We start from the raw sequence: 48,466 nt of genomic DNA on the forward strand, positions 1-48,466 counted from the left end.
ACCGCCCTTTCACGGCGGTAACGGGGGTTCGAATCCCCCTGGGGACGCCACTATTCGGCGTCACTTATTAGCACTTTTGCTTAGCATCAGATTAGACTAATAAGCGAACAATAAAAAAGCCCAGTCATCATACGGTGACTGGGCTTTTTTATGTCTGTCGTTTCTTGAAATCCTCTATTCTGTTGTCGTTAGCTTATTATTAATAGCTGCTAGCTTAGTGTTGATAGCGCTATTGCCAACCTATCTAATACTCGTTAATATCGATCTGATAAGCATATTGATAAAGTGCAGCCACATACTATAAATGATGGGGCTTGGCGTGATTAAAGGGAAGTGATTGCGATGTTTGGTATCGAGAATTATCTGGGGTTTATCTTGGCGGCTATTTTATTAAACCTAACGCCAGGTACGGATAGCATGTACATCATCACCCGTAGTATTTCACAGGGGCAAACAGCAGGGTTTTATTCTGTTCTTGGCATTACTTCGGGTATTTTGGTACATACGTTATTGGCAGCGCTAGGATTGTCCGTATTACTTGCCAACTCCCCTACCGCTTTTATGATTGTCAAATATGTTGGGGCCAGCTATTTGTGTTATTTAGGCTTTAAGATGCTGACGAGTAAAAACTCTAACTCGATAGCAAACAATTTATCCAAAGATCAGAACGTGACTAGTCAAAAGGCTGTGGATGGTTGGCAAATATACAAGCAAGGTGTGTTGACCAATACTTTTAACCCAAAAGTCGCTTTATTTTTCTTGGCGTTCTTTCCTCAGTTTATCGACGCTAGTTATGCTTATGGCATGCTGTCATTTTTGATGTTGGGGCTGACTTTTGCCACTACAGGCTTTATATGGTGCTTGAGTTTGGCACTGCTAGCGTCAAAATTCAGCAAAAAACTAAGAGAGAATCCAAAAATTGAATTCATGATGAATAAAATAAGTGGTGTCGTATTTATGGGGCTAGGAATTAAGCTGCTGACTGAAAAGGCTTGAAGAGTAGAGTAACAAGCAGAAAAAACGTCTTCCATAAAAAAGCCCAACCCCCTACTTTGACGGAGATTGGGCTTTTTTCATGCCAAGTCTAGTACATCACTAGCCAGCTTCTTTGCTTTCAGCAGCCAGTTGACGTAGTACATAGTGCAATACGCCGCCATGACGCACATATTCGCGCTCTTTTGGCGTTTGTAGACCGACATTTACCTCAAAGGTTTCTGCCGTTCCGTCAGCACGTGTAGCCGTAACCGTGGCTGTTTTACTCTCGCCATTGTCCAGACCTGTGATGCTCAGCACTTCAGAACCATCTAGTTTGTATGTCTCCGCATTTTGACCGTCTTTAAACGTCAATGGCAACACGCCCATACCGACTAGGTTTGAACGGTGAATACGCTCAAACGAGCTGGTCAATACGGCTTTTACACCTAGCAAGATAGTACCTTTGGCTGCCCAATCACGGCTCGAACCAGAACCATACTCTGCTCCACCAAGCACGACGAGCGGACGCTTGTCTTCTTTATACTTCATCGCTGCATTATAGATAGGCATTTCTTCGCCATCTTGTAGCGTAGCGCTGTCATCTTTGAAGTAATAAGTATAGCCCCCTTCTTTACCGCCCATCATCGTGTTTTTAATACGGATGTTGGCAAAGGTACCACGGGTCATGACTGCATCGTTACCACGGCGTGAGCCATAGCTATTGAAGTCTGCTTCCATCACACCGCGCTCTTGCAAGTACTTACCTGCTGGTGAGTCTGGATCGATATTACCTGCTGGTGAGATATGATCGGTAGTGATTGAGTCACCAAACAGACCTAAGATACGCGCGCCTTCGATATCAGGAATGCCTTCTGGCTCCATGGTCATACCATCAAAGAACGGTGGGTTTTTGATATACGTTGACCTTTCATCCCATGGATATAGTTGGCTATCCGCTGAACTAATTGCGTTCCATGCGGCACTACCGTCGAACACTTCGCCGTAGTTTTTGCGAAACATATCAGCATCAATATTGTTGGCAATTAACTCGTTGATCTCTTCTGAAGTCGGCCAGATATCTTTTAGGAATACATCATTGCCATCTTGATCCTGTCCGAGTGGATGAGTCGTCAAGTCAATATCAACAGTACCTGCCAGCGCATAGGCAACCACTAGCGGTGGTGATGCTAAGTAACTGGCTTTGACATGTGAGTGAATACGACCTTCAAAGTTACGGTTACCAGACAGTACCGCTGCCGCGACTAAGTCATTTTCTTCAATGCCTTTTTCGATCTCTTCTGACAATGGCCCTGAATTACCGATACACGTGGTACACCCATAACCGACTAGGTAGAAGCCCGTTTTTTCTAGCTCATCCATTAGATGGGTTTTCTCAAGATAGTCGGTTACGACTTTAGAACCGGGTGCGAGCGATGTCTTAACCCAAGGTTTGGCTTTAAGTCCTTTGGCAGCCGCTTTTTTGGCCACTAGTCCTGCACCAATCATTACTGCTGGGTTTGAGGTGTTGGTACAAGAAGTAATAGCAGCAATAACTACCGATCCGTCTCGTAACTTATGCTGCTTATCATCGATGCTGACATTTGAGAAGACATTGTTTGCTGGCGCATAACTTGCATTGTCATCACTCGTATCAACTTCGATATTCGGTTCAGCTGCCAAGTGTTCCGCTTGCTCTTGCTCACCGCCTTCTTGATCAAAGCGTACTTTGCCTTCTACTTCTGACTTGCGATCTTTGGTCATTTTTTCTAGCGTTTCGCCAAACTTCTCATGCATATCAGACAAATTGATACGCTGCTGTGGCAAGTTTGGACCAGCAAGTGCTGGCTGTACTGACGATAGATCTAGCTCTAACTTACTCGAATAAGTCGCCGCAGGTGTATCGGCATCGTGCCATAAGCCTTGCGCCTTAGCATATTTTTCAACCAGCTCAATCTGCTCTTCGTCACGGCCTGATAGACGCAGGTAATCAATCGCCATTTGGTCAATTGGGAAAATACCACAAGTCGCACCATACTCTGGTGACATGTTGGCAATGGTAGCGCGGTCCGCTAGCGGCATACTGTGTAAGCCTTCGCCATAAAACTCGACGAACTTACCTACCACACCATGTGCACGCAACATCTCAACGACACGTAATACCAAATCGGTTGCCGTGACGCCTTCGGTTAGCTTACCTTTTAACTCAAAACCGACCACTTGTGGAATCAGCATCGATGACGGTTGACCCAGCATCGCGGCTTCAGCTTCGATACCGCCCACACCCCAACCAAGCACGCCAATACCATTAATCATCGTGGTATGGCTATCTGTACCAAATACTGTATCTGGATAAGCTGTCAGCTCGCCATCGACGTCTGCTGCCATCACCACACGGGCTAGATACTCAAGGTTAACCTGATGCACGATACCTGTCGCTGGCGGTACCACGACAAAGTTTTCAAAGGCTTGCTTGCCCCAATGCAAAAATTCATAGCGCTCATTATTACGCTTAAATTCAATCTTCTCATTCAAATCTAGCGCATCTTTGCGACCATAAGCATCGACCTGTACAGAGTGATCGACGACCAGCTCACTAGGGATAAACGGATTGATCTGCTCAGCCTTTCCACCAAGCTCGACAACTGCATCACGCATCGCCGCCAAATCAACCACCGAAGGTACACCAGTGAAATCCTGCAATACCACACGCGCTGGCATAAAGGCGATTTCTTTTGACGCCTCAGCCCCTGCATCCCAATTAGCAACCGCTTCGATATGGTTTTTGCCAACCGACTGGCCACCGTCTTCGTTACGCAATAGGTTTTCTAATACCACTTTCATACAAAATGGTAGTGTCTTGATATGCTCATAAGTTTCGGTCAGCTTTGGTAGGCTGTAGTAGGCATGTTCCTTGCCAGCAACCGAAAGGGTGTCTTTTACATCAAAAATATCACTCATGATAGCTTCCTTATCGTTGTTATAAATCCTGGACATAAATTATTATAAGTTTATGTATGACTGGTGGCTCAATAAATGATTGATCTGTCTTGGATCAGCAGAACAGTTTCGCAAAACTGTCTGATAAAAGTCAGTGTTAACAAAAGAGATAATCATATCTGTAGTGATTAACAGAAACTCCCTTTTACCATAACAAACATACAAGGCTTTGTTAACGTCTGGACGTTGTCGAATCGTGGCACAATCGTAAACGTAACAACGGTTTAGCGAGCTATTTTTAAGCAATCCCTTTCTATTTATTTTTTGTCTTTTTTACGTCGTCCATTGCGGAATACGTAGCTGTCTTCATAAAAGCCAGTATTGGCATTTTCTGCCCAAAAGTGTGGCACCCCTAAAATTGGTAAAGGCGCAAGCTGGCGCGGTTTGACGTCATCATTTGATAATAATGTGTCCATGTATTCGGCAACCTTGTCATCCAAATAGCGCATACGTTCAGCTAATGATAAGGTAAAGAATTCTTGTGCAACGTGAATGACAATGCTGTGAGCGCATAGAGGTTTGCGTGGGTGTACCAACTGCTCAAGCAGTGCATGCCCAAAAATATAGACTGCGGCTTGAGCGCTGTTATCAGGCTGAGTTGGGTTGTCCCATTTAGCACGCGGCTTCACCAAACTTGCCTGCCAGTCAAAATCAACCAATGCCTCACCGATACTAGCATCAGAAGTCACTAGCACTGCGCCATTCTCATCAAAGACAGTAATAGTGTCGCGCACACGCCCTCGACGCTCACTGATGCCTTGCTTTTCGATTTCTAGCATATGATAGTAATTGAGCACAGCCTTAGTCTTCGGAAAGGTCAGCCAAATACTACTATTAAACAAGTCATGCAAGTTATCACGCGTCGGGATATTGCCAGTTGTGCCGATGAAATGCTCATAAGCTTCCCCTCCAGGCAATGCATTTTGAGAGACGAACTGTAGCGTCTGAGATTTGTGGTCATGAGCAGGTTTAGTATGTGGTAACGGCTGCTCTAAATGATTTGCCTGCTGCGTCATCGCCGTTTTTAAGACTTTGGCAATCGTGTCAGGCGTATTGATGCCAGAAGCATTTATATCGTGCTCATATAGACTTTTCGCATTATCCAAACCTTCTGAATCATTCGAACCATCCAAGCTATTTCTCTGTGATTTCGAGCGACTAAGGCGCTCAATCGTGTTGCTGATATAACTCAATTGAGTAATATGCGATAACCAAGGCACTTGCCAATCAATGGCAGCAAAGCTGTTATCAAGCTGACCTTCTACTACAGGCAGCTGCTTAGTATGAGTATCAGAGTTAAGTGTGGCGGGTAAATCACTGGCAGGCATAGAAGCTCTCTCTTACAGGCTATCTCTATTAGACGTATGGATGGTCTATGGTATCATGGTGCGCTTTTTTACTGCTAGATACGCCGCTCGAAAGGACTTTTTGAGCGCTATGGATGAATGAGTTTTATGGCAAATTTTAATACCCACTTAAATGTCGCCTTTATGGTCAGCGGCACACTGAGTTTGACGGTTTATAAAGCTGGATTGATTGATGATTCAGGGTTTTTGGTGTGCGTGGCGCTTGGTACTATCGGTGGGTTGCTGCCAGACTTGGATTCTGATAATTCAACACCGATTAAGCTCGGTTTTAATATCACCTCGTTTATATTTGCCTTTGGACTGGTCATGCATTGGCGTAGTGATTTGAGCTTACTAGCATTGATAGTATTGTGGCTGGCGGGCTACGGTTTTATGCGTTATGTGGTTTTTCATATTTTTACTACTATGACGGTGCATCGCGGTGTCATCCACTCTGTGCCGTATATGGCGATACTGGGATTGGGTCTGACGTGCCTAAGTTATTATGGCTTGCACCTACCACTGACGACCAGCTGGTTTTATGGGCTGTTTCTATTTGGTGGCGCGATAGTGCATTTGTCATTGGACGAGCTGTATAGCGTCAATTTGTCCAATATGAAAATGAAGCGCTCATCGGGTACGGCGATGAAGTTTTATCAGCCAAAAGACAAATGGTGGTACCTACTCTTATATACTGTCCTTGCGCTACTGGTATATGCCGCCCCACCTTTTGAGATGTTTTGGTCACGACTAAGCGATCCTTCTGCATGGGCGCAGCTCAAAGTCGGCATATTGCCAGAATTAATAAAAAGTATGCTGCAATAAAGTTATCAAAAGACCATTGAGCCTAAACGAATAAGCCCAAACAAAAATTAGAGTAAAATATGCAATCTTACCCAGATCCTTGCCCTTGCCAAATCAATCCAACAGCAGAGACGGCAGACGCTCCACTATCCTATCAAGACTGCTGCCAGCCTTATCATGATGCTTTTTATAATGGTGCTTTTTATAATGATGAGGTTGATAAAACAGATGGTATAAAAGCGGAGACAGCCGAGCGGCTTATGCGTACGCGCTATAGCGCCTTTGTGCTCATAAAACCAGACTATATCGTCAATACCACAGTGCCTGCGCAGCAAGCATTACTTGGTGTTGCAGCGATTGAAAGTTGGGCTAAAGAGACGGACTGGGCAGGATTAGAAATCGTAGAGCACACGCCAAAACTCGGTAAACGTCATGCACAGGTTGAGTTTAAGGCTTATTTTAAAAGTCCTGAGGAAACATCAGGTGGTTTAGCAGAAAAAATACAGGCGCATCATGAACTGTCCACCTTCGTGAAGGTAGAAGACAAGGCTAATAACGATGCGCGCTGGTATTTCTTAGACCCGACGATTCCGATGACTGTCAGCCAAAAGCAACCGTGTATTTGTGGTTCTGGAGAGAAATTTAAGCGATGTTGTGGGAAGTATTTAGGTTAGTTTCTAGAGTATTTTGTCTAATTCATAGAGTTTATATAAATCTTCAAGTTGTGGTAAGTGCTTGTCATTGGATAATAGTTCTATACCATTTATCTTAGCTGTAGCAAAATGAAATATATCAAACTGACGTTTATCAATATTCTTGTTTATATTTTTTTTGCTAGCTTCGAATTTATCTAATCGATATAAATCTGCAGCCAAATCTGCTACATTTTGGCTAATGTCTAAAGTAGTTAGTCCATTCATGACATCAATATATTTTTTGATATCACTTTCTTGAGTTTTCCAAAGAAAATAGCGTAAGAACTCATAACGGATAAGTGGAGTTATGACTACCTCTACATTTTCTGATTTTATTTCATTGCGCAAATCTTTCAAATTCTGTAAAAGCTCAGTATCATCTCCATCACTTTTGCCTTCGAGCAGACCAATCAGATAGTTTGTGTCTAACAGTTTCTCTTTCTCTTTCATGATTGCCCTACCTCTAACTGCTTAATTTTTTCATCTAATAAGCTTAGTAATGCTTGTTTCGCCTCTGTTTGCTGTGGAGCATTGTCACGAGCCAGCTTAAGCTTGTTGATATCAATATCAAAAGCATCTTTTAGCAGGTCTACAAATGCAGCATTATTTGGATGTTCTATCAGCTCTGTTTTGACCACGCCGTCTTCTTTATCACGGTACAACTCATAGGCTTCGCCATGTTGTAACTGACTCAAAACAATAGCGGAATGGGTGGTAATATAAAACGTCGTATTCGGAAATAAACGCTTTAAAGTAGGAATAATAGTCGCTTGCCACTTGGTATGTAGATGGCTTTCGATTTCATCGATAAATACCACTCCTTTGACATGGGCGATATTAGTTTCGTTGGTGAAGTAGCTATAACCTGCGATGATAGATTGCATGATTTTAAGAATTGAAGCAAAACCGCTAGAAAGCTCGGATAGTTCGGTTTTTTTATCAGCAACTTTTATAAATACGCGGTTGTTTCCTGAGATTTCGAGAAATTTACTGTCGATTCGTTCGTCTACTTTGTTAAGTAAATTTAGCAGTGTAGTGATTTCAACTTCGCGATTATCTTCGGCGGTTTGGTAAGGGTTAGCAGATTGAGCACGCTGAATTATCCATTGGTTTAATAGTTCACCCATTCCTAAACTGTGCATTTTTTCATTATTCAAAGTCGAAAAACTTTCATCAATATATTTTTTTAAACGAGTATCCCGAGTACCAATGTTCTTATTTACATCTACTTCTTCATAATCAATGGTTCCACGGTTCAAAGCACCAATCATAACTACAGCTGAATTATGACTTTCAAAGCCCTTTAAGCTTTTATCGGAGATATCATTAAATGTACGTTCATCAGAAATTATATTGTTAAATGCAAATAGTTCGTCACTCATAATACTTGCATAAAGGAGTCCGTTGGTAGTGAAGCATAAAGTAAACAAAGCCTCCAAACACTTAGTCTTACCAATACCATTTTCACCAATCAGGCAATACACTCTTTGATCAGGTTGAAAACTGAGATGTACATCACCGACACCTACCAGCTGTTTTATTTGAATGTCATTGCCTAACATGGCTACACCTAATTTTTAGTTGACTATCGATTTTATAATGGGACATTGGATTTAAAAGTACAAGTAGGAATAGCTCCTAAACACTCGCCCCAACTGCTCGTGCAATTGCAATGCCTTCATCCACTGTTAAAAACTTGCGCTGACTTGGGCTGTCTTTATAAATGACATCGCCGTCTTGAAAGATTAAGCACTCATTGACCGCTAACTGCTGCCATTTCTCATTTTCAGTCAATGGCACGGTGACCAAGATAGTGACTTTATCCGTGTCTGTGGTCACATCACCAAAGTTAATCGCCATATCATCATCAGCCAGTTTGGCTTCACCAAATGGCGCTTTACGCGTGAGATAAAACAGTAAGCTGCCCGCATAAGCCAGTTGCCACCTGCCATTCGATATCAAGCAATTAAATAACCCATTGGCCGATAGATAACGACATTGCGTGGTCAAAAAGTTAAACAGCGCCTTGTCATCGGGACGCGACTTAAAGCTGCTTTTTAGACGATTGACCAAATAGCAGAATGCCATTTCTGAGTCAGTATTGCCTACTGGCTGACAGTGTGAGGCATTACCGTTGTCTTGCAAACGCTGACAGCGTTTGATAAATTCGCTATTCATCTGCCCATTGTGCGCAAATACCCACTGCTCGCCCCAGACTTCACGGACAAAGGGATGCGTGTTGGCCAAGCAGTTCTGCCCTTGTGTCGCCTTACGAATATGCGCAATGACATTCATAGCTTTGATTGGATAATTATTGACCAAATCGGCGACTGGCGACAAGTGACTTGGACGATTGTCATGAAACAGACGCAAACCCGTTGAGTCATTTGCCGTCTCATCGTTCGTTTTGTCATTATTACTGCATTCGCTGCGCTCAAAAAAGGCAATACCAAAGCCATCCTCATGACTGTCCGTCATCCCGCCGCGCTTGCGAAATCCTGCAAAGCTAAAGCCAATATCCGTTGGGGTATTACAGTTCATTCCTAAGAGTTGACACATTTAATCGTTACCGCCATTGTTATTATTAAGCGAATCATCGTTTATGCTCGGTTCATCATTTATTGTCGGGTTGCCTTGGAGAGCGTTACTTTGAGCGGCAGATAGCGCATCAAAGTCAGCATCACTCATTTCATCCAGTAAGGCGGCACCATTAGTTGGGATGGTATCCAAAATGCGCTGAGCTTCTGCCAGATCGGTACTTTCTACCCAAAGAACGATACCCGAGTTCATACCTGGGATAGCGCTAAGCGGCTGCAAGGACACGGTGATGCCGTTATTACGTAGTAGGTTTGCGTGTAGCTCACCTTGCATATTGGTATCGTAGCGCGCCAGTTTGTGCCAGTTATCAACTTGATCGGTCATGGGGTCGCCTCTAAGATTTCGGTACTAAAATTAGTACTAGCATTGATACTAGAATAAATGAATAAGCAATGCTTACGATAATTGATCCAGCGTATATTCTTTGATTGCAAACTCACTACTATTTAATGTTTCCTGCGCTTGCTCTGCTTGGGTGATACTACTAAACACGCCGACTATTTGATTATCTGGTTTGCTTAATAGTACAAATACGGTATTTTGCGACTTTTCAACATGCGCCCAATGATAAGCGGCCAAACGTTTCATCAAGTCAGGATTTTTGACCATGATGTTATCACCCGTACGGCCTTCGGTACGGTTGTAGTGAATCACATTTAGGCGCAATAGCCAGAAAATCACCGCGGCTTTTGCTAGCATAACAGGTAGTGCACGTTTTTCATCACTGTTTAGCGGGCGGATCGACTCATAACCTTGTAAGAACGCCGCCATTTTACTGCGGTCAAAGTTAACGGATTCGCCTTGTTCTGCAACGCCCCACGTGGTACAAAAATCATTGATAGTGATGGCAATATCCATCACGTAATGCTCGACACTGACTTCGGTAAAGTCTAATAGACCTGTCAGACGCGCTTCACCTTTTTGTAGATTCCATAAGGTATTGTCAGCGAACATGTCTAAATGACATAACCCTTTTGGCAAGGTTGGCAGTGGTAATTCTGAATAAGAGCGCCAGATATCGCTCATTAGCTTGGCTTCGTCACCTGGCATAAACTGCATTTCACGGTCGCGCACATCTGCCCATGGGTACAAAGGCACGCCGTACTGCTCACTTGGCTGCAGTGCTTGTAGCGTCTCGTGCAGCATCGCTAACGCCGCGCCAATATCATGACACATTGCTTGTGTGGTTTGATCTGGATGTGAACCTGCTAGACACGGTACTAAAGTAATGGCTTTGTTTTCATAATGGATGACATAGCGCTTATCGTCGCCATTCGTTTGCGAACCAGTTGATTCAATAACAGCTAGCGGCGCGGCGACTGGTAGCTTGCCATTTAATTGATTGAGGATAACGGCCATTTTTTCGATATCAGCAGGCGGACGTTCTTCAAATAAAGTGAATACATAAGAGTATGTGCCATCTACATCGTCAGTCGTTTGAATAAACCAGTTTGAGTTTTTAATACCTTGAGTGATCGGAATCGCGCGGCCAAACGACACGCCAAAGCTTTGGCAAAAGGCGGCAAACTGGTCATCGGTTAGCTGGGTATAGACGGACATGACATCTCACTTTTGGCAATTGGATAAGAAGTTAAATAGGATAAATTTATGCGGTAATGACAGCAATTGTACCGCGCATGATAAAACTATGGTGAAAAGCGTAATAATCTTGCGAAAACCTGCCTGAAATAGCAGTGATTTTGCTAGACTAGCGCCTATGAATTGATTATAAGGTGAAAGACCCTATGTTAGCAAAGCGTATCATTCCTTGCTTGGACGTTGACAATGGCCGCGTGGTCAAAGGCGTGCAATTTGTCGACATCAAAGACGCAGGCGATCCTGTCGAAGTAGCCAAACGCTACAACGAACAGGGCGCTGATGAGATTACTTTTTTGGATATTACTGCGACCAATGATGAGCGCGATACCACTTATCATACTGTTGAACGCATGGCAGAAACGGTATTTGTTCCGCTGACCGTTGGCGGCGGCGTGCGTAAAATCGCTGATATTCGCAATTTACTCAATGCTGGCGCGGATAAAGTGGCGATTAACTCAGCAGCCGTATTTACGCCGGAGTTCGTTGGTGAAGCCGCGCAAAAATTTGGTAATCAGTGTATCGTCGTTGCTATCGATGCCAAACGCGTCGCTGATATCAACGTCGATGGTATTGTCGTACCACGTTGGGAGATTTTCACCCATGGTGGCCGTAAGCCAACGGGTATCGATGCCGTTGCTTGGGCGAGCAAAATGGCAGAGCTAGGCGCTGGTGAACTACTGGTCACCTCGATGGACGGTGATGGCACCAAAAAAGGCTACGACTTGGCGCTCATGCAGCAAATTACGAGCCGCGTTAATGTACCAGTTATCGCCTCAGGCGGCGTCGGTAACCTGCAACATTTAGCAGAAGGCGTACTAGAAGGCGGCGTAGATGCCGTACTTGCCGCCAGTATTTTTCACTTCGGTGAGTACACGGTATTGGAGGCCAAAGAGTACATGGCAGCGCAAGGAATACAGATGCGTCTTTAGCACGCTCGTAATATACAAATAAAACCCAAAAAAATGCTATCATAGCGCTAACCATTTATTTTCGTTCAATTAACTAGGGCAACGCCAAAATAATAGGCGACCGAGTCAATTGAACGCATCAGACTATTTAGCTACTTATTGACGCCTATATTTCAATTGAACGCTTATTAAGCAAAGGATTTTTTATGTCGAATTTACAACAGCAGCGCAACGACGTGACTCATATCGATGGTAACCTACACCAAAACGCTGATGCTCGCATTGGTATCGTTGTTGGTCGTTTTAACGGTTTTGTCGTTGAGTCGTTAGTTGATGGTGCAATCGATGCCTTACTCCGTCATGGTGTATTGGGTAGCAACATTACTGTTATTCGTGTGCCTGGCGCATTTGAGCTACCACTTGTGGCCCAACGTGCTGCTGAATCAGATCGTTTTGACGCGATTGTGGCACTGGGTGCAATCATCCGTGGCAGCACGCCCCACTTTGATATTGTAGCTAGCGAGTCGGCCAAAGGTTTGAGCGCTGTGGCAATGGATTATAATATCCCTGTTGCTAACGGTATCATCACTACTGACAGCATCGAGCAAGCTATCGAGCGCTCTGGCACTAAAGCGGGCAACAAAGGCTCTGAAGCTGCGATGGTTGTACTAGAAATGATCGCTGTTTTGTCACAACTTGATATTGATGATATCGATGAAGCGTAAGCTTTAAAGCTCAAATTTATTAGTTTAACTGGTGCTGCTATTTAGTAATAACAGCACCTCATAGTACTAGCCAGCTATCGAAACAATTGGCTACTTTTTGAATTTTCGCCGTATTTCCATACCCTTTAAAGCTTTGAATCAGCAAAGTTAAAAAGCTACTTTGTTAATTTATATTTTGACTGGGTATCATCTCAAAAATTTAGGTACAGACCCCCTATGACTGACCAACTCAAGCGCGCTATTAGCGCTGCGAAAACCGCACAAGCCAATGATGGACAAGCTGAAGCTACCCGTATAGCGAGCAGTAGTGCGGGTGATCAAACATTCGATATGAGTGAGTCTTCTTACAAGACCAGTCACACTGCTATCCGTAAGGCACGTCGCTTTGCGATGCAAGGCCTATACGAATGGCTCGTCACTGATCGCCGCTTTGATGTAGATGGTAAGCTTGGCTGGAAAGCCAATGCTCCGCATGATATTGCTGCTCGCACGCGTGCAACCAATGCCATGCATACCGTCCATATCGGTTATTATCATGAAATGATGCGCGACATCCCAGAGCAGATTGAAGCACTCGATGCGCTTATCAGTCAGCATCTCGATCGTGAGGTTGATAAGCTAGATACTGTTGAGCACGCTATCTTGTTGATTGGCGCGTATGAGCTGCAGAACCGTGTAGAGATTCCTTATAAAGTCGTGCTTGATGAAGCGATGAAGCTAAATAATCACTTTGGGGCAACTGATGCTCATAAATTGATTAATGCGGTACTGGATAAAATGGCTGGTGAGCTGCGCGCTTTAGAGGTGCAAGCAGATACTAATGCCAATCTACGTACATCACAAAAAGCGGCGGCTAAACAGTCTGAAGCAAATCCAGTCGATAGCAACGAAACTGCTGCTGAAACAGAAAGCGCTATCGTCGATGAGCCGACTGCATCAAATAAGCCGCGTATCAGTGCTAACAAAGCTAACGTTAAACGCAGTAGTGCCAGTAAAGCCAGTGCAAATATCAGTGACTTTAAGGCGAGCAAGAAAAACGCTAACGATACCAAAGACTAAGAATAACCATGAACGAGTTTGAGCTGATTGAGCGTATATTCTCACAGATGCAGGCCACGCATACGCCATTAACTGGTATCGAAAAAGGTATCGGTGACGACGCGGCTGTGATGGCATTGCCAGCAGGATCACGCTTGGTTAGCTGTATTGATACGTTGGTTCAAGGTCGTCACTTTCATGCTGACTGGCAAAGAGTCGATGAGTTAGCATTTGCCATTGGTTATAAGGCCGTGGCCGTCAATGTCTCAGACATTGCTGCTATGGGTGCATCGCCACATAGCATTATGCTAGCGCTGGCATTACCTGAACGTCTAGCAAACCACGAATGGCTCACTGAATTTGCCAAAGGCTTATTTCATGCTTGCCATTTGTTTGGTGTGACGCTGATAGGTGGTGATACCACGCGCAGTGAGCGCTTAGTGCTCAGTATCAGCGCGCAAGGGTTGCTCGCCGCAGATACACCAGCCATTTATCGCTCAGGTGCACAAGTGGGTGATAAGGTTTATGTCTCAGGCACACTTGGTGATGCCGCTTTCGCTTTACAGCATCCTGACAGCGCACAAGGTATAGAGTTGGCGCATCGTCTACATATGCCAACGCCGCGTATTGCACTAGGTGCAGCATTGGCAAATATGCGGGCAACATCGATGATAGACATCTCCGATGGACTTTATCAAGATCTTGGTCATGTCTGTCAGCAAAGCTCTGTAGGCATGCGCATCCATTTAGACAAGCTACCGAGTAGCGAGTCATTATCTACTGTCGATTTGTCTGATCGCTTGTTAGGTCAGCTAGCGGGCGGCGATGATTATGAACTGGCATTTACTTTGCCTGCTCATATCAAACCGCCTATAGGTAACACACCTGTCACTTGTATCGGCGAGGTAATTGCACTAGCAGATCCGATAGCGACAGATACCAAGTCTCCTAATCACTCACGTCTTGAACTGTTTTATCAAAATCAGCCAGTGACGCCAACTCAGCCCGCACCGTTTTTAACGTGGCCCAACCTTACTGGCTACCAACACTTTACAGGCTAATCCATGACTGATCACGACTTATCTAAGCCTGACATCCGTAAAGCAAATGACTGCCCACCCTTACCGGTCGGTGCTAGCGTGCTTGACCGTGTGGTTTATTGGCTCGGTATCGGTTTAGGTAGTGGTCTGCCGCGCCGTGCACCTGGTACCTGGGGTACCGTTGGTGGGCTGATTGTGGGCGTGTCCCTCATGAGTCTAGGTTTTATTCCTTTTTTAATGCTGACTATTTTATCTTGTTTGGTTGGTGTCTGGATCTGTGGGCGTACTTCTGAGTTAATGCAGGTACACGATGATCCACATATTGTGTGGGATGAATGGGCAGGCATGTGGATTACCTTATTACCGTTATCTTACATTTTGTCTTATTTATTTCCTAAGCCTGAAAACACATTGTCGATAATGATGATGCCTATGTTTTGGGGCTGGCTACCGACCGCTTTTATCCTATTTCGCGTATTTGATATCTTAAAGCCGCCACCGATTGGCTGGGCAGACAAAAAAGTTGCTGGCGGTCTTGGGGTAATGTTAGATGATATTATTGCAGGCATCATGGCAGCGGTCATTTGGTTGATTATTTACATCATTGTGATGATGTTCATGTCTTTTTGATATTAACGCACAGAAATATTTACTACAGTTTTACCTGTCTTATATATTTGATTTTACTTACTTAAGTTATTAGTATTCAAGTTACAAAGCTTGAACGTCATAATTTTTTTTGTGCAATTTTTTACGTTATAATCCAATATCATATTTTGTTACATTTTCAGGATCATTATGATTTCTCCTCTTTCTGTGATTATTTTAGCTGCCGGTAAAGGCACACGTATGCAGTCGGCAAAGCCAAAGGTATTGCAGACATTGGCTGGGAAGTCTTTGTTAGGTCATGTGCTAGATACTTGCCATCAGCTCACTGTTGATGAAACCATCATTGTCCATGGCTTTGGCGGTGATCAAGTAAAGTCAGAGATTACTAATCAATATACACAGGCATCGATTACTTGGGTTGCTCAAACTGAGCAATTGGGAACTGGCCATGCGGTCAAGGTGACACTGTCTGATTTACCCAAGTCAGGACAAAGTCTTATTCTTTACGGTGATGTGCCATTGGTCAGCTGTCAGACATTGACAGCATTAAAAACTGCCAATACCGATGGTATGTCGATGCTGACGTTGACTGTCGACAATCCATTTGGCTTGGGTCGTATTAAACGTGACCAAGCGGGTAATATTGAAGCCATCGTTGAACAAAAAGATGCCAATACTGACGAGCAAAATATTAGAGAGATTAACAGCGGCATTTACTGCGTAGACAATGCGCTACTGCACAAATATTTGCCTGGACTTTCTAACGATAATGCACAGCAAGAATATTATCTGACGGATATTGTCAAAATGGCCGTCGCCGATGGTATTACTATCGCGGCAATTGAGCCTGAGCATACGTTTGAGATTGAAGGGGTAAATAACCGTCAACAGCTTGCTAGCCTAGAACGCACTTGGCAACGTAAGCTAGTTGCTGACTTGCAAGAAGCTGGCGTGCAATTTGCCGATCCTAGCCGTGTCGATATTCGTGGCACGTTAACTGCTGGTCAAGATGTGTTTATTGACGTTAATGTGGTGTTTGAAGGTGGCTGTACCTTAGGTGACAACGTCTATATCGAAGCGGGCTGTGTTATTAAAAATGCCAAGATTGGTAATGCCTGCTATATCAAACCGTATTGCGTGATCGATCGCGCTGATATTGGTGCTGGTGTTGATATCGGGCCTTTTGCGCATTTGCGTCCTGATACCGTACTATCTGATAACAGCAAAGTTGGTAACTTTGTCGAAATTAAAAAGTCGACTATTGGTAAAGGCAGTAAAGTAAATCACTTAAGCTATGTCGGTGATGCAACCGTTGGCACAGGCGTGAATATCGGTGCTGGTGTCATTACCTGTAATTATGACGGTGCTAATAAATCGCAAACTATCATTGGAGATAACGCCTTTATCGGCTCCAATGCTAGCTTAGTCGCGCCAGTGAAGATTGGCGATACTGCTACTGTGGCCGCTGGTTCTGTGATTACCAAAGATGTTGATCGTAGTGCATTGGCATTTGGTCGTGCGCGTCAGGTACAAAAAAATGACTTCCAAAGACCAACTAAAAAATAATTGCTCATTGGTATTTTAGTCGGCTACAGTCATTCTTGAACCAACTTAAGCAGTGCGGCAATCTTTGTGGTACTGCTTCACTATATTTGTCGTTTGATGACTCATCATTAATGTCCGACCAAATCATTTGATCTTACAACATTATATATTGAACTACTAAAATTTGAATCTAAGGAATAGCCATGTGTGGAATTGTAGGCGCCGTTGCTGAGCGAAATATCGCTAATATCTTACTTGAAGGCTTAAAGCGTTTAGAATATCGCGGCTATGACTCAGCTGGTCTGACGGTTATTCGTGATGGTGAACTACACCGTGAGCGCCAAGTGGGTAAAGTGCAGGCACTCGTTAATGCCGTTGCTGTCAACCCAGAGTTTTTTGATGGTCATATCGGTATTGCTCATACGCGCTGGGCAACCCATGGTGAGCCAGCACAGCGTAATGCGCATCCACACGTGTCAGGCAAGATTGCGGTCGTTCATAACGGTATCGTCGAAAACTACGCTGAACTAAAAGAAGAGCTAATAGCCAAAGGCTACGTGTTTACTTCACAGACAGATACTGAAGTTGTGGCGCATCTGATCCATGATATCTACAAAAAAACGCCTGACTTGTTAGAAGCAGTACGCACCATTATCCCGCTACTGCACGGTGCTTTTGCATTGGGTATCGTCCATGTAGATTGCCCTGATGAGCTCATTACTGTACGTCTAGGCTCACCTTTGGTTATTGGTGTCGGCATCGGTGAAAACTTTATCGCGTCAGATCAGTTGGCGTTGCTACCGGTGACCAACCGCTTCATGTATCTAGAAGAAGGCGATATCGCCAAATTAACTCGCAATAGCATTCAAGTTTATGCAGATGGTGTTGAAGTCCAACGTCAGATACATGAAATTGATGCAACTCAGCACAATGCCGATAAAGGCGAGTTCAAACATTATATGCTCAAAGAAATTTATGAGCAGCCAGATGCCGTCGCTCGTACGATTGAGATGGCTTTGGATAATGGTGAAACGACTAAACTACGCGATGATTTTTTACAGCGTCATGAGACACTGTTATCAGGTATTCGTCATGTACAAGTGATTGCTTGTGGTACCAGTTATCATGCCGGTATGGTCGCAAAATACTGGTTTGAGAGCCTTATCCGTATACCTTGCTCCGTCGAGGTTGCCAGCGAATTCCGCTATCGCAATCCTGTCGTCGTCGATAATACTTTGGTCATCTGTATTTCTCAATCTGGTGAAACGGCTGACACCTTATCAGCATTACGTGATATCCAGAAGCAAACGCCAGCAGGCTTGGTAAGCTTGGCATTATGTAATGTACCGACGTCATCATTGGTGCGAGAAACAGATATTTTCTTGCCGACATTGGCAGGGCCTGAGATTGGCGTCGCATCAACCAAAGCATTTACCACTCAGCTTGTAGCATTGATATTATTAATATTGAAAGTGGGTGTCACTCAGCAGCGCATGACTGACAAACACTTAAACACGTTACTTGGTGAGCTACATCAATTACCAGGGCAGCTCTACGCCAGCTTAAACCTCGACGGTCCTATTAAGACCATGAGTGAAAGCTTTGAAGATAAGAAGAGCTGTCTATTCTTAGGTCGTGGGTTACAGTTCCCAATTGCTCTTGAAGGAGCATTAAAGCTAAAAGAGATCTCTTACATTCATGCAGAAGGTTACGCGGCAGGTGAGCTGAAACACGGCCCATTAGCATTGGTCGATAAAGATATGCCAATTGTGGTATTAGCACCCAAAGACAGTATGTTTGATAAATTAAAAGCCAACATGCAAGAAGTGCATGCGCGTCATGGCGAGCTGTTTGTGTTTGCTAGCGAAGCCAGTCAAATGGTCGCTGAAGATAGACTACACTTAGTATATGTACCTGATGTTTGCGAGACGCTTGCCCCTATCGTCTACAGCGTGCCTGTGCAGCTGTTGTCATACCATGTAGCAGTAATGCGTGGCACAGACGTTGATCAACCACGCAACCTCGCAAAATCAGTAACAGTCGAATAATATTTATTAAAAATGACACCTACTACTTTCGATAAGTAACTGTCTCTCATTCTCATATTGAGCCATCAAGGGCCAATTATCTGCTGTGAATGTCAACGCAGATAATTGGTGCTTTATATCGTCATCACATCAATATAAGCTTTCAAAGCAACCCTTTATATAAAAAATAACACCCTACTACGGTCAACAGTACCGCAAAGCATTTTTTCAGTAAATGTGGTGATAATGCGTGAGCGACTTTTGCGCCTAGCTTGGCGGTAAAGAAGCTCATGATGCTAATGCCCAAAAAAGCATAGATATGCACAAATCCAATTGTATTGGGCACGTCGACTTGAGCTTGCATCCCGAAGAACATAAATCCTAGCGCACCTGCAATCGCGATAGGCAATCCACATGCGGCTGAGGTTCCAACGGCCTTTTGCATAACCACACCGTAACGCGTAAGATAAGGTACGGTTAAGCTACCACCGCCAATCCCAAAAATAGCAGAAGCGATACCAATACCCGCCCCTGCTGCTAATTGCTTAGGTTTTGAGGGCAAAGCTATATGGACATTACCAGCATCGTTATTTGCTTTATTTTTGCCGCCCATAAACATTTTATAAGCGACCCAAAGCAAAAACACACCAACAATTAACTGGAGGTACAACCCAGATATCTGTCCTGCGATCCCTGCACCTAAAAAGCACCCTATTGCTAAACCTGGCGTCAGATTTTTAAAGACAGGCCACATGACTGCGCCCTTTTTGTTATGCGCCATGAGCGAACTTATGGACGTAACGATGATAGTCGCTAGTGAAGTACCCAAAGCTAGATGCATAATAGTGTCAGGACTGTAACCCATTTGCGTAAAGACAATAAATAGCAGTGGTACGATAATAGTGCCACCGCCTACTCCGAATAGCCCCGCAGCAAATCCTGCTAGCGCCCCTATTATTAAAAAAGTTATTAATTCCACAGGATAGTTACTTCTTATTTAGATTTAATGAGATGATTATTATAGTTAAACGACTGCTTAATGTTGAACGAGCAATAGCCCATAGGCTTAGGTGTTGGATAATAGGTATTGGATTAAATAAGTTCCACTTGCCCCACTCTAGAATAGGTACGGTTAAAGTAAACCAACCCTTCATCAGTTCCGCCTTGTGGCTCAGCCTGATTGATGGCGACAACGCGGCACATAAAGACGCTATGTGTGCCGACTTCTTGAATTTGTTCAATCTCACAATCAAAACTGACCAACGCATCCTCCAGTACAGGAGCGCCTGTTTGTAATTGTGTCCAAGAACCATATTCAAACCGTTCTTCTGAACACAGTTTAGAGGCAAAAGCATTGGACAGCTGCTCATGTTGCGCGCCTAACACATTGACACTTAAAATCTTATTTTCCAGAAAGTAGCCATGTGACCGAGACGTTTGATTCATACAGACAAGTAAGGTCGGCGGTGTGTCTGTGACGCTACATACTGCCGATGCTGTAAACCCATGTACGCCCGTTGCACCTGATGTGGTCACCACATTGACCGCAGTCGTTAGCAAAGACATGGCATCTCTAAAGTCGGTCGCGTCAATCCTATCTTTAATCATTGCTTCAATCCTGAGAAACGTTAAAAAATAACGTTAAAAAATTGTGCTTCAATTTTAGTTTTGCAAGGGAAACTCTTTAAATAGAATTTCCTAAACGGCTAAACTCTAAGCAGTCAGTGCTTGACGAACGATTTGAGCACCAGCGCTTAATGCTGCGAGCTTACCACGTGCTACTTGGCGAGACAAAGGTGCCATACCGCAGTTGGTCGCAGGATACAGCTTATCAGCATCAACAAATTGTAGCGCTTTACGTAGCGTATCTGCCACTTCTTCTGGTGTCTCGATAGTGTTTGTTGCCACATCAATGGCACCGACCATCACTTTTTTACCACGAATCAATTCAATCAGATCCATAGGTACACGTGAGTTTTGACACTCCAGTGAGATGATATCGATTTTCGACTGTTGCAATTTAGGGAATGCTTTTTCGTATTCGCGCCACTCTGAGCCCAGTGTCTTTTTCCAATCGGTATTGGCTTTGATGCCATAGCCGTAGCAAATATGGACAGCTGTCTCACATTTTAGGCCTTCAATGGCACGCTCTAAAGTTGCGATACCCCAGTCGTTTACATCATCAAAGAATACATTGAATGCGGGCTCATCAAACTGGATAATATCAACACCAGCCGCTTCTAATTCTTTTGCTTCTTGGTTCAGGATTTTAGCAAATTCCCAAGCCAATTTTTCACGGCTTTTATAATGACCGTCATATAACGTATCAATCATCGTCATCGGCCCTGGCAACGCCCATTTGATTGGTTGATCGGTTTGCTGACGTAAAAACTTGGCATCATCAACGAACACGGACTTCGGACGGCTCACCGCACCAACGACTGATGGCACGCTCGCATCGTAGCGATTACGAATTTTGACCGTCTCACGCTTCTCAAAGTCAACACCATCAAGGTGCTCGATGAACGTAGTCACAAAATGCTGACGGGTCTGCTCGCCATCACTGACAATATCAATCCCTGCATGCTGCTGCTCTTGCAATGATACGCGTAGCGCATCTTGCTTGGCTTCAAGCAATTGCTCGCCCTCTAACGCCCAAGGTGACCAAATTTTCTCTGGTTCTGCTAGCCAAGACGGTTTTGGTAAGCTGCCAGCGGTAGACGTCGGTAATAGTAGTTTCATACGAGTTATCTTCTGATTAATTTATTTTTTATTATGTTGATGAGGGATGCTCAGTTAAGCGGCTTGCTTCCTAGCCGTTTCTTTATCAGCAGCTTCTTTTTGAGCAGCTTCTTTTTGAGCAGCTTCTTTTTGAGCAGTCTCGCCTGTTACATCATAGTTTGCAGCCCATTCTTCAAGGATTGTTTGATACGGCTTAATAAAGTGTGTCTCGGTAAATCTGCCTTGGGTCACTGCCATCTGACTGCGTTCAGCACGGTCATAGACCACTTGAGTCAATGAATAGTCTTGGTAATTCAGGCTAGGTTGATACACTTGACCAGCGCTTGAGTTGGCATTGTAAATCTCAGGACGGTAGATCTTCTGAAAGGTCTCCATGGTGCTAATCGCACTAATCAGCTCAAGATCGGTGTAATCACTGAGCAAGTCCCCTTCAAAATAAAATGCTAGCGGTGCAGCGCTTCCTTCAGGCTTAAAATAACGTACCGTTAAGCCCATTTTATGAAAATAGTCGTCGGTCAACGAGTATTCATCTTGCTTGTACTCAATGCCCAATACAGGATGCTGATTGACAGTACGGTAGTAAGTCTTGCTGGTTGACACGCTCAGGCAAATCACAGGTTTTTTGTGAAAATGAGCATTGTAAGCTTCTGAATTCAATAAGTATTGAAACAGCTTGCCATGCAACTCACCAAAATTATCTGGCGTTATGGATGCTAGGTTTTTGTCACGATGCTCTGGTAGTACAATACTAAAGTCATAATCACGCACGTAAGATGAGAAACTGTTGCCAACCATACCGTCGATACGCTTGTTTTCTTTGTGATCCACAATCGTGGTTTTTAGCGTTTCGATAATAGGAAACGTCTGACCATTGCCTTTAACATCCAGATCGACAGAAATGATATCAACTTCAACAGAATAACGATCTGCTGTCAGATTGTCCCAATGCGCCAATGCATTGAAGCGGTTATTGATCATAGTTAACGTTTTGCGTAAATTCTCTTGGCGGTGCTCGCCGCGTGCCAAATTTGCAAAGTTAGTTGTCAAACGCGTGCTATCTGCAGGCTGATAGTTTTCGTCAAAACGAATGTGCTTAATTGAACAATTGAATTCTTTACTCATGGTGATCCGCTGCCTTATTTATCTGAGATAAAACCAAATCTATGTATGAGGTGAATCATACCGGAGTCTAAACATGAATAAAAACGATACTATTTTAATATAAGATGAATAAAATTCATTTATCAGATTTCATTCCTAAGAAGATATAATTTTTGAAAAGGCAAAGTAAAAAGTAATGAGGTACTAGCTGCTTATTTGGTAAAAAGTAAAAAATAGTGGGTTAAGTCATACTAGAGAAGATAGCCAGAAAAATTTGTTAGGAGAATCGAGAATATCTTGTTAAACAAGACAAAAAAATAGTGACACTTCATTCAATAAAGTGTCACTATAATTATTGCCTTGTCTCTTTTTAAAGACGTTTAGTCTCTCTCTAGCACAACTCTATAACGAGCATTACCACTCTCTAGTCGCTCAAACGCTTCATTAATCTCAGACATTTTGTATGTTTCAGTGACTGGCTGAATATTGTGTCGCGCAGCAAAATCTAGCATTTTACGTAGCGTCGATGGTGAGCCAACTGGCGAGCCTGATAGACTGTTCTGAGCCATAATCATTGGTGCAGCCGATATCTCTAGTGGTGCTTCTAGCAGTCCAACAAAATGCAGCTTACCTTTTGGTCTTAGCGTCTTGATCACGACATCCCAGTTCATATCGACGTTTACTGTTGAGATGATTAGATCAAAAGAACCTGCGGCTTTTTCAATTTCGCTATCGTCTCTTGAGTTTAGTGAATGGTGAGCGCCCATCTCTTTTGCTTCTTCCATTTTTGATTCACTGGTAAATGCCGTCACTTCACAGCCCCACGCATTGGCAAACTGCAATGCCAAATGACCCAAGCCACCAATACCAATTACAGCCACTCTAGAAGTTGGTTTGATGTCGTACTGCATAAGTGGGTTAAACACTGTGACACCGCCACATAACAGTGGTCCTACCGCGTTAAAATCAAGCCCTTCAGGTATCTTAATAACGCTAGTATCTTTTGCACGTACTTTATCTGCAAAGCCGCCGTGGTTACCAATGATCGTACCTTCTTGCTCAGGGCATAGGTTGTGGTCTCCATCGATGCATAGATCACAAACGTTACAGTACCCTTTATGCCAACCAAGTCCGACTTTATCGCCCAATTCTAGATGCTTGACGTGCTTGCCTTTATTGAGAACTTTACCTGCAACCTCATGCCCACCGACAAACGGATATTGAGTCATGCCCCATTCGTTTTGCCACATCGATAAATCACTATGGCAGATACCGCAGCTATGTACTTCGATTTCTACTTCGTGATCGCCTAGAGCACCTGGATCATATTCATAAGGCTCAAATTTGCCACCTTTCTCTTTTGCTGCATATGCATTAATCATAGTTATTCCTTATTTTCTAGTTTTTTTAGAGATTGGTTTATCGTTCTAGAAGCTATTAATATGTTAGTAAAATTAAAATAGTGCTATAAGAGATAAACAATTTCTTCAATTAATTTGATTGGATAGACTATAGCAAAGACTGACCTAACTAATCCATTCAACTTACCAGTTTTAGACTAACGTCATACAAAGAGCCATACTTAATAGGCAACCACTCATCAAAAATACTGCTTGTTATCAGCAACATTGTTTTGCTAATTGTTTGATTACTTATATAGTGCACGTCTTCTTCGATAACCTGTCATTTTTGGCGTCTTCATTACTTGCAGTAAGAGACAGATTATCATGAGTGACATTCCTAGCCAGCCGATAGGAGAGAATGTTTCACCGATTATAATGATAGCCAATATAGTGGCCACGATAGGTTCTAGTAACGTGATAAGCGTCGCTTTGCTCGCCTCAATTACTCTCAACGCTTGACCAAAAAGTAAATAACCAAAGAACATCGGCGCAATTGCCAGATATAGGGCAACGCTTATATGTTTTGCATCTAAAAACAGGTTTTCCCCTGTTAATAATAATGATGGCAACAATAAAATCGCCGACAGACCAAACATACTGGCCATCGCTGATTTCGAGTTTACCCCGTTCTCTATCATCTGACGTGCTGTCCATGAGTATGTGGCATAGGTCAATCCTGCAACTAACCCTAATAAAATGCCTAATATTCGATTATTTGCTTGTGCGTTTATATCTAAATATTGAGTTTTCCCTAAAGTTAGCAAAATAACGCCAACCACACCAAATATAAAACTTACCACCCATCGACTAGTGACTTTTTTATTGCTAATCAGACGCTCCATGATAACAGTGAAAAATGGTGCGCTAGCAATTGAGATCACTGTACCAATGGCGACACCTGCCAATCTCATAGAAGAATAAAACGCTAAAGGATAGATAGCAACACATAGGCTACCGATGAATAAGAGACTGGGTTTAGAAAGTAGTTTCTGTCTATCGCTTAATAAATTATTCTTAGCATTCAATACTAGCAATACACCGCCTACCCCCATGGAAAATGCACCAACGGCTAATGGACTAATATCAGGTATAAAAGCAGAGGCTGTACCTGTCGTTCCCCAAAGGACACTGGCAGCTATCACACATAAAATAGCACTTAGACTAGATTTATTCTGCAGCATAGTAGCTACCTCTAACGTTATAATGAATAACATTATTATAGAGAGTTATAGACTACTGTTTTTGCAGGTTGGACGGTTTGTATGTCTGGTTAGACGTGTTTTAATTTGGAAGGGGCAATACCGAAATATTTAGAAAAGCGGCGGCTAAAAGCACTAACATCCGTATAACCAACCAGTTCGGCTATGATAGCGATAGGTGAATCAGTATGTAGTAACAAAGCTTGAGCCTTTTGCATTCTAATCTTTGTAATGTACTCAGTGACGGTTTGGCTTGTTTGCAATTTGAAGTTCTTTTTGAACTGTGTGGCACTGAGACAAGAGATATCCGCCAACACTTCGATAGAAAGGTTTTTAGCAAAATTGTGGTGGATATATGCGACGACTTCTCTAATTCGAGCGTCATATTGCACAAATAGATTTTGTTGTTCTAGGATTTTATAAAAGGTATCAAACATTAATCTCTCTACTTCAGGATTGATTTGATACCTTAACTGACTTTCTGAAAACTCCAAAAATGCCAACAATGGCGAACTTATAGAAAAGACAATTTGTGATGAATGAAGCACATTTTCTGGCAACAGATCTGTATCTACAACGATAAACTTTGCATTCTCCTCAGCGCTGAAATAGTGCTTTTCATTTGCCTTGACGACAACACATTCGCTTGGGATAACTTTTCCAGTATAGCTCCCAACTTCGATATTTATTGCCCCTCGCAAAGGCAAAACAATCTGATGAAAGTCATGAGAATGCCCTCTAGTCTGGCGAGTGTATGACCTAATTGAGAGCGTGTTAATCATACATCGTTTTCCAGATTGCTACTATTTTGTCGTGTCTTGGCTCACTATGTCTTAACTAACTATTTGGTTAGCTATGAGAAGTGACTATTAGAGGTCACTAGGTTTGCCATCTGGAGCTAACCATTTAGCAAACCATCCAGATAAATCATCCATCAAGGTATAGACGACAGGAATAACAACCAAGCTCAATAGCGTAGAGGTTACCAGACCACCCAGTACCGCTGCTGCCATCGGTCGCCTAAAGGTAGGATCCGCATCGCCCCAACCAAATACTAGAGGCAACATACCTGCACCCATCGCAATGGTCGTCATGATAATAGGTCGTGCACGCTTGCGACATGCATCTACGATAGCTTCAAAACGTGCCAGACCTCGGCGCTGGGCAATCAACGCGTAATCGACCAACAGGATTGAGTTTTTGGTCGCAATACCCATGAGCATAATAAAGCCAATCATCGAAGGCATCGATAAGCTGCTATTGGTAATAACCAAGCCAACAAACGCCCCACCGATCGACAGAGGTAGCGCCATCAGAATGGTAAAAGGCTGCAACAAACGACCAAATAGTAGAATCAGCACGCCTAAAATACAAACCACACCGACGGACATCGCAATGATAAAGCCACTAAAGAGGTCTGCCATATTTTCGGCTTGACCTTGATCGATGATGGTAATCGAAGGTGGCAGTTGCTGCATGGTCGGTACTGCTTTGACCACTTGTACCAAATCGCCAAGCTCGCCACTCGCAGGTTGTACCGTGATACTAATAGCACGCTCTCGATCCAGTCTGCTAATCTGCGCAGGCCCAGTGCCAAAGTCTAGCGTAGCTACCTCACCGACGCGTACACCTTGACCTACAGGCATAGTACTCGGCACGTACAAACCTTCTAGTTGGCTAACATTTTGTTTAGCCACATCAGGTAGACGTACGACGATTGGTACTTGACGCGTATCAAGATTAAGCTTAGACAATTGCTGCTCGTAATCGCCTACGGTCGCCACACGTAAAGTCGTAGCGATATCTTGCGTGGTGACCCCTTTATCCGCCATTGCCAATCTATCTGGCGTTACCGTTAGCTCTTGACGTGGCAAACTGCGATCACTGGTCACAGCGCCTGCGCTTGGCAGACCTCGAATCTCAGACATGATTTTTTGTGCAGTTTGTTCAAGCAGTTGCGGGTTGGTACTGGTTAATGAAAAGTTATAGCCACTTTCACCACCACTCGATAGCCCGACTGTAAACCGTGCTCCTGGCACCTCTGTCATTAGTTTGCTAATTTTTCGCTCTATCTCTTGCTTGGTACCTCGTTCTGCACGCGGGGCAAGTACAATATCCAAGCCCGCGATGTTTTCAGCCTTGCCGCCACCACCATCCGACGCACCCATCGACGCCTGCGCCTCTCCCACTGAGGTAAAGATATTGGTCACCTCAGGCATGGCCAAGATACGTGAACTCGCTAACGCCGCCACGCGCTCAGTATCTGCCAACGACACGTCAGGTGTCAGCTCAATAGCCACTCGAGTTTGATCGATATCGTTGTCAGGGATAAATGACGTCGGTAGCAGCTTAACTAGAGCTAGCGATGCCACAAATAAAATAAGCGTTGCACCCATGGTTATCCAGCGATGATGTAGGGTCCAAGACACAGTCTTAAGATAATACTTCATCATCGCGCTTTGTTTTTCGACGTGCTTTTTCTCAGGTCGCAAGATGTAAGCTGCCATCATAGGGGTAATCAGGCGCGCTACCATCAGCGAGGCAAAAATTGACAAGGCAGCCGTCCAACCAAACTGACGGAAAAACTGTCCAACGATACCGCCCATAAAGGCCGTTGGTAAAAACACTGCAATCAAAGTAAAAGTTGTGGCGACAACGGCCAGACCGATTTCATCAGCGGCTTCCATCGCCGCTTCATAAGGCGTCTTACCCATGCGTAGATGGCGTATGATGTTTTCGACTTCAACAATTGCATCATCGACCAGCACCCCGATGACTAATGATAATGCCAGTAGTGAGATGATATTAAGACTAAAGCCAAACAGATACATACCCAAAAAGGTTGGAATCACTGATAACGGCAAAGCGACCGCGGCAACGATAGTCGCGCGAATATTGCGCAAAAATAGGAAGACGACCACTACAGCCAACAGCCCACCTTCAATGAGCATTCTTAACGAGGCTTCATAATCTTCTGCAATGGGTGTGGCTCGGTCATAGACTTTCTCAATACTGATATTGCCGACATCAGCAGTCAGCTTGGCAAGCTCCTCATCAACCAGCTCCATCACATCGACTTCACTGGCACCGCGCGAGCGAGTGATGTTAAATGCCACTACGGTTTGACCGTCTAGCTTAGCAATTGAGCTTGGATCTGCTGCTCCATCAGTGATTTTTGCCATACGTCCTAAAGCTTGTGTGCCCCCCGTAGGGACAGCCACTTGCAAATCGTTTAGCTCATTTGCTCGCTCAACGGCACCGAGAACACGGATGGTCTGAGTCGTATTGCCAACTTCCGCCTCCCCGCCAGAGCTATCCTGCTGGATGCCAGCGATTTGCTGCGATAATTGTGAAATAGAAAACTTTAGACCACTTAATGCAATTGGGTCAGCAGCAACCGTGATTTCACGCTGCAACCCGCCAACACGGCTCACGGTACTAACTCCTGGTATATCAGATAGCCGTTTGGTAACGGTATCATCAACAAACCACGATAGATCCTCCACGCTCATATTTTCAGCAGCAACAGAGTACGTAACTACTGGAAATCCAGCAGTAGATACTTTGGTAATGATAGGATCGTTGGCTGCAGCTGGTAGATCACCACGTACTTCGCCGACTGCTGACCGCACATCGTCTACCGCTTCTTGAATGTCTTTTTCTAAGGTAAATTCAGTGGCAATGGTCGCCGCACCCGTCTGTAACGTGGTGCGAATATGACTCACGCCTTCGATACTGGTCAGTTTGTTTTCAATCTTTTTGGCGATATCGTTTTCGAGCTGTGAAGGCGCAGCACCTGGTAGCGTCACCGTGACCACCACCGCTGGCAAATCTATGTCCGGAAACTGTTGGACTTTCATTTTCATGAAACCGTAAATGCCGCCCAACGTCAGCAGCACAAACAGCAAGATAGCAACGAGCGGGTTCTTTATTGAATAAGCGGAGACGTTTAAGCTCATGGCTGTGCCTGCACTGGCTTACTGGTTTGAGACACACCATTAACAACACGCACTAAGTCACCATCATTTAAGAAGCTACCGCCCTGTTTTACGATACGACTGTCACTTGGCAAAGGCTCTAACACTGCTACGCTCTCGCCTAATCGCTCACCCAATGTCACTCGCTGCTGCTTGATACGTCCCATCGATCGATCGTCTCGAGTAGTCGACTCGGTAACGAGCATTACATAGTCATAACCATCATTGCTGACCACGGCGCTATTAGGAATCGTTTGCGTACTGGTACTTCCCAATAGGAACTTACCTGTTTGGTACATGCCTGCCCGTATCTTTGAGTTGGCAGCTAGGCTGGCATAAATCGTAATTTGACGGTTGTTGTCTGCGGTTGGTGCGATGCGGTTTACTTGCCCCATCACTGTATCACCACCCGGCAGACTGACTTGTACAGGCGTACCGACATTTATATCACCGATAAGCTTAGGATCTATATCTGCTCGCCATTCCAAAACCCTGCCTTTAATAATCGTAAATAACGGATCCCCGCCTGCCACTTGACCGACTTCTACCATTTTTTCACTGATAATACCGCTGACAGGAGCGACGACTTTCGCGTTCTCTAATGTCAAACGCTGATTGCTCAAACGGGCTTTGGATGCTTGCAAAGAAGCTCTGGCACGGACTTCCGAGGTACGGTAGCGGTCGGCTTCTTGTTTGCTGATGGCATCGATATCGATCAATGGAAGCACACGTGCAGCATCAGCGCTGGCATTGGCAAGGGTGGCTTCCGCTTCTGCGACATCTGCTTGCGCCTGTAGTACTTGCTGCTCCATAGCATCAGTATCGAACACGGCTAAAACTTGACCCGCTCTGACGCGGTCGCCTTCTTCGACCAAAATACGCTCGATAGCCACACCATTGACTTTTGCACTGACATTCGCAGTATCTTTAGCATTGATGGTTCCATCGGCACTGAGCGTGCTGCCGATATCATCTTGGCTTGGACTGACTGTTTCTACTGAGAGTACTGATTGCTCAATACTGGCATCGCTACCAGTTGCCTGATCGTTTGCGACAGAATTAGCAGTTGCTGACTCATCTGTAGCTGCATTACTATCATTGCCCCAATATTTGCCAAGCAGCACCCCTATCACTAGCACGGCTGCCAACACGGGCCACAACCATATTGGTGGTTTTGCAGATGGTCTTTGAGATACAGTGTCAGTTTGACGATATGGCGGCAACTCAGCTTCAGCTGACGGCTTAGAATGGGTTTCTTCAAAATCGCTCATGATAACTCTCTGTAGGTACAGTCAATATTGAAATACTCGATATAGAATGACTAAAAATATCAATCAGTCACAGCAATAATAAAAAGTGGCACGCAATCGAAGCAATTTTTGGATAGTCTGATATAGGGCTATGAGCGTTACTTACAGAGAGTATTACGATGTTCTCTAAAGCACTGTTTATTATTATAATAGTTCATCAAATTATCGAGAATAGCATATATTTAGTCATCATCTTATTTTTATATATAGTGTCTAGCGTTCATAAATTTAATTGAAACTTAGACCGAATATCTGTGCAACGTTCAAGGCATATCGACCGATTTAAAGAAATAAGAGCGCGTATAGTCAGTCGTTGAATCTTTGATGTATTCAACGACTGACTATGGATGGAGTATCGTTTATAAAGAATGTTAACGTTATGGCCATGCTGTTTGATTATATCCAGAGCTATATTCAATGACATATCAAACCCATTTGCCGATACTAAGCACTAAAAACTAAGCATTGGTATAACGACTTGCCTCAGGCATCCAGCGATGAATCAATTGACTGACATCTGCTTTTCGCGCAGGGTCTGCTATCAAATGCTTCGCTAACCGCTGAGCAATGGCAAATAATTGCTCATCACGGATCAGATCAGCCAGATAGTAGCCAACGTTACCCGTTTGACGTTTGCCTAACAGCTCTCCTGGCCCACGTAATTCTAAGTCTTTTTGAGCAATGACAAATCCATCGGTACTATCGCGTAGGACATTTAGTCGCTCAGTACCTGTCTCTGATAGCGGCTTTTGATATAACAGTACACAGAAGCTTTTGGTCGAGCCACGTCCGACTCGCCCGCGCAGCTGATGCAATTGGGATAGCCCCAAACGCTCTGCATTTTCGATAACCATTAACGATGCATTGGGTACATCGACCCCTACCTCGATGACGGTCGTCGCAATCAATAAGTCCAAATTACCTGCTTTGAACTCCTGCATAATGGCTTGCTTATCAGCAGACTTCATTTTGCCATGTACCAGTCCAATACGAATATCTAGACGTTCATTTAAGTCTTCATAAGTGGCTTCAGCTGCCTGCGCATCCAATACGCTAGACGCTTCTACCAGTGAGCATACCCAGTACGCTTGCCTGCCCGCTTCGCAGTTAATCGCAATACGTTCTATTACCTCGTCGCGTCGATTGCGATCGATGGTTACCGTCGTAATTGGGGTACGCCCCGGTGGCAACTCATCAATAATTGAGGTATCCATATCGCCATAAACGCTCATCGCTAAGGTTCTTGGAATCGGTGTTGCGGTCATGATTAGCTGGTGTGGGGTACTGTTAGCCACGCCTTTATTGGTCAATGCCATACGCTGCTCAACACCGAATCGATGCTGCTCATCAATGATAACCAAGCCTAATTTAGCGAACTGAACTTGCTCCTGAAACAGTGCATGAGTACCGACCACCACTTGCACGGTATTTTCTGCAACCGCTTCCAAAGCTTCACGGCGCTGTTTGGCCGTTTGCTTACCGGCAAGCCAACCGACACCAATACCTAATGGCTCAAACCATTGCTTAAAATTCAGTAGATGCTGCTCTGCCAAAATCTCAGTCGGTGCCATTACCGCGACCTGCCAGCCGCTATCGAGCGCATAACCCGCTGCTCCTGCTGCAACCAATGTCTTGCCAGCACCCACATCTCCCTGTACCAGTCGTAGCATCGGAATTGAGGTTGCCATATCCGCAGTGATGTCTTTCATCACTCTTTTTTGCGCACCCGTTAAATCAAAAGGCAATGCAGAAAACAGCTTGTCAGCAAGAGGACTATTGGTAGTACATTTGGGCGCTTTATGCTGATGTAGCTGCTGGCGACGATATAGCAAACTGAGCTGATGCGCAGTCAACTCTTCAATAATCAAGCGCTGGCAAGCAGCATGCGTACGGGCACTGAGTTGAGTGAATAGTTTGTATTGCTGAGACGCGCTGGTATAAGTAGGCGGCGTATGCAGCAGTACCAATGCTTCAAATATCGTTAAATTATAGACATTGTGCTGAGCAATACTGGCAGCGACGTTATGTATGTCATTATCTGCCTGATAGTTAGAGGGACTGGGCTTGTATACGCTATTGCCAATCGCGTTATCAGGTACACTGCGTGCTAATGTCGAAAAAATATCTTCGGTATATTCGGCCTCTGACACCGCTGATTTAGATGGCTCAAAAGGCACTAATGGTAAATCGGATACAACTGCAAAATCTTCAGCCGTAAACAATGTCATAGGCAAACCTTGGCTCCGAACTGTTTGCAATGCCAGTTTAATTAAAGTGCGCAGCTTGTTTTGATGTAAGCCTTTGACTGTAGGGTAAATAGGCTGCAATCCCGTATCGGTCATGACTGTATTATCAGTGATAACTTGATATTCAGGATGATGTATCTGCTTACCGTAACGGCTGACTTTGACCTCACCAAATAGCTGTAAACGCGTTCCCAAATTCATGGTCTGTACCAGACCACGATAGACCTTAAAAAACCGTAACGATATCGTACCCGTATCATCGTCCACCGTCACAGTCATCCCACTGCGCTTGGTATCGACATGGACGATATGACCGGTAATTAGCGCTGACTGTCCATGCTCTACATCGGCGATTGATACCAGTCGACTACGATCCTCATAATCACGAGGCAAATGTAATAGCAAATCGAATATCCGCTTGATATTCAATTGCGCCAACTGCTCTGCGACTTTTACCCCCACACCTGCTAGCGCAGACACTGGCATATCTAGTGCTGACAGCGGCATGTCAGATCTAAAGTGATCTAATGAGTTAGATGAGGCATGACTCTCCGATATTGGCATTAAAGATCCTAACAATATTATTTTTAATTTTTGTATGCTAAATCGAGCATTTTTAATAGGCTGTACATGATGACTTGTAGCATAGAATAGCTATAACGATAGTACGTATAAAAAGTCGACTCATTTCATTATAGCTGACAATACAATTGCTTATGCTAGGCTATTTAGTAAAATAGCATCTATACAGTCCATCTACTATAGATAAACCGCTTCTTCTCATCATACCAATAACTGATGTCTGATTTTTTGAATTGTGGCAATTTCATAAGGTGTTTTTCTATGCTTATTTCTATTTTGCCTCGTCAGTTGCTTCATAACTTAATTCGTCATAATCTAAAACTACTGAGGTTGAGCTTAATACCAATTCTCGGTTTGTATATTAATGCGTGTAGCACGTTGCCATCGACTATTCCTGCCACACCAGAGCCAGTTATTAAGGTTCCTACTGTCGCACTGGTATTGGGTGGTGGCGGTGCGAAAGGGTTTGCTCATGTGGGCGTCATTAAGGCGCTAGAAGAAAACGGTATCAAACCAACATTGGTAGTCGGTACGAGTGTGGGTAGCTTGATTGGTAGCTTATACGCCAGTGGTTACACGCCTGCACAGCTTGAGCAATTGGCACTGACCACTACAGATAGCCAGCTCACAGACTTTACCTTGTCCAATCAAGGTTTTATTGAAGGTATTAAGTTAAAAAACTTTATTAATAGCAAAGTGAATGCACAAGCCATAGAAGACTTCCCCATTACTTTTGCAGCAATCGCAGCAGAAAAACACACTCTGAAGAAAACAGTCTTTACCACTGGCGACGCTGGGCTTGCCGTACAAGCATCCTGTAGCGTGCCCAATATTTTTATTGCTCCACGTATTCCTGAAAAGGTCGGTAAAAAATATATCGATGGCGGTGTGGTCAGTTTAGTACCAGTAGATAGCGCCTATGACTTAGGTGCTGATATTGTCATTGCTGTAGATGTGACGGGAGCTCAAGGCAGCAATAATACGAGCAATCAAATACCGACTATGAATTCATTAAGTGACTTTTGGGGCTTTCTCGAAACCAATATTCTAGTTACTAACCTGACTGCTAATCGCTCCGTATCAAGTCAGAGTGAGCGGAATCGAGCTGATATTGTTATTACTCCCAATGTCAGTCGTAACAGTTCGATAGATACTAGGCAGCGACGCAGTCTAATACAAGCAGGCGCTCAAGCGACAACGCCACAAATCAATGCCATTAAACAACTTATCCAAGAGAAATCTAGTAGCAAATATGCCACGCTGTAGCTGAGTATTGTTCCTTACTTATCAGTAAAATTATCAAACGTCCTAACAGACCATAAAAAAGCACCGCAGCTATAAACTGTGGTGCTTTTTTATTGGTAGTTTTCAGTACTAAATGGATAGTTTTCAGTGCTAACTACATCAATGCTAGCTAAATTCTAATCCAAAAATTCAAGACTATTTAACGCGTGCGCGATATTTTACAGCGACGGTATCATTTAGACCTACGCCTTCTAGGTCCCAACGTACCGCTTTATAGTATTTAAGCGCGACATCTTGTAATTGATTATCAACTTTGGTACGTAATGGCATACGGGCAAAATTATTGCCATCTACACTGCCGTACGGGAATTCAGGGGCAACTGTCTTTAACAGTTCTACCTGCTCTGGGATACTCATCGTAACGGTCATTTTACGTACGCGATCTGCATTGGTATTGGTAAAGTACCCTTGATACTCCAATACATTGCCTGACTGCAAACGAGTATTGGTATCTACAGGGACGAGTACTTCTTGACCATTGGCATCAACGCTGACCAACGACGCTGTAATTCTGCTGTTAACGGCTTGAGCACTTGAGTTGCTGCTCTTATTGGCATTTGTCTGAATAGCCATTGAGCTATCAACCGCTTGCTCTGGTGTTGGCAGCATCGCTGAGGCTTGTGTGACGACCATTGCACCGATGAGCGTACCGGCAACAACGTGAAATAAGCGGTGGCCGCTCCAAGCACTGAACGGGCTAGCAAACTGGTTACTTTTTTTCATGATTTTCATTATCCCTGGTTGATATATCGGTAAAACACAGATGGTGCAACTTAAGTTATTTTTATAATTTGTTCAACAGATAAAACGCATTACGATGTATATAAGATATCGCTGTGAAATAGTTCATACAATCTATCAAACACATGAACTCACTTATCTAACCTGATTATCTTCGCTCAGCATCTGTAAAGCAATAGCGCTTAGCATAACAAAAAGCATTTGTACGTACATTAACCCAGTGTTGAGGTTGTGTATATCAGCGATTGGCAATCAGAATGCTTGAATACAGCTGAAATAAAAGATAGCTCATAACCGCGTTTTTTGCTATGGTAAATCTTTAGCGTTAGGCATTTTTTTGCTGCGCCCCTTTTCTTATTCTAACGACTACTGCTCCCATTATGACTACTAGCTCCATGCCCCAGATCAACCCTGAATACGTCCATTGGTTCCGTAACTCTGCACCCTACATTAATACCCATCGCGGCAAAACTTTCGTGATCATGTTTGGTGGTGAAGCGGTCAATCATGCGAACTTCAGCACACTTATTCATGATTTTGCCTTGTTGCATAGCTTGGGTATCAAGCTGGTACTGGTACACGGGGCACGACCGCAAATCGAAAAGAACTTAAAAGACGCTAACATCGAATCTCCACTACATCAAGACATACGTATTACGCCACGTGTAGCGATGCCATCTATCTTACAAGCCGTTGGTGCTATTCGTTTACAGATTGAAGCTCAGCTATCAATGGGGCTGGCCAACTCTCCGATGTATGGTTCACGTATCGATGCGATATCGGGTAACTTCGTGACAGCGCGCCCATACGGTATCCGTGAAGGTATTGATTACCAAATGACGGGTGAAGTGCGTTCTATCGATGTGGAAGCCATCAAAAACAACCTACTTCATGACCATATCGTTGTTTTAGGCTCGATGGGCTACTCTGCGACTGGCGAAGTATTTAACTTATTAGCGGAAGATGTTGCCCTAAGCGCTGCTGTAGCACTGGGTGCTGACAAGCTTATATTCTTAGGCGAAGAAGCGGGTATCAACGACGATGATCGTTTATTACGTGAAATGATTCCAAACGAAGTTGATCGTTTCTTACGTGATCGCGATTTAAATTGTGAAATCAATTATTTCTTAAACTGTGCAAGTTTGGCCTGTCGTCAAGGCGTTCATCGCACGCATATTATCTCGTATGCCAAAAACGGCGCATTACTAGAAGAACTATTCACACGTGATGGTTCTGGCACGCTGATTAGCCATGATCCTTATGAAGAAATTCGCCGTGCCAATATCGATGACGTGGTTGGTCTGATTGAGCTGCTGTCACCTCTAGAAGAGCAAGGCATCTTGGTCAGTCGTTCACGCGAGCGCTTAGAGCAAGAGATTGATAACTATAGTGTTATTGAGCGCGATGGTATGATTTTGGGCTGTGCAGCATTGCATACACTAGATTCAGAATCAGCGGAAGTTGCCTGTGTTGCCGTGCGCCCTGAGTACCGTAGTGGTAGCCGCGGTGCAGATTTACTAGCGTTTCTAGAACAGCAAGCGCGTAGCCATGGCTTGTACAAGTTATTTGTTTTAACCACTCGTACTGCCCATTGGTTCGTTGAGCAAGGCTTCGCTGAAGTTGAAGCCAGCGCTTTACCTGAAGCACGTTTAGAAAAATACCATAACGGCCGTAACTCTAAAGTCTTTCAAAAGAATCTATAATTTATCACCAACTTGATATCGGCTTTGTAAGATCGAGATCAGTCTGAGATAAAATATTAGTCGTAAAAAAGCCTTCATAATTATATGAAGGCTTTTTTAGGTTAAGTATTTAAATTAAACAATATCTGCTTTAGATACTTATTTTACTTTTAATAGCTCAACAGTAAAGATAAGGGTGCTGTTAGGCTCGATACCAGCGTTACCCGCTTCGCCATAAGCGATGTCTGATGGGATATAGAACTCGTATTTTCCGCCTTCTTTCATCAACTGTAGACCTTCAGTCCAGCCAGCGATTACTTGGTTTAGTGGGAACTCGATTGGCTCACCGCGCTCATAAGAGCTGTCAAATACCGTACCATCAAGCAATTTACCTTCGTAGTTTACTTCAACCACGTCAGTTGCTTTTGGTGATTTACCAGTACCTGCTTTGATAACTTTATACTGTAAACCAGACTCTGTTTGCTTCACGCCTTCTTTTTTAGCGTTTTCTGCTAAGAATGCAGTACCAGCGGCTTTATTTTCTGTCGCTTTGGTTTCCATGTCTTTAACAAACTGCTCTTCTTGCTCTTTTTGATAGTCCATCAATACTTGTTGCATTTGCTCTTGGGTCAATGCTGATTCATTGCCTTCGTAGCCATCACGGAAGCCTTTTTCAAAAGTATTTAGGTCTAGATCTTTGACAGCGTCTTTATTGCCTTCTGCCATCATGAAACCTAAGCTATAACCTACTTTTTCACTAGCTGAGCTTTGTTCAGTAATGGAAACGCTTTGAGCGGCTGTCTCTTGATTGCCATTGTTGGTGCTACAGCCTGTTACTAACAACATAGCGCTAGCAAGTGCACTAACGCCTAAAGTAGTGATTTTTTTCATAAAGTACTCTCTAATTGTAAGAATAGTGGCGAGATGTCACATTCCTCTATAATAACAAATCTTAGTTTTGGGAACCACGCTTTGCACGAAATTATCGGGCGAATGTATAGTCTATGTTAATATCTTCTATCATAATAACAAGTTATCACACAAATATAGTAACAGGTAAAGCTTTCTGTCTTTAAATCCATCAATACATCAGCTAAGCTGAATTAGTTAAGGAGATAAGTAACCGAGCGTTAATTTTTATCAAAAATAAGCATATATCGATAGCGAAGTCACTGTAATATAAATAAGAGATACTGCTGATAAGCCTTTATGCTCAAAAACGATAATATCTCTATATAACTGATTCTAAAAATACTATTTATGACAACCATCTGTATGTCTTGCTCACTAATCGCTGTATGAACATTGTTTTTGGCGAGTTATATAAGATGCTTCAAGGAGGATAAAATGAACCCAATGTACACATCTTTTAACGGCTATCTCGGTGGACCTATCGGTTCCATCATTGGCGCTATTTTGATATTCGTTATTGGTTGGCTAGTAGCCCTTGGTATCGCAGCACTGGTACGCGGCGTACTCTCTAAAGTTAATCTCAATCAGCGTATGAACTCTTCAACTGGTAAAACTTACGACCTTGAAGGGATCATTTCCAAGATTGTTTTCTGGTTTATTTTCATCATTGCTATCTCAGGCGCACTTAGCCAATTAAACTTAAACTCTATCTCGGCACCATTCGCAAATATGGTTAATCAAGTATTGGCATTTATCCCTAATCTTATCGGCGCTATCGCACTTGGTGTGATCGGTTGGGTCGTGGCTACTGTTGCACGCACAGCGATCAACGCAGCTCTTGCAAAAACCTCTATGGATGAGCGTTTAAGTGCACAAGCTGGTGTAAAACCAATGAGCAGTACAATTGCTGATATGGTTTACTGGTTCATCTTATTGGTTGTGTTGACCATGGTACTTGGTCAATTAGAGCTTGATGGTTTGTTTGCACCACTGACTAATATGGTCGACAAAATCTTTAGCTTCATCCCTAATATCTTGATTGCTGGTGTGGTCTTCGTCGTTGGTTATATCATTGCCAAAGTCGTACGCGGCATTGTAACCAATCTTGTTTCTACTTTTAATGTACAAGAATTGGCATCAAAAGCAGGTTTAAGTGAGCAAAACAGCTTACCTAACATTGCAGGTTCATTAGCATTTTTAGTGGTTATCATTCCAACCATTATTGCTGCTCTAAACGCATTAAAAATCGAAGTAATTGCTCGCCCTGCGACCAATATGCTTAATAAAATCATGGAAGCCTTGCCAAATATTTTTATGGCAGTCGCTATCCTAGTAGTAACTTTCTACGTTGTACGTATGGTTGCCAACATCATCAAAGGTCTGATTGAGAACACTCAAATCAATCAATTACCTGCGAAAGTTGGTCTACAAGAAACCATGGGCGACAAGAAAATCTCTGACCTAGTTGGTTATGCGATTATCTTCTTCGCTATGCTGTTTGCTGCTATTGCAGCTGCTGACTTGTTAGGTTTCGAGCCTATCTCAGCGATTATCACGATGTTTATCGCATTCGGTGCGAACATCATCCTAGGCGCAATTATCCTATTTATCGGATTCTGGCTTGCCAATATTATTGCAGGTGTGGTTGAACGTTCTGAGCAAGGTTCACAATTCCTAGCAAACATCGTACGTGTATTAATCATGGGCCTAGTATTAGCAATGGGTCTAAAAGCGATGGGTATTGCCGATTCAATCGTTAATCTAGCATTTGGTCTAACACTAGGCGCGGTAGCCGTTGCATTTGCTCTATCATTCGGTCTTGGTGGTCAAGAAGCTGCAGCACGATTCCTACGTAAAATGCAGGATAAGATGGATCATGAGCGTACTGAAGCGAAAGCAAAATCTGCGCTACAGCCAAGTTCATCAACTCAAGAAAAAGTTGCTGATTCAGTTCGTGAAAACACACCATCTGCTGCTAGCACCCCTACCACTGATTTACGTACCGATGTAGTTGATACACCTCGTGTTGATACTAATGACATCTACAACAGTGATAACGTAATTCCTGGTAGCGGTCTTAACGACGATATTAATGAATAAGTACTTATGATGCTTTAGTTTAGTTACAAAAAAGACAGCCTAGGCTGTCTTTTTTTTATGTCAATAAATATATTAATAAATCTATGGGTTTTTCTATCAAAATTCTTACTATCAGAGTTTATTCAAACAATTTCACGCTACAATCTACTGCTTATTTTTTCGCGCTGGAATCGTTAAGCTCATTTGTACTTGCGGTAATTTTTCTTTTTGCGCCTTCGCAGGTTTACCACTTTCCACACTACTAGCAGGTGGCGTATTTTGCTTATCTAACTCTTGTTGTTTTAGCTTTTGCATTTGCTTAGTAAGTTGGCGCTCTCGCTGAGTCATCGCATCAACTGGCTGAATCCACAAATCAATATCGAAAAAACTCTCATCTTTCTCAGTGATAAAATCGATACCAAGCACGACTACATGATGTAGCTCAATAATTGGCAAACGTGTGGCAACGTCCTGAGCAATCTTTGCTAGCTTTGGTTGGACAGCGGCTTTGCTATTAGGCCCTTTTGACTCTTGACCATAAAATACCAGTACATAATGTCGTCCCAAACTTTCATAAGAATGTTGATGTACCACATAGCCCTCTTTTTGCAGCGATGTGCTCTGTTTAGGGTGTCTATACAGCGTACGAATAAGCTCGTGACGTGAAAACAAAGACTCATCTAGCAGTTGTTGTTGCCAGTGAGCGAGCGGTACCTCTAACTGATTGCCATCATTGGATATTTGCTTTTTACTATATGTGTCTATCATCTGCATACTTAATTGGGACCATAGCGTTGCGGCCTGTTCCATATGCTGATGATACATCTGCGCAGTTGTGCTTCGGTTTTTATAAGCAAGCTTCATGGCTACAAGTGCTGAATTAGGTGCTTCTTGTACCTTACTTTTGATGAGCGCATTGTCGACTGCAATGGCAGTGGCAAATAAATCTGGGCTTTGTAAGAACTGCTCAACCAGAGCGTCTTCTGATTCAAAGCTTGGTATGTGGTTTACGGCCGACTGCTGTAGCTGCGCTAAATGATAAGCTAAGAAACGCCATAACTCACACGGGGTTCGTACCGCTACTGCTATCGAGTACCAGTCGTCCCAACTAAAGACTTGCAACTGCTGCATGCTTTCGCTCATGTCGACAACTAAGTCTTCTAAAAAGTAACGAACCCCAAAATTGTGTTTAAGTCGCTGTAGAGCACTGTTTTTTTCATCCTCTCTATCTCCTTGACTAAGACTACTACCTCCTCCGACAAGCTGAATATCAAAAATCAGAGCTTCATAACCAGCTAAGATATTGTCTTCATTCTGAGACGATAATGATTTGTACCACGAAAGAGCTGACTTTACCGCAGTCATACGTACAGCATCAATATCAGCTGATTCTGTATCATAGGGTAAATATAATGTCAGCTCCAACAGCTGGAGCTTGCCAAGTGGTAACTGATATTGATAGTGACGAGCGATATACTGAGCATTGTATTCATGCTCAATCGTATACATGCCTGCCAAGGTCACCGCCATAGCATCTGCTTGTAAATAACTGACTAGCTCGGTCGTCAGATAGCCCCAGTCGGGCATAGTAGTAATCGAATGGGACACAAATTCCAACCTTATATTATCGTATGGTGAATATCGCACATAACAGCACGTAATAATAACAACATCATTATCGCGTATTACAAATATCTGAATGATGCAAAATTATGCTACATAAGCACTATTATAGACAGTCGCTTTCAAAGCAATCACTTGTTATGATGATATCAAAGTCATATAGCTTGTGCATAGACTCTATAGCTATAGGCTGTACTCACGTATCTTTATCAGAAACGTTCCTCAAAATTTCAATGAGCATTATATAATAACAAGGATTTAGTATTATGAAGCGTTTTAAAGAAAAAACCGTTATCGTAACTGGCGCGGGCTCAGGTATTGGTCGTGCAACTGCAATTCGTTTTGCGGCAGAAGGTGCTAGCGTCGTTTTGGTAGGACGTACTGCTAAAACGTTAGAGGAAACAGCAGAAGAGTTTCCAGAAGACCATACGTGGATTCATACAGATAACTATTTGTGTATTACTTGTGATATTAGCGTCCAGAGCCAAGTACAAGAAATGGTCGCACGCGCTATCGACAAGTTTGGAAAAATTGATGTCTTGGTAAATAATGCTGGAAAAGCGACTCAGGGAAAAATAACAGACCTGTCTGCAGAAGACTGGCGCTCGGCCATTGATGTAAACCTAAATGGTACTTTCTACGTTTCACAAGCGGTAATGCCCCACCTAATAAGCACTAAAGGCAGTATAGTAAATGTCTCATCGCTTTCGGGAATGGGTGGAGACTGGAATATGGCTGCCTACAATGCCGCTAAAGCGGGTGTGACCAATCTAACCCGTACATTGGCGTTAGATCACGGTCCTGATGGTGTGCGTGTCAATGCTGTCAACCCGAGCGTAACCAAGACCAATATGACAACTGCTATTCAAGACAATGACAGTAAAATAGATAAGTTTCTAGCCCGGTGTCCACTTGGGCGTTTGGCAGCACCAGAGGATATTGCCGCCGCCATTACTTTCTTAGCAAGTGATGATGCCTCTATGATTACTGGTGTGAACCTACCTGTCGACGGCGGTGTTAGTGCCTCCAACGGACAGCCCCAGTTTTAGAGCTTTACACTAATAAACATCCAAATATATTACTCAAAAAAAGCCCGCGATATTATCATATCAAGGGCTTTTTCAACATCAGTTATCAAAGCTTAATTGTAGGTAGTTTTGAGTCTTCGCACCTGTAACACAGTCAATGCTTATAATTGAACTAATTGAACTAATTGAACTAATTGAACTAATATTTATACCATTTAGCTTATTCAGCTGCATTATTGATGTCTTGTAGTGGCTGCGACAAACGCTCAAGGTGTCTTGGTAATACCCCTTTATACTGAGAATATATTTTTGGTAAATCTGCTGCGATATCACCTGTAGGATAAACCAGCGACATAAACCGTATTTCTTTAGTATTGTAGTCCATCGCTACTGGCAAAATCGGTACACCAGCACCCACCGCTAAATAATAAAAACCTGTCTTCCACGACTCAGTATATTGCCGTGTACCCTCTGGTGATAATCCCAAAAATAATGGTTCACCAGTTTTGAACTTATCAATACTGGCTTGCAGCACAGAGCCTTTGTCACCACGATCGATAGGAATAACCCCTATCCAATTTAATAGATGTGCAAACACAGGCACTTTAAATAGCGTGTGCTTGCCCATGATGCTGATTTTAATGTCTAATGCAAACAAACTTGGAATCGCATAAATACCATCCACATTAGAAGTATGTGGCAGAGCAAGCACTACAGCTTGTGAGATATTTGGAATCTCGCCTACCGTACGCCAACCTGCTGTTTTTAACAGCGCAGATGCAATAACAGGCGCAAACTTGTTACCACGCTTAGGAACCTTATCTCCCAAATGCTTTTTGCTAAGTTTTGGGAGTACTTTGGAGCGCGCAGGTTTAGAAGCAACAGACTTAGAACGGTTAGAAATCTTCGGTATCATGACAGCACAATATAATGAAAGGTACTGACATAATACCATTAAGCCTTTGTGGCTAGGCTGAATTTTGCGTGCTTTTATTATGTGATAGATCGTTTATCCATAAATATAAGTAATGACCTATTCCGATATTTTGCACACATACTTCTTTAAACTTATTGCTAAGTATTAAGAAATATCGGCCAAATCACCTTTACTCTCAAGCCACGACTTACGATCAGAGGCACGTTTCTTAGCCAGTAGCATATCCATCACACTATTGGTCAGTACCATGTCATCCATATCTAACTGTACTAAGCGGCGTGTATCACGGCTCATTGTCGTCTCACGTAGTTGCTCAGCACTCATTTCACCAAGTCCTTTAAAGCGTGTAATCTGAGCTTTTTTATTGCCCGGTACATTAGCTAAAATATGTGCGAGCTCCGGCTCATCCAGTGCATAGTGAACTTCTTTACCCACATCCACTCGGTACAATGGCGGCATGGCCACAAACAAATGCCCTGCATCCACTAGTGCAGGGAAATGCTTCACAAACAGTGCGCAGATCAATGTCGCAATATGCAGTCCATCAGAGTCAGCATCCGCTAAGATACATATCTTGTCGTAACGTAGCTCGGACAAATCATCAGAGGCAGGATCGACACCGATAGCAATGGCAATATCATGAATCTCTTGGCTTGATAGCACCGTATCTGATGATACCTCCCATGTATTTAGGATTTTGCCGCGCAGAGGTAATATCGCCTGATAATGACGATCTCTTGCTTGCTTAGCACTACCACCCGCAGAGTCACCCTCTACTAAGAATAGCTCTGCCCCATCACGCAAGTCACCACGACAGTCTGCCAATTTACCAGGCAATGCTGGCCCCTGAGTAATCTTTTTACGAGCGACTTTTTTGGCTGATTTTAGGCGACGTCCAGCTTTATTAATCGCCAATTCCGCAATCTGCGTACCCATGTCCGCATGCTGGTTTAACCACAGACTGAAAGCATCTTTTGCCAATGTCTGTACGGCGCCAGCAGCCTCGCGGCTCGATAGACGCTCTTTGGTCTGCCCAGAGAACTGCGGCTCAGAGAACTTCAAGGACAAGATATAATTTACCCCATCCCACACATCTTCTGCGGTCAGCTTGACGCTGCGCGGTAGCAAGTTATGAATATCACAAAACTCACGCAACGCTTCTAAGATACCTGTACGCAGTCCATTGACGTGCGTACCGCCCTGCGCTGTCGGGATAAGGTTGACATAGCTTTCTTGGATTGGTGTGCCACCCTCAGGCAGCCAAGACAAGGCAAAGGTAATAGCAGCACGTTCGCCCGCTTTCGCATCGTAGTTATAATAAAACGGTGCTTCAGGCAATGTTTCAAGGCCGTCTAGCTGCTCGCTTAGATACTCAACAACCCCATCCGTAAACTGCCAAACCACCTTTTCATCGTTGATATCATCAGTGAATTCAATCGTTAGACCAGCCGCCAAAACTGCTTTGGCTTTTAGATTGTGTTTGAGTTGCTTTACATTAAATTTGGGCGTATCAAAGAAACTACCATCCGCCCAAAAGTGTACTCTCGTGCCACGTTTGCGCTTATTTGAGCTGACTGCTTCAGTCAATGGCGTAACTGGTGCACCATTTTCAAATGCCATATCAAACTGTGTGCTATCACGCCATACCGTAACCTCAACGCGGGTTGATAGCGCATTGACGACAGAGATACCCACTCCATGTAGACCACCTGACACTTCATAATTAGAGGTCGAGAACTTTCCACCTGCATGTAAGCGAGTTAATATCAGCTCAATACCAGATTGACCAAACTCAGGGTGAATATCAGTTGGCATACCGCGCCCGTCATCTTCGACAGACAACGACCCATCACTATGCAATTGCACTTTGATGGTTTTCGCATAACCAGCCAACGCTTCATCAACTGAGTTATCAATGACCTCTTGCGCCAAATGGTTCGGGCGCGTGGTATCGGTATACATACCTGGGCGACGACGGACAGGTTCCAGCCCTTCTAAAACTTCTAACGATTGCGCATTATATTGACTCACAAATGCATCCTTAACTATTCGCGTGCGTTTAATTCTATTAAACCATTATAACGAAAAATAGCGACGTTAACGTTAATACTCCATCGCTTACGTCATATAATGTCGTCTATTTAAGGTTGTACTAAACTCTGTAAGATATTCATCACCATGGGCAACTGCTCATCAAAGTCACTGAAGCGATGATCGCCACCCACTTGCACCGTTACCGATGCGCCCTGACTTTGATAAAAATCTCTAGACAATTCAGAATTCAACAACTCATCGCCTTCTTTTAGTAGTACAGCAACTTTATCGGGATAGTTTACTGATAACAGCTGATTATCTGCAAACCACTGTAAATCTACAGGCGTAATACTCCAACCACCCGCTGTCGTATGCAGGACTTTGCTAGTAGATGACTCATTTAAATTATCTTGACTTGATACTGATTGATTAGAGAAACGCTGTAAAGTGATATGGGGCTGAGTACTAGGATTGAGCAGTAAAACTGGGCAACCTATCTGATTGCTTATCAAAGTAGAAAAATACCCACCTAGCGAGCTTCCGATTAATACCGTATTTGATAACTCAGTCTGCTTATCTGCTGATGTTCTATCTTCACTATTATTTAGTGATTTGATTAAAGACAGTAGTTGCTTACACACTTGCGCAGGGGTTTTATTTAAATCAGGACGCAGCACATTAATATCAGGATGATGAAGCAGGCAATATTTTTCTAACAACACTCCTTTGGTCGAATTAGCATCACTGTCTAATCCATGGATATAAATCAAGTTCACGTATCATCTCACTTATTAATTTTGTTATGATTATCTTATAAAGGCTATCAAAGCTAAGCATAGCACCCGCTAGACGGAAATAATAACAATAAAATGGCACACTATTAGTCAGTATTTGCGACATAATAAGGTTATACAGTGATTTTATGCAGGTCAAAGGAATGACGGTAGTCATTATGGAGGAGTCATGAATCAACAGTTTGAGCTGTTCGAGATTGCCAACCCATGTATTGGTCTTTGTCAAAGCAATAAGAAGGGTTATTGCTTTGGTTGCCTGCGTAGTCGAACTGAGCGCCAGCTATGGCATGACATGACGACAGAGCAGCAACGCGAGGTGCTAAGGCTTATCGCAGGACGTAAGCTACGTATAGAGCAAATGAAACAGCGCAAAGATGTACAGTTAGGATTTGATTTTGAAGAGATACCTGAGGTAGGTGAGTTATTTTGAGAAGTTCCATACTTCTCACTCAATAAGAATTTCCAAATTAAACATTTTGTTATGGCTTTATATTCCATCTTCCTTTTATTCTAAAATTTGGTTCTGCTTTTAAATATGGAGTATTTATACCTAAAGTAGCTGCAATAAGTTTCGTATTAAAAGACCTAAATTCAAGACTGTAATTTTCATCTGGATATGAGTATCCAATTGGATATCCACCATACTTTGCCTCATGAACTAATTCATTTCGTTGTTTGCTAAGTTTGCTTTCTTTCTTGGTAATCAATTTTGCCCATAATGGCAGTTTTAAATTATATTTTTCAGAAAGTGCTATTGGACGACCTGCATGACTATTAGCTGTTGTTCCTGATAGTTTATATATACCATCAAGAACTTTGTATTGTGCATCAAACCTTTCCCAATCAAACTGATAGCTTTGACCGATTAAATACCAATGAATACAAGCAAACATCTGATTTCGATCTTCTTCACCTGAGTTAATATAAAATCGATTTATACATTCCATTCCATTTACGTAGTCACTATCTGCTAATAATAGGCCATTTGAAGTAGTAGGCTTGAAAGCTATGCGTCCTAAATGTGAATAACCTTCTGGTGTAAGATACAGTCCTTGTAAAAACCCGTAACCTAAAATAAGAAACCTTAAATGGTCGTCGGAGTAACTTTTAGTTGATGTTATTCGATGCGTAGAACTCATATGAAAAAATGATTTATGAACTATTGGTGCATCAGATGCAAAGTCTTCTTTTTCACTAGCTGATTTCACAAGTTCTATTTCTGGTCCATAGAACCATCCGTTGCTGACACGTGCCGTACTGTAAAAATCTTTTAGAACATAAGAAAATTCCAAAACAGGGGCTACCTTAAATCCATCACATTCGAACGATTTAGGATCAATGAGGAAGCCAAACTTCATAGTAAATTCTCTATAATTTTTTATTGTGTATATTAACAGAAAGATTATTATAACCGAATACCTAGTACAAGCTCCAAAATCATACATATAAGATATAGTACCAGTCAAAAAGTATCAGAGATTTCTCAAATTCCAGCCAAAGAAAAGCCCCCAACGAATTAACGTTGGGGGCTTTATCTAGAATAGAGAGCTGACGAACGAGAAGAGCGCCGTTAAGGAAAAGCATTGCCAACTACGAGCACAGCTCTTGTCTTGCGTCGGGCGAAACAGTGTTTCGCTTACTCATCCTCAAGGCAGCGCAAAAGCTATCTACAGGCATAGCCTTTCGTCTTGCGTTACGGACGACTGTCTCCCAGACAATCGTTACTCCTTGCTTACATTTAAATAGGATTTTCTGCGTAGGTCATTAGGAATAAAAGATAGACGCAAAGAAAAAACCCCGACAAGCTAATGTCGGGGGATATTTCAGAATAGAGAGCTGACGATGACCTACTCTCACATGGGCGA

General features: G+C 43.3%; 39 protein-coding genes. 15 read left to right on the forward strand and 24 right to left on the reverse strand.

All coding sequences use genetic code 11. The annotated features are described in order from the left end of the window. Positions 1-342: 342 nt before the first annotated feature. Positions 343-996 (forward strand): LysE family translocator, encoded by a 654-nt coding sequence (locus DXK30_RS12065; protein WP_114701892.1) that lies wholly within the window; start codon positions 343-345, stop codon positions 994-996. Between the two features lie 99 nt (positions 997-1,095). Here DXK30_RS12065 and acnA read toward each other — a convergent pair whose 3' ends face one another. Both acnA and DXK30_RS12075 read right to left on the reverse strand, forming a co-directional pair. After that, positions 1,096-3,933: an aconitate hydratase gene (acnA, locus tag DXK30_RS12070; RefSeq protein ID WP_114701893.1), complete on the reverse strand. Its 2,838-nt coding sequence runs from the start codon at positions 3,931-3,933 to the stop codon at positions 1,096-1,098. Positions 3,934-4,229: 296 nt separating this feature from the next. Then, positions 4,230-5,300, reverse strand: a complete 1,071-nt coding sequence (locus DXK30_RS12075) for a DUF3025 domain-containing protein (RefSeq protein ID WP_114701894.1) — start codon at positions 5,298-5,300, stop codon at positions 4,230-4,232. Between the two features lie 126 nt (positions 5,301-5,426). On the opposite strand from DXK30_RS12075, the gene DXK30_RS12080 reads away from it, so the two are divergent. Then, entirely contained in the window at positions 5,427-6,143 is a 717-nt protein-coding gene (locus tag DXK30_RS12080; RefSeq protein ID WP_114701924.1) for a metal-dependent hydrolase, read from the forward strand. 59 nt (positions 6,144-6,202) lie between these two features. Next, positions 6,203-6,796, forward strand: a complete 594-nt coding sequence (locus DXK30_RS12085) for a YchJ family protein (RefSeq protein WP_114701895.1) — start codon at positions 6,203-6,205, stop codon at positions 6,794-6,796. A gap of 3 nt (positions 6,797-6,799) precedes the next feature. Here the strand turns inward: DXK30_RS12085 and DXK30_RS12090 are convergent, their stop codons facing one another. The 5 genes from DXK30_RS12090 to DXK30_RS12110 all read right to left on the reverse strand — a co-directional run bounded on the left by DXK30_RS12090 (position 6,800) and on the right by DXK30_RS12110 (position 10,975). Further along, complete coding sequence (locus DXK30_RS12090) at positions 6,800-7,267, reverse strand: type II toxin-antitoxin system VapC family toxin (RefSeq protein ID WP_114701896.1); 468 nt, start codon at positions 7,265-7,267, stop codon at positions 6,800-6,802. Next, complete coding sequence (locus DXK30_RS12095) at positions 7,264-8,379, reverse strand: AAA family ATPase (protein WP_114701897.1); 1,116 nt, start codon at positions 8,377-8,379, stop codon at positions 7,264-7,266. The genes DXK30_RS12090 and DXK30_RS12095 overlap by 4 nt, the downstream gene beginning before the upstream one ends. Before the next feature lie 76 nt (positions 8,380-8,455). Further along, entirely contained in the window at positions 8,456-9,376 is a 921-nt protein-coding gene (locus DXK30_RS12100) for a class II glutamine amidotransferase (RefSeq protein ID WP_114701898.1), read from the reverse strand. Beyond that, entirely contained in the window at positions 9,377-9,739 is a 363-nt protein-coding gene (locus DXK30_RS12850; RefSeq protein ID WP_227670753.1) for a hypothetical protein, read from the reverse strand. 72 nt (positions 9,740-9,811) lie between these two features. After that, positions 9,812-10,975, reverse strand: coding sequence for a homoserine kinase (locus DXK30_RS12110; protein WP_114701899.1), 1,164 nt, complete (start codon positions 10,973-10,975; stop codon positions 9,812-9,814). A 185-nt stretch (positions 10,976-11,160) separates the two neighbouring features. Between DXK30_RS12110 and hisF the strand changes: the two genes are divergently transcribed. The 7 genes from hisF to glmS all read left to right on the forward strand — a co-directional run bounded on the left by hisF (position 11,161) and on the right by glmS (position 18,927). Continuing rightward, entirely contained in the window at positions 11,161-11,943 is a 783-nt protein-coding gene (gene hisF, locus DXK30_RS12115; protein ID WP_101205985.1) for an imidazole glycerol phosphate synthase subunit HisF, read from the forward strand. A gap of 185 nt (positions 11,944-12,128) precedes the next feature. Next, positions 12,129-12,647, forward strand: coding sequence for a 6,7-dimethyl-8-ribityllumazine synthase (gene ribH, locus DXK30_RS12120; RefSeq protein ID WP_057762077.1), 519 nt, complete (start codon positions 12,129-12,131; stop codon positions 12,645-12,647). Between the two features lie 216 nt (positions 12,648-12,863). Continuing rightward, positions 12,864-13,706 carry a transcription antitermination factor NusB gene (gene nusB / locus DXK30_RS12125; RefSeq protein ID WP_227670754.1) on the forward strand — a complete coding sequence of 281 codons (843 nt, stop codon included), beginning with the start codon at positions 12,864-12,866 and terminating at the stop codon, positions 13,704-13,706. 8 nt (positions 13,707-13,714) lie between these two features. Then, positions 13,715-14,746 carry a thiamine-phosphate kinase gene (thiL, locus tag DXK30_RS12130; RefSeq protein WP_114701900.1) on the forward strand — a complete coding sequence of 344 codons (1,032 nt, stop codon included), beginning with the start codon at positions 13,715-13,717 and terminating at the stop codon, positions 14,744-14,746. A gap of 3 nt (positions 14,747-14,749) precedes the next feature. Beyond that, positions 14,750-15,355, forward strand: coding sequence for a phosphatidylglycerophosphatase A family protein (locus DXK30_RS12135; RefSeq protein WP_114701901.1), 606 nt, complete (start codon positions 14,750-14,752; stop codon positions 15,353-15,355). A 168-nt stretch (positions 15,356-15,523) separates the two neighbouring features. Further along, positions 15,524-16,900 carry a bifunctional UDP-N-acetylglucosamine diphosphorylase/glucosamine-1-phosphate N-acetyltransferase GlmU gene (glmU, locus tag DXK30_RS12140; protein WP_114701902.1) on the forward strand — a complete coding sequence of 459 codons (1,377 nt, stop codon included), beginning with the start codon at positions 15,524-15,526 and terminating at the stop codon, positions 16,898-16,900. Between the two features lie 182 nt (positions 16,901-17,082). Further along, complete coding sequence (gene glmS / locus DXK30_RS12145; RefSeq protein WP_114701903.1) at positions 17,083-18,927, forward strand: glutamine--fructose-6-phosphate transaminase (isomerizing); 1,845 nt, start codon at positions 17,083-17,085, stop codon at positions 18,925-18,927. Positions 18,928-19,069: 142 nt separating this feature from the next. On the opposite strand, the gene DXK30_RS12150 is transcribed toward glmS, so the two are convergent. From DXK30_RS12150 to recG, 10 genes are all read right to left on the reverse strand, one after another. Beyond that, on the reverse strand, positions 19,070-19,885 hold the full coding sequence (locus DXK30_RS12150; protein ID WP_114701904.1) for a sulfite exporter TauE/SafE family protein: 816 nt from the start codon (positions 19,883-19,885) through the stop codon (positions 19,070-19,072). Between the two features lie 113 nt (positions 19,886-19,998). Beyond that, positions 19,999-20,514 (reverse strand): flavin reductase, encoded by a 516-nt coding sequence (locus DXK30_RS12155; RefSeq protein WP_114701905.1) that lies wholly within the window; start codon positions 20,512-20,514, stop codon positions 19,999-20,001. A gap of 105 nt (positions 20,515-20,619) precedes the next feature. Continuing rightward, the gene (locus DXK30_RS12160; protein WP_114701906.1) at positions 20,620-21,648 is read right to left on the reverse strand and encodes a methionine synthase; all 1,029 of its coding nucleotides are present in this window, start codon (positions 21,646-21,648) and stop codon (positions 20,620-20,622) included. Between the two features lie 54 nt (positions 21,649-21,702). Next, positions 21,703-22,770, reverse strand: a complete 1,068-nt coding sequence (locus tag DXK30_RS12165; RefSeq protein ID WP_114701907.1) for a DUF1852 domain-containing protein — start codon at positions 22,768-22,770, stop codon at positions 21,703-21,705. A 359-nt stretch (positions 22,771-23,129) separates the two neighbouring features. Beyond that, a complete protein-coding gene (gene ahr / locus DXK30_RS12170; protein ID WP_114701908.1) occupies positions 23,130-24,131 on the reverse strand; it encodes an NADPH-dependent aldehyde reductase Ahr in 1,002 nt (333 codons plus the stop codon). Positions 24,132-24,397: 266 nt separating this feature from the next. Next, positions 24,398-25,333: a DMT family transporter gene (locus DXK30_RS12175; RefSeq protein ID WP_114701909.1), complete on the reverse strand. Its 936-nt coding sequence runs from the start codon at positions 25,331-25,333 to the stop codon at positions 24,398-24,400. Between the two features lie 89 nt (positions 25,334-25,422). Beyond that, positions 25,423-26,133, reverse strand: coding sequence for an AraC family transcriptional regulator (locus DXK30_RS12180; RefSeq protein ID WP_114701910.1), 711 nt, complete (start codon positions 26,131-26,133; stop codon positions 25,423-25,425). An 87-nt stretch (positions 26,134-26,220) separates the two neighbouring features. Beyond that, positions 26,221-29,310: an efflux RND transporter permease subunit gene (locus DXK30_RS12185; RefSeq protein WP_114701911.1), complete on the reverse strand. Its 3,090-nt coding sequence runs from the start codon at positions 29,308-29,310 to the stop codon at positions 26,221-26,223. Next, a complete protein-coding gene (locus DXK30_RS12190; RefSeq protein WP_114701912.1) occupies positions 29,307-30,599 on the reverse strand; it encodes an efflux RND transporter periplasmic adaptor subunit in 1,293 nt (430 codons plus the stop codon). Before DXK30_RS12190 ends, DXK30_RS12185 begins: the two co-directional genes overlap by 4 nt. A gap of 497 nt (positions 30,600-31,096) precedes the next feature. Further along, entirely contained in the window at positions 31,097-33,448 is a 2,352-nt protein-coding gene (gene recG, locus DXK30_RS12195) for an ATP-dependent DNA helicase RecG (protein ID WP_114701913.1), read from the reverse strand. A gap of 279 nt (positions 33,449-33,727) precedes the next feature. Here recG and DXK30_RS12200 point away from each other — a divergent pair, with 279 nt between their 5' ends. Beyond that, complete coding sequence (locus DXK30_RS12200; RefSeq protein WP_114701914.1) at positions 33,728-34,732, forward strand: patatin-like phospholipase family protein; 1,005 nt, start codon at positions 33,728-33,730, stop codon at positions 34,730-34,732. Positions 34,733-34,906: 174 nt separating this feature from the next. Here DXK30_RS12200 and DXK30_RS12205 read toward each other — a convergent pair whose 3' ends face one another. Next, the gene (locus DXK30_RS12205; protein WP_114701925.1) at positions 34,907-35,494 is read right to left on the reverse strand and encodes a hypothetical protein; all 588 of its coding nucleotides are present in this window, start codon (positions 35,492-35,494) and stop codon (positions 34,907-34,909) included. Positions 35,495-35,892: 398 nt separating this feature from the next. On the opposite strand from DXK30_RS12205, the gene argA reads away from it, so the two are divergent. Further along, on the forward strand, positions 35,893-37,215 hold the full coding sequence (gene argA / locus DXK30_RS12210; protein ID WP_114701915.1) for an amino-acid N-acetyltransferase: 1,323 nt from the start codon (positions 35,893-35,895) through the stop codon (positions 37,213-37,215). Positions 37,216-37,353: 138 nt separating this feature from the next. Here argA and DXK30_RS12215 read toward each other — a convergent pair whose 3' ends face one another. After that, positions 37,354-38,085 carry an FKBP-type peptidyl-prolyl cis-trans isomerase gene (locus tag DXK30_RS12215; RefSeq protein WP_057762133.1) on the reverse strand — a complete coding sequence of 244 codons (732 nt, stop codon included), beginning with the start codon at positions 38,083-38,085 and terminating at the stop codon, positions 37,354-37,356. Between the two features lie 456 nt (positions 38,086-38,541). On the opposite strand from DXK30_RS12215, the gene DXK30_RS12220 reads away from it, so the two are divergent. After that, on the forward strand, positions 38,542-40,206 hold the full coding sequence (locus DXK30_RS12220) for a mechanosensitive ion channel (protein WP_114701916.1): 1,665 nt from the start codon (positions 38,542-38,544) through the stop codon (positions 40,204-40,206). 144 nt (positions 40,207-40,350) lie between these two features. On the opposite strand, the gene DXK30_RS12225 is transcribed toward DXK30_RS12220, so the two are convergent. Next, positions 40,351-41,793, reverse strand: a complete 1,443-nt coding sequence (locus tag DXK30_RS12225; RefSeq protein ID WP_162799534.1) for a hypothetical protein — start codon at positions 41,791-41,793, stop codon at positions 40,351-40,353. 281 nt (positions 41,794-42,074) lie between these two features. On the opposite strand from DXK30_RS12225, the gene DXK30_RS12230 reads away from it, so the two are divergent. Then, on the forward strand, positions 42,075-42,857 hold the full coding sequence (locus tag DXK30_RS12230) for an SDR family NAD(P)-dependent oxidoreductase (protein ID WP_114701918.1): 783 nt from the start codon (positions 42,075-42,077) through the stop codon (positions 42,855-42,857). 199 nt (positions 42,858-43,056) lie between these two features. Here the strand turns inward: DXK30_RS12230 and DXK30_RS12235 are convergent, their stop codons facing one another. The 3 genes from DXK30_RS12235 to DXK30_RS12245 form a co-directional block, all read right to left on the reverse strand. Then, positions 43,057-43,752 carry a lysophospholipid acyltransferase family protein gene (locus DXK30_RS12235; protein WP_227670755.1) on the reverse strand — a complete coding sequence of 232 codons (696 nt, stop codon included), beginning with the start codon at positions 43,750-43,752 and terminating at the stop codon, positions 43,057-43,059. 165 nt (positions 43,753-43,917) lie between these two features. Further along, on the reverse strand, positions 43,918-45,804 hold the full coding sequence (gene parE, locus DXK30_RS12240; protein ID WP_114701920.1) for a DNA topoisomerase IV subunit B: 1,887 nt from the start codon (positions 45,802-45,804) through the stop codon (positions 43,918-43,920). Positions 45,805-45,914: 110 nt separating this feature from the next. Beyond that, on the reverse strand, positions 45,915-46,583 hold the full coding sequence (locus DXK30_RS12245; RefSeq protein ID WP_114701921.1) for a YqiA/YcfP family alpha/beta fold hydrolase: 669 nt from the start codon (positions 46,581-46,583) through the stop codon (positions 45,915-45,917). Positions 46,584-46,770: 187 nt separating this feature from the next. Between DXK30_RS12245 and DXK30_RS12250 the strand changes: the two genes are divergently transcribed. Continuing rightward, positions 46,771-47,031, forward strand: a complete 261-nt coding sequence (locus DXK30_RS12250; RefSeq protein ID WP_114701922.1) for a DUF1289 domain-containing protein — start codon at positions 46,771-46,773, stop codon at positions 47,029-47,031. A gap of 49 nt (positions 47,032-47,080) precedes the next feature. Here DXK30_RS12250 and DXK30_RS12255 read toward each other — a convergent pair whose 3' ends face one another. Continuing rightward, positions 47,081-47,959 carry a hypothetical protein gene (locus tag DXK30_RS12255; RefSeq protein ID WP_114701923.1) on the reverse strand — a complete coding sequence of 293 codons (879 nt, stop codon included), beginning with the start codon at positions 47,957-47,959 and terminating at the stop codon, positions 47,081-47,083. Between the last annotated feature and the right edge of the window lie 507 nt (positions 47,960-48,466).

This window comes from Psychrobacter proteolyticus (genome assembly GCF_003350005.1).
GTDB lineage: Bacteria > Pseudomonadota > Gammaproteobacteria > Pseudomonadales > Moraxellaceae > Psychrobacter > Psychrobacter proteolyticus.

What these genes read in the sequence shown, in the direction of transcription:
- thiL (WP_114701900.1), top strand. Translation starts at nt 13,715, where the DNA reads ATGAACGAGTTTGAGCTGATTGAGCGTATATTCTCACAGATGCAGGCC.
- glmU (WP_114701902.1), top strand. Translation starts at nt 15,524, where the DNA reads ATGATTTCTCCTCTTTCTGTGATTATTTTAGCTGCCGGTAAAGGCACA.
- ribH (WP_057762077.1), top strand. Translation starts at nt 12,129, where the DNA reads ATGTCGAATTTACAACAGCAGCGCAACGACGTGACTCATATCGATGGT.
- hisF (WP_101205985.1), top strand. Translation starts at nt 11,161, where the DNA reads ATGTTAGCAAAGCGTATCATTCCTTGCTTGGACGTTGACAATGGCCGC.
- DXK30_RS12185 (WP_114701911.1), bottom strand. Translation starts at nt 29,310, where the DNA reads ATGAGCTTAAACGTCTCCGCTTATTCAATAAAGAACCCGCTCGTTGCT.
- DXK30_RS12175 (WP_114701909.1), bottom strand. Translation starts at nt 25,333, where the DNA reads ATGCTGCAGAATAAATCTAGTCTAAGTGCTATTTTATGTGTGATAGCT.
- recG (WP_114701913.1), bottom strand. Translation starts at nt 33,448, where the DNA reads ATGCCAATATCGGAGAGTCATGCCTCATCTAACTCATTAGATCACTTT.
- DXK30_RS12255 (WP_114701923.1), bottom strand. Translation starts at nt 47,959, where the DNA reads ATGAAGTTTGGCTTCCTCATTGATCCTAAATCGTTCGAATGTGATGGA.
- DXK30_RS12155 (WP_114701905.1), bottom strand. Translation starts at nt 20,514, where the DNA reads ATGATTAAAGATAGGATTGACGCGACCGACTTTAGAGATGCCATGTCT.
- DXK30_RS12080 (WP_114701924.1), top strand. Translation starts at nt 5,427, where the DNA reads ATGGCAAATTTTAATACCCACTTAAATGTCGCCTTTATGGTCAGCGGC.
- DXK30_RS12110 (WP_114701899.1), bottom strand. Translation starts at nt 10,975, where the DNA reads ATGTCCGTCTATACCCAGCTAACCGATGACCAGTTTGCCGCCTTTTGC.
- DXK30_RS12165 (WP_114701907.1), bottom strand. Translation starts at nt 22,770, where the DNA reads ATGAGTAAAGAATTCAATTGTTCAATTAAGCACATTCGTTTTGACGAA.
- nusB (WP_227670754.1), top strand. Translation starts at nt 12,864, where the DNA reads ATGACTGACCAACTCAAGCGCGCTATTAGCGCTGCGAAAACCGCACAA.
- DXK30_RS12205 (WP_114701925.1), bottom strand. Translation starts at nt 35,494, where the DNA reads ATGAAAAAAAGTAACCAGTTTGCTAGCCCGTTCAGTGCTTGGAGCGGC.
- glmS (WP_114701903.1), top strand. Translation starts at nt 17,083, where the DNA reads ATGTGTGGAATTGTAGGCGCCGTTGCTGAGCGAAATATCGCTAATATC.
- DXK30_RS12250 (WP_114701922.1), top strand. Translation starts at nt 46,771, where the DNA reads ATGAATCAACAGTTTGAGCTGTTCGAGATTGCCAACCCATGTATTGGT.
- DXK30_RS12235 (WP_227670755.1), bottom strand. Translation starts at nt 43,752, where the DNA reads ATGATACCGAAGATTTCTAACCGTTCTAAGTCTGTTGCTTCTAAACCT.
- DXK30_RS12180 (WP_114701910.1), bottom strand. Translation starts at nt 26,133, where the DNA reads ATGATTAACACGCTCTCAATTAGGTCATACACTCGCCAGACTAGAGGG.
- ahr (WP_114701908.1), bottom strand. Translation starts at nt 24,131, where the DNA reads ATGATTAATGCATATGCAGCAAAAGAGAAAGGTGGCAAATTTGAGCCT.
- argA (WP_114701915.1), top strand. Translation starts at nt 35,893, where the DNA reads ATGACTACTAGCTCCATGCCCCAGATCAACCCTGAATACGTCCATTGG.
- DXK30_RS12100 (WP_114701898.1), bottom strand. Translation starts at nt 9,376, where the DNA reads ATGTGTCAACTCTTAGGAATGAACTGTAATACCCCAACGGATATTGGC.
- DXK30_RS12075 (WP_114701894.1), bottom strand. Translation starts at nt 5,300, where the DNA reads ATGCCTGCCAGTGATTTACCCGCCACACTTAACTCTGATACTCATACT.
- DXK30_RS12135 (WP_114701901.1), top strand. Translation starts at nt 14,750, where the DNA reads ATGACTGATCACGACTTATCTAAGCCTGACATCCGTAAAGCAAATGAC.
- acnA (WP_114701893.1), bottom strand. Translation starts at nt 3,933, where the DNA reads ATGAGTGATATTTTTGATGTAAAAGACACCCTTTCGGTTGCTGGCAAG.
- DXK30_RS12065 (WP_114701892.1), top strand. Translation starts at nt 343, where the DNA reads ATGTTTGGTATCGAGAATTATCTGGGGTTTATCTTGGCGGCTATTTTA.
- DXK30_RS12850 (WP_227670753.1), bottom strand. Translation starts at nt 9,739, where the DNA reads ATGACCGATCAAGTTGATAACTGGCACAAACTGGCGCGCTACGATACC.
- DXK30_RS12095 (WP_114701897.1), bottom strand. Translation starts at nt 8,379, where the DNA reads ATGTTAGGCAATGACATTCAAATAAAACAGCTGGTAGGTGTCGGTGAT.
- DXK30_RS12200 (WP_114701914.1), top strand. Translation starts at nt 33,728, where the DNA reads ATGCTTATTTCTATTTTGCCTCGTCAGTTGCTTCATAACTTAATTCGT.
- DXK30_RS12090 (WP_114701896.1), bottom strand. Translation starts at nt 7,267, where the DNA reads ATGAAAGAGAAAGAGAAACTGTTAGACACAAACTATCTGATTGGTCTG.
- DXK30_RS12220 (WP_114701916.1), top strand. Translation starts at nt 38,542, where the DNA reads ATGAACCCAATGTACACATCTTTTAACGGCTATCTCGGTGGACCTATC.
- DXK30_RS12160 (WP_114701906.1), bottom strand. Translation starts at nt 21,648, where the DNA reads ATGAAACTACTATTACCGACGTCTACCGCTGGCAGCTTACCAAAACCG.
- DXK30_RS12190 (WP_114701912.1), bottom strand. Translation starts at nt 30,599, where the DNA reads ATGAGCGATTTTGAAGAAACCCATTCTAAGCCGTCAGCTGAAGCTGAG.
- DXK30_RS12215 (WP_057762133.1), bottom strand. Translation starts at nt 38,085, where the DNA reads ATGAAAAAAATCACTACTTTAGGCGTTAGTGCACTTGCTAGCGCTATG.
- DXK30_RS12230 (WP_114701918.1), top strand. Translation starts at nt 42,075, where the DNA reads ATGAAGCGTTTTAAAGAAAAAACCGTTATCGTAACTGGCGCGGGCTCA.
- DXK30_RS12085 (WP_114701895.1), top strand. Translation starts at nt 6,203, where the DNA reads ATGCAATCTTACCCAGATCCTTGCCCTTGCCAAATCAATCCAACAGCA.